The sequence below is a fragment of the Enterococcus mundtii genome (assembly GCF_002947535.1).
Classification (GTDB): Bacteria; Bacillota; Bacilli; order Lactobacillales; family Enterococcaceae; genus Enterococcus_B; species Enterococcus_B mundtii_B.
Map to the genome: position 1 here is coordinate 1 of NZ_PUAP01000034.1, position 57671 is coordinate 57671.

Genomic DNA, 57671 nt, shown 5'->3' on the forward strand with positions numbered 1-57671 from the left:
TCCACAAAAATTTGAAAAACAATTTTCGTGGATGGCGCCTTATTCTCGAGACTAAACACTTCTGTCCCGATCTTCTTTGAATAGCTTCTTTAATGGGAATACAAGTAGAGCGAACAATACCATATTCAATAATAATGTTGGACCTAAATATTTAGTGATAAAGTACGTACTATCTACACTTGCAAGTTTGAATACCATTTGTACGATCAATGTAAACAATTCATAGCCTGTGATGAAAATGATGAGACTAAAAAACTCAGTAAAAATATTTACATGGATGACCGATTTCATCCCATACATGATAAATACTAATAATGGTAAAGCAACTGCGTATATGCCAATCACACCAATATAGTAAGAATCAAAAATAATACCTAGAACTAACGTCGTGATCAGTAAGTATCGTTTGGAGAAACTCAAACTGCAAAATAGTAAAACCAATATCAAAAGATGCGCACTTGCCATGTAGTCACCGCTCGACCACCTGATCATCATTCGGGTAAAGTGCCCATCGATCAACATGAGTAAGAACAAGAGGATCGGCAAATAAATGGTCATTTTCTCTTTTTTCAGCATGGACTATTCCTCCACAAGACGTTTGATGATCGTTACTACTGGGAGATCATACATATCCGCATAAGGTTTGACATAGACTTCGCGATCTAGCCCATAACTATCTGGTTTTGTTTTGATGACTGTTCCGATTTGTAGATCTGCTGGCGAGTTTCCTCCAAGACCTGATGTTTGTACCACGTCGCCCTCTTTGATCTCACTGTCACCTGTTAGCTGTGTCACAACTAGCGCTTGTAATTTTTCGTCATAATTCTTGAGTAAACCGAAAGATTCTCCGTTTCCAGAAGATACTCGGACAGGGAAATGGTTGGAACTTACGTTTGATGAAGTCAGCAATTCTACTTTAGAAGAAGTAGCATTGACTTCGATGACACGTCCGACTAAACCTTTTTGCGCCATGACCGCCATATTGACTTCGATTCCATCATTTGATCCTTTGTCGACGACTAATAGATCTTGCCATGAGTCAGGTGAACGAGTGATCACATTTGCTGTAACTCTTTCATAGCTCGTCAACGTTTGACTTAAATCGAGTTCGCTTTTTAGTGCATCGATTTCTTTTTGCATATTCTTGTTTTTTTGGGCCATCTCATCATAGCTGTCAATTTTTTCTTTTAACCGTTCATTTTCTGAATAGGTGGTAAAAAGATGGTGTACTGAATCTACGCCATTTTGAACCCATTTGACCGGAGCAGAGATCGTCCGATCGACAAAAGAGACACTGTCGTTCACAATAGATTGGAAGAAATTGGGCTTTCCTTCATTCGCTCGCTGGGCAGCTGTCACACTTAGGACCGTTACTACAATAATAACGATGACTAAGGTAATAATGATATTTTTATTAGGATTGAACTTCTTCACAAAGACACCTCGAATTAAATTAGACTCTTACCTGTAATTTTATCATTAAATAAGGGGAAACAAAAGGCTCGAACCTTCTTTTAAGCTTTTTTTAGCAAATAATTTAAACTGTCATTTTTCCGCTTCACTTCTTTTGCTATTTTGTCCTGAATCGATCCATCAATCTTTACTTTGAATGACTGAAATGATCCCTTCAGAGAAGCTGAAGGATGCTTTGTCTGTGACAAATTCATTGCTTGCATAAGAAGTTGGACGAAGTACTTCTTCGTTTGATAGTTGGTATTTGCTGTCAGATAATGTCAATTGACTAACAGGTGTCAAACAACAGTAAGCCAAATACTTCATGTCAGGGATTTTTTTTATCTCATAAGTTCCTGGCAGATAGTAAGTGATCACGTTTTGTTTGTCTTGTATTTGGATTTGTCGTATAAAAGGTTGAAACCGTGGCTCTAATGCTAACCATAGATTGGCTAATAAATGATCCACTCTTCCACCAGTTGCACCGATCAGCGTCACGCTTGCTTCTGGAAAGTGTTCAAATGTCTTTGCTAAACCTAACTGAGTGTCCGTATCATCTTTCTCTGCTGGCGCTTGATGCACTTCGGCTGCCTTATCGGATACTCGTTGATACTCCGATGCAGACAACGAATCAAAATCACCGATTGCTAGATCTAATGAATAGCCTTTTTCAAGCAAATAGAGTGCCCCACGGTCGATGCCCACGTATCGATCAAATGCTTGCTGTGACAAGTCTGGCCAATTTTCTGGTGATCCTCCTGCAACAAGTAATACTTCCATTAGCCTAATGCCTTTTTCAATTGATCGATCTGAGTTGCTGGATCTTCTGCGCTATACACATAAGAACCTGCAACAAATACATCTGCCCCAGCTTCACGACAAATCTTGGCAGTTTCTGGAACGATGCCACCATCCACTTCGATTTGATAAGTCCAATCGTTCGCCTCGCGTAATTCCGCTAACTCCGCGATTTTGTCAACCGTTTCTGTAATGAAACTTTGTCCGCCAAATCCTGGATTGACAGTCATCACTAACACTTGATCAACTAAAGGTAAGACATGCTTGATCATTTCGATCGGTGTACCAGGATTGACAACGACCCCTGCCTTGACATCTAAGTCTTTGATCATCTGGATCGCACGGTGGATATGTGGTGTTGATTCCACATGGACTGTAATGATATCTGAGCCTGCTTTTGCAAAATCAGCAATATAATTTTCAGGATTGATGATCATCAAATGAACGTCTAACGGTAGTTTTGTGACCGGACGGATCGCTTGTACTACATTTGATCCAAATGTAATGTTGGGAACGAATTGTCCATCCATTACGTCCACATGAATATAGTCCGCTCCACCTTTTTCTACTCGTTCAATGTCTGCTTGGAGATTGGCGAAATCTGCGCTTAAAATCGATGGTGCTATTTTCATAAAAATACCCTCCTACTTTCTTCTAGTTTCTTTTTTGTTATACATCGGTTTACGATTTTCAACTTCTTGCAAAAATTGCAAATAATTGTCATAGCGAGTCTGTGCAATTTCTTTTGTCGCTACTCTTCGTTTCACTTCACAGTCTGGCTCTTTTACGTGCATACACTCTCTGAAGCGACAGTCTACAGAAGCTTCGACAAATTCAGGGAATTGTTTGGATAACTCGACAGGTTCGATGACTAAGAAATCAATGGAACTGAAACCCGGTGTATCGGCAACCAACCCATCATAAAGTGGTAATAACTCGACATGTCGCGTCGTGTGACGTCCACGCCCCAAAGAATCAGATATTTCACCTGTTTCTAACTCAAGTTCTGGTGAGATTTGGTTGAGCAACGTCGATTTACCTGCACCTGACTGTCCCATGAAAACGGTCAGTCTTTCTGGAAAATAGCGAACTAATTCATCTGTATCACCTTGTGTGCGAGGGACGATCACTGGATAGCCGATTTTTTCGTAAGTATCTTTGATTTCTTTTATTTGTGTAGAATCGACAGCTAAATCCGTTTTCGTCAAATAGATCACTGGCTCGATCGATTCATATTCCAACATCACTAGAAAACGATCGAGTAGATTATAAGAGAATGTTGGCTCGATCAAACTCGTCACAACCACTCCTAAATCAACATTTGCTACTGGCGGTCGTACTAATTGATTTTTACGTGGTAAAACTTCTAGTAGGTACCCATCTGTCTTGTTTTCACTTTCAAATATGACTTGATCACCAACGAGTGGCGTGATCTTTCGATTACGAAGATTCCCTCGACCTCGTGTCTGATAGGTCTCTCCATCTTTATATACGTAATAAAATCCACTTATTGCTTTTCTGATTTGCCCTTTAATGAAACCCACCTCCATTTTTAGTATATTTTACCATAGGACAACAGAAGTTAGGAGAAATCAAAAAAAATAGACCTGAGAATTTCTTCAAATGTCACCGACATTTTGAATTCTCAGATCTATTTTTTATCATTACTGTTTCATTTCGATTGTCCCTACCTACTAATCACTATCCGTCGAGGACGAAGGAGTGGTAGTACTACTGCTGGTTTCTTCTGAACTTGAGCTACTGCTTGAACTACTAGAAGAACTGCTAGAAGAATCTTTTTCAGAACTTGAAGATGTTTTCGCTGGATCTGGTCCTTTTGAGTAAATCACATTGACGATCGTTCCTGATGTGATCGATGCACCTACTCCTGGATCTGTACGGATTACTTTGTCTTTTTCAACTGTATCTGAAAACTCATAAGTTTCATGACCGATGTAGTCGGCACCAATACCAGATAAGTAACTTTGTGCATCACTTTTCGTATAACCAGAAATGTCATTCAGTGTCTTCGCATTTGGTCCTCGACTCACCACGAAACTAATAAATGTCGTCTCCGTCAATGGTTCCCCAAAACTTGGTGACTGACTGATGATTGCACCTGCTGGGACCGTATCACTATAATCATTCGTTGCGCTAATATTCGTATAGCCATTCGTTCTTAAAATACTAAGAACTGTTTCATAGTTTTGTCCTGTGTAATCACTCATCGTCGGTTGACTCCCTTTACTAACAGTAAAAGTAATCGTATCTGATGTCGGGTCGACTTCTGTTCCTTCATCTTCTGATTGCGAGATGATATTCCCACTAGTGATGTCATCACTGAATTCTTCTTCTTTTTTGATTCGACTTGATGAAAACCCTAAATCCAGTAGTTGCTTGCGTGCTTCATCATAAGACATATCGGTATAATCATCGAGCTGGATTTTTTTCTTGCCTGTACTGATGTAAAGCGTGACTTCACGGTTTTGTTTCACTGTTGTTCCTGAGGCTGGATCTGTTTTGACCACATTTCCTTCCTCAATCGTATCGTCAGCGATTTCTTCAGTGTTTGTGGCTACCTTTAATTTTGCTTGTGTCAAAGCTTCTCTTGCTGAAGCTTCCGATTGACCTGAAACATCGGGGATCGTAACTTCTCCGCGTCCACCTGAAGCAAATAAGATTGCTGTTCCAATCCCTAATAAAGCAAGCAAGACGAGCAAAATGATCCACCATTTTTTTCTTTTTTTGGTCTTTACATCTGGCATTGTTTCTTCGGGATCTGGTAGTTCTTCCGATGGTTTCTCTTCAGGAAGCGGCATTGACTTAAAGGAATCTGGCATCGGTGTTTCTGCCGTTAGTGGTGTCAATACACGGGTTTCGTTGTTCATCGCCTGTGGTTGCCATTTTTTTTCGTTTGCTCGCTCTAACGACAGCACAGTTGCTAGGTCATCTGCCATTTCTTCTGCCGTTTTATACCGATCAACAGGTTCTTTGGCTGTTGCTTTCAAGACAACGTTCTCTAATGACTGAGGTGCCCCTGGATCTAACTCTTTGATTGAAGGCAACTCATCCTGAAAATGTTTCAGTGCGATCGTGACAGCTGATTCGCCATCAAAAGGGACGCTTCCAGTCAACATTTCATATAGAATGATCCCTAACGCATAGATATCTGATTGTTTTGTCGCCATACTGCCTCGCGCCTGTTCAGGTGAAAGGTAGTGAACTGAACCAAGCATCGTATTTGTTTGCGTGATCGATGTTTCAGATAAAGCAATCGCAATACCAAAATCGGTGATTTTCACAACACCTTCATTATCGATCAAGACATTTTGCGGTTTCAGATCTCGGTGGATGATTTGATGGCTATGTGCTAAAGAAATCGCAGATAAAATTTGTTGCATGATATTTACTGCTGTTTCATAAGGAATCGGATAGTGCGTTTGGATATAGCGTTTCAAATCCATTCCTTTTACATATTCCATAACTAAGTACTGCATGTTATCTTCTTCACCGACATCATAAACACTGACGATATTGGGATGGACTAATTCAGTTGCCGCTAATGCTTCTCGTTGAAAACGACGGATCGCCGTTTGGTCATTTTGGAAGTCAAAGCGTAGGACTTTGATTGCAACATCTCGATCTAAAATCAAATCATGGGCTAAAAAGACATTTGCCATACCACCACTACCGATGTTACCGGTAATTTGATAACGACCATTTAATTTTCTTCCTGGCTCAATCATGCAACATCCTCCTTGTATTCAATAAGAAGAACGCTGATATTATCTGCTCCGCCAGCTTCATTTGCTTGGTCAACTAATTGCGTTACTTTTTCTGATAATGATCCTTCTTGATTGATGATCGTACCGATCGTTTCTTCTGACAACATATTCGTCAAACCATCCGAACATAGAAGCAAACGATCTTGGAGTTGCCAAAGATACGTTGCAACATCGACTTCTAATGAACCTGGCATGCCGACAGATCGAGTCAAGATATTCTTACGTGGATGATTGACTGCCATTTCTTCGCTGATTTCGCCAGATTTAACTAATTCATTTACTAAAGAATGGTCTTCCGTCAAGCGGATGATCCGATTGTCACGAAGCAAATACGCACGACTATCGCCAACATTGGCAATCGTGAAACGTTCCTCTGATAAGGCAGCTGCTACGATCGTTGTTCCCATTCCATTATATTCAAGCTGTTCTTGTCCTAATTGATGAATCGCGCGGTTTTCTTCTTGAATCGCTTGGATAAACCACTGTGCGATTTTTTCGTCATCAAGTAACGCTTGCTCTTCCCAGGCTTTCCCTAAGTTTGTTACGGCCATTTGACTTGCAATATCGCCTGCGCGGTGCCCACCCATGCCATCTGCTAAAACCGCCAGCGTGAGACCGACTTGGTTTTCAAATACACTGACATAATCTTGATTCGTATTACGTCTTCTTCCTACATCTGATTGATATTCAATCTGCATACTTTCACCTCATTACTTTTTGCGCAAACAACAAATGAAAAAGCCATCTGTATAAGATTGATGTGGATACAATGTCAACATCTTCTCCTTGATTGATGATTGTAGCACAGGATCAACTAAAACATCAATCTTCTCAAAATCAGGATGTCGTTGTAAAAACGCTGAAACAACTTCTTGATTCTCTTCTTTCAAAATCGTACAAGTACTGTAGGTCAATATTCCTGAAGGTTTAAGAGCCGTAGCCACACTTTCCAAAATAGCTAGTTGGATAGCCGGTAAATTGGCTAACTCTTTTTCATTATTTTTATAACGAATGTCTGGTTTTCTTCGTAACAAACCAAAACCGGAACATGGAGCATCTACTAAAATGCGATCGAATTGTTCAGCTTCAAACTGTTCTTTGACTTCACGTGCATCCATTTTTTGCGCGAACACTGCGTTGGCAACTCCTAAACGACGAGCGTTCTCTTCCACTAGTTTTACTTTGTGGTCATGGACATCTAGAGCCACGACTTCTCCTCCACAAGTTGGATCAAGGAACGTGGCGATATGGGTCGTTTTGCCTCCCGGTGCAGCGCAGGCGTCTAATACATGGTGTTCTGGCTCGATTTGCATGGCTGGTGCAACAAGCATAGAGCTTTCATCTTGGATCGTCATCAATCCATCGTGAAAGAGTGTCGTAGAGGCGAGTCTGCCCTTTTCAGCAATCACACCATATGGGCTTATTGGACTTGCTTTTACATCAAGTCCTTCTTCTTTCAATTGATCCAGTGCTTGTTCACGAGAAAGTTTACGGGTATCAATACGGCCACTCACATGACTTGGTTGATACAATGAAAGACCTAACTTTTCTGTTTCTTCGTAGCCGATTTGGTCAATCAAGCGTTGTGTCAGCCAATTCGGCAGACTTAATTTAACAGCTAAACGTTCGACTTCATCCGTGATAGTTTCTAGATCAGGTTTTCCTTGACGCAAATAATTTCTTAATACGCCATTCACAAATTTCCCAGTGCCGGGGTTCCCTTTGATTTTTGCAATTTCTACTGCTTCATTCAAAATTGCATGATCAGGTACTTTATCTAAAAATTCGAGTTGATAAACAGACAAATACAGCAAAGTTTTGACCCAGTCATCCACTTTTTTTGCATTTGCAATCAATGGTGCTACATAAAATGCAATCAAACGATGGCGACTGATGGTTCCATACACTAGTTCTGTAAACAGACCAATATCTTTTTGGTTAAGGTCGCCTTGGTTGATCATCTCATTCAACAATAGGTTGGAGTATGCTCCACCTTTGTTGACACGCTCTAATGTCATCAACGCCATAAAGCGAACCGAACGTTTCATTTTTTTGGGTATTTTCGCCATTATTTCACCTGCTGTCCTACAGCGACTTGTTGTCCGCTGCCATTTAGGAATTCTTGTATTAGTTGTTTTGCCTTGCCGGCAGGTTGGAGTTCCTTGATCGATAACACCGTCTGTCCCCCACAAGCTACCCATAATTGTTTTTTATCTTTATGGATGATAGTTCCTGGGGTTTCAGATGTCGTCTCATCTGCCAACACCTCCACTGTCCAAAGCTTCCAGCGTGTTCCTTCATAGGTCGTAAAAGCAATGGGCCAAGGACGCATGCCACGAACTTGACAGTCGATTTCTTCCGCTGTTTTTTCCCAATCGATCGCTTCTTGTTCACGCGTGATATTCGGTGAAAACGTTGCTTGATCCTCATCTTGAGGCGTAGGTGTCAATTCACCAGAAATGATTTTTGGTAGTGTTTCAAGCAATAATTCTTTACCTAACAGACTAAGTTTTTCAAACATCGTACCGACATCATCTTGTTTAGTGATTGGTAGGCTTGCTTGTGAGAAAATACCACCCGCATCCATTTTTTTGATCATCTCCATGATTGTTACACCCGTCTCTTTTTCCCCGTTGATAATGGAATAATGGACTGGGGCACCGCCACGATATTTCGGTAGTAAAGAGGCATGGACATTGATCGCTCCATGTGTTGGAACTTGCAATAATTTTTCCGGTAAGAATTGACCGAAGGCAGCCGTTACTAGAACATCTGGTTGCAAATCAATGATTGTTTGCATTTCTGGAGAACCCGTGATTTTTTCTGGCTGTAGTACAAGAAGATCGTGCTTCAACGCCGCCACTTTCACAGGTGTTGGAGTAATGATTTTTTTTCTTCCCACTGGTCGATCGGGTTGTGTCACAACAGCGACAATTTCATATCCTTGATCGATCAGCCCTTCTAATACAGGAACTGAAAATGCTGGGGTTCCCATAAATACGATTTTAGTCATCTAAATGTTCCTCCATATATTCTTCGAGTTTTTCTTCTGGGATTTGCTCGATCATTTTGTCAATGAACAAAATCCCATCTAAGTGATCGATCTCATGTTGAAAGGCGCGTGCAAGATAACCAAACGCAGTGACTTCGATTTCCTCTCCGTCACGATCATAGTAACGGACCGTCACTTCATCTGCGCGTTTAACTGTACCGTAGACATGCGGAATACTCAAACAACCTTCCACATCGATACTTTCTCCTTTTGCTTCGATGATCTCAGGGTTAATGAGTTCAAATTTATCTCCTTCATCGACTTCAACAATAGCGATCCGTTGATTTTTGCCGACTTGCGGCGCGGCGATGCCGACTCCGTCATTTGCCACCATTGTTTCATACAAGTTATCTAACAAGACAATCGTCTCATCCGTAATCATATCGATTGGTTGGGCTTTTCGATTCAATTTTTTATTTGGGTGGATCATTATTGGATAACGCATAGTGTTTCCTTTCTTAAATAAAATGTAGCGGCTCGTTGTCGATTGCAACAAATAGATTTTGTCGCTGTTCTTTTTGACTTTGATCCAAAATTTCTTTCAGGACGTTAGGCAGTTCTGGTTCATGTTTATATTTGATGATCAGCTGATAGTAATAGCGATTTTTCACGCGTAAAACGGTGCTAGGTACCGGACCTAACAATAGGCTATTCGGCCCTAGTACTTGCTTTAATTGACTGGCGATCTGAAAGATTTTTTTTGCTGCAACTTGTTCTTCTGGATGACTTGTCGTGATCTTCACAGTGAAGTAATAAGGCGGGTAGCCTCCACGATGTCGCACATTCATTTCTTGTTGATAAAAGCGTTCATAATTTTGTTCCTTTGCTAATGTCACCGCATAGTGATTCGGATTGAATGTTTGGATCACGACTTCCCCAGCTTTTTCGGCTCTTCCTGCCCTTCCGGAGACTTGTGTCAATAATTGGAAGGTATGTTCACTAGAACGAAAATCTGGCAGGTTCAACGAAGTATCTGCATTTAGAACGCCGACTAAGGTTACATCAGGAAAATCCAATCCTTTTGCGATCATTTGCGTTCCTAATAGAATATCGGCTTGTTTGTCCCCAAATTTTTGTAAGATTCGTTCATGCGCGCCTTTTTTTCTGGTGGTATCCACATCCATCCGCAAGATCCTTGCTTGAGGATAAAGTGCTTGTAACTCTTCTTCCACTTTTTGTGTTCCCGTTCCATAATATCGGATCTTGTTTTCTCCACAATTTGGACAACGATGTGGGATCGCTTCTTCATGTCCACAATAATGGCAACGCATCGAGCGAGAATCCATATGGAGAGTCAATGAGATATCGCAATTTGGGCAAGGCAAGACAAAGCCGCAATCACGACACATCACAAAGGAAGAATACCCTCGTCGATTCAATAGAAGAACCGTTTGTTCTTTTTTTTCTAATCGATCTTGGATTTTTTCTTGTAATAATTGAGAGAACGTCGATGCCTGATTCTTTTCGAATTCTTCACGCATATCGACGACTTCGATCTCCGGTAATTGCGCACTCATTTTCGCACGCTGACTCAAATGCAACATGCGATACACACCTTTTTGCGCACGTGCTCTTGATTCGAGGGATGGTGTCGCACTCCCCAAAACGATTGGGCAATGATGGTAATTCCCACGCCATATAGCTAAATCTCTAGCATGATAACGCGGGGTTTCATCTTGCTTATAGCTTGATTCATGCTCTTCATCAATGATGATCAAACCAATATTTTCTAGTGGGGCAAAGATTGCTGAACGTGCACCGACGACGACTTGCGCTTCATTGCGCTCGATTTTACGCCATTCATCATATTTTTCACCTTGAGACAAGCCACTATGTAAAACGGCGACGGATTCTCCAAAGCGTCCTTTAAAACGTTCGACCATCTGAGGGGTCAACGCGATTTCAGGAACCAACATGATTGCTGTCTTCTTCTCTGCCAAGACATCGGCAATGGCTTGAAGATAGACTTCTGTTTTCCCACTACCAGTAATTCCTTCAAGTAAAAAGGTTTCATTCTTTTCCTGATGGCAGGCTTCAATGATCTGTTGGACCGCTGATTGTTGTTCTTCATTTAATTGTAAGGCAGTCGTTCGTTCAAATATCCGATCTTTATAAGGGTCGCGATAACTTTCGACTTCTTCGATGCGCAACCACCCTTTATCTCTGCCTTGATTCAATACAACAGAGCTGACTCCTTTTTCTTTGAAATAAGAAACAGGCATTGGTTGTTCCATTTCTGACAAATAAAGAAGCAATTCTTTTTGTTTTTTCGCATTTTGTCTCAAGCTGCCCCAAGCTTCATCCAGTTGTGCTTTTGACAAAAGAGAGTGAACGACACGGATCGTTTTCACTTTGTTTTTTGTATGGACTTCGTAACGGATATCAACTAGCTTGTTCTTACGCCAACGGATCATTTGCGGTAAGAGCCCAGTTTCTTCCGCTTCTTTCCAAGAAATCTCTTGTCTACCTGCGAAAAATGCAACGACTTCTGGTTCATCAGTTACTGGATAAATGAGTTTATCGTATTCTGCTTTCATGACACTTGGTAGCATCGTTTGCAAACAGGTGATTTTAAAAGCATAAGTAATGGTTTTCATATAATCAGCTAACCTCATCAACTCTTGATTGACAACAGGTGCCAGGTCAAGTAATTGAAGGATCGGCTTCAATTCTTTTTTAAGAGGTTGCTCGTTGGCTGTCAACGCCATCACAAAGCCTTGGACCTGGCGATTGCCGTTACCAAAGGGTATCGCTACGCGCATACCGACTTGGATAGCCGCTTCCATTTCAGAAGGAACCAAGTAGGTGAATGCTTGATCGGTTTGCATAGTTGGTACATCGACAATCACATCCGCAATAACAGTCATGGACTCCTTCTCCTTTCTTCATCTTGGTCTAAAACACAAAATGGCTCTTGCTTATTTTACTAGAGATTCCTTGTTTTGTCTTACTTTCTGCCAAATCCTAACAAAAAATTAACGCAGGAAAAAAAAGAGCCTAGGAACATTTCCCAAGCTCAAAGCTTTCGCTATTCATCAGGTGAATAGTGAGTTGATTTTATAGTTTTTGCTCGTCGCGAATACGAGACTCTAATTCTTGTTGTGCGCGGTCTTTTTGCGCGCGACGTTCTTCGTCTTCCATACGTAGACGTTCACGTTTTAATTCAGGATGCGGATCGCTGATCACATTTCCTGCTTCGATTTCTTCTAAAGCTTGTCCAACACTTTTGACAGAATCAAATGAATCCATTGTTGGTTGTGCTTTTGCGTCTAATTCATGGGCACGTTTACTTGCTAAAATCACTAGAGAATATTTTGAATTCACGCGATCTAATAATGAGTCGATTGAAGGTTTTAACATCATAAGACTACATCTCCTTTAACATTTTGATATATTTTCCGATGACACGATCGACACGGAAATGTTCACTTGCAATAATATCTTTGATTCGGTTGACCGCTAATGGCACTTCATCATTAACAACGGCATAGTCATACAATGCCATCATCTCGATTTCTTCCTTAGCGACTTTCATTCGTTCTTCGATTACTTCATCTGCATCTGTTCCACGCCCAACGATTCGTGATTTCAATTCTGCTAAATCAGGGGGCGTCAGGAAAATAAATACGCCGTCAGGTACTTTTTCTTTTACTTGTTGTGCACCTTGGACTTCGATTTCAAGAAAAACGTCTTTTCCTTCGTCTAAGGTTTTGTTGACATACGATAGTGGTGTGCCATAATAATTTCCGACATATTCTGCATATTCCAACATTTCGCCTTCAGCGATCATTTGTTCAAATTCTTCGCGGCTTCGGAAATAGTAGTCGACTCCTTCGACTTCTCCTTCACGCATCTTGCGTGTCGTCATTGAAATCGAATATTGAAAATCATTATCCTCACTCTCAAAAATTGCTTTACGTACTGTGCCTTTTCCCACACCCGATGGACCAGACAACACGATTAATAATCCACGCTCTGACATGACGACGTCCTTTCAACTAGTCTTTTTTATACTATTGCTTATTTTGCACTTTTTTCTTGCAACTTTCAAGGCTATTTTTTTATTATAGCTAGAAAACCTAGAAAAAGCTAGTCTACTTCCTATCAAAGGATTTTTTTCATTCATTTCGTACACAAGCCTGCCTAACGGACAGGTCGTCGATCAGACAGGCTGGACACTTATTCAATATTTTGGATTTGCTCACGGATTTTTTCTAAAATCGTTTTAGACTGAACGACATGGTTTTTGATTTCGATCGCGCTTGATTTTGAGCCGATCGTATTGATTTCACGATTCATCTCCTGTAAAAGGAAATCTAGTTCTCGACCGATGGGATAATCTGCTTCAAGTAGCTCTTCCAATTTCTGCGTATGGATGACTAAACGGTCGATTTCTTCATGGATATCGCCACGCTCTAAGAGAATCGCTATTTCGGTCAATAAACGTTCTCGCTCCACTTCTGCGCCAAGAAAAGCTTCTAATTTTTCTTGGTATCTCGTCTGGAATTCTTGCTCGTAGATCTCGACAAAGCTAGCTAAGCCGGCAATATTTTTCTTTAACTCTTTTGTTTGTTGAAGCAAGACTCTAGCTAGAGCTTGCCCTTCTATACTCCGACTTTCTTCGATTGAACGAAGTGCTGTTTGTAGTGTTTCTTTCGCTAATTGTGCAAGTACTTCTTGATCTTCTTCCGTTGATTCTGCAATCGTCACGAACTCTTCGTTTAGTGCAAAACGCTCGATCAGTTTACCGATCGACAATGCGTTGGATTCGCCGTATCTTTCTTCGATACCTGCGGTCATTTGTGCATAGAGAGTATCGATCAGTTGCCAATTGATCGTCACTTTTTTATCTTGTTCACCTAAATATGATAGGTTGATAAAGACATCGACACGACCTCGACTTAACTTTGTTTTGATCAATTGTCGCAGCTCATTTTCAACAAAACCTAATACTTTTGGACTACGTACCTGGATATCTAAAAACCGTTGATTGACGCTTTTGATCTCGATTTCAAGTTGATAGTTCTTTTTTTCGCGGATGGCACTGCCAAAGCCAGTCATGCTCTTCATACGACAGAGTCCTTTCTCTTACATATTTTTGATTGCTTTTTGTAACTCTTCAAACTCTTCGTTCGTAAGCGTTAGCCCCTTACCCATTTTTTCATGGTCCGGTGCCCAGTCCCGTAAGTCAAATTTCGGTGGTCTACCGTTCCAACTCACTAAGTTTAATTCTTTACGCCACCCTTTATTATTTTCAGATAAAACTGCAATTTCTTCTACGATCTCATATGAGAATTCTTGTGCCATTTTTGTTCCTCCTTTAGATGATATAGATAGAGATACATCAGAGTTTCGATTGTATCTGCATTAAGTTGTCGTTGTAAGCGCTCATGCTTTTTTTCTTTCACGTCTTGGTAGATCGCGTGTTCCTTCATTACGTGTATTTTAGCATTTCGCTCCAGTTTTCGAAACTTCAACCATTCGCTGGCATTTAATTGACCGACCTTTTTTAAAAATGCTTCATCGATTTTACTTTCTTGGCAAATGACCGGCAAGATCTCTTCGACGGTATACACTTTATTCGGTAGGATCAATTTTTGTTTTGCTAGTAGCTCAAGCATCGCCAATCCGCATGTTTCTTTGGTGACCCTGTCTTTATATACATTACGCAAGTCTCGCCAAAATTTTTCTTTATAAAAAATGGTTAAGTCTAACTCAAGTGCTTCGACTAAGAAACGCAAGAAACTTCGCCAATAACGTTCAACTGGTTTTGCCGTTTCAAACGTATACCAGTTCCCTTGATAGATCCCTAAACATTTTTTTGCTTCTAAATAGCCTAACTGGATATTCAATTGGTTTCTTTGTCGTTCAAATACTAAGAAACCACCTAAAGACCAGTTTGAAGAACATTGCCAAGTCACCAAAGCATCTGGTTCCTTATATTTTTTTGCTACACCAGGTCCTTGGACATCGACAATCAAGACTTCGGTGGCGCCTTGTTGGATAGCAACATCTACTGGTACATTATTTCGATAGCCACCATCAACATATTTTGATCCGTCAATCTGGCGATAAGCCATGGCAGGATAAAAAGAAGCAGAAGCGAGTATCCAATCGGCGATTTCTGTTGGTTCTAATGCTTGGATTTTTGTGACTGTTTCCTGAAATTCTGGGATTCTAGTTGCGACTGTATAGAGTTGTGGTTTTTCTGTACATTTGATTTTTTCTGCATCAAGATGTTGCTCGAGTAACGCCTCCAACGGTGCAATCGAAGTTCCCCCTTCGACTACTGCGCGACGTGTCATCAAGCTCGCTTCTTGGATATAACGTTGCCTCAAATCTTCTGATAAGGCGACTTCTGGTAAAGCCAATACTTGATTGGTTGACAGTTCCTGCCATAAATCAATGGCTTGCACTAATTGATCTTGAACGATCAAAGCCCCATTCAGCGCACCTACAGAAGTGCCAGTAATGAGTGAAATCTCTAAGTTTTCTTCTTTCAGTGCTTTCCAGACACCGATTTGGTAAGCACCATGCGCCCCGCCTCCGCCTAAGACGAGCCCCGTATGATAGGAAAGCTCCTTCTTGAACGATTGCGTTCCCGAATAACCCCTTCGCTGGAAAAGGTCGATCATGTTGGACGAAATCGAATGATCAAAGCGGAAGAGTCCGTATCTTTTGAAAAAATAACGAACCGTACTTTCTAGCAATAGGAAAATATCGGACCACTGCCAATATTCTTCTTCGATCAACACGTTCGTGTAAGTCAATTTTTCATTCGTTATTTCTGCAGTAAAGTAAATGTTCAGCTTCTTCGATGCGATCTTCCATGCCTGTTGTTTTTTTGCCTGTTGCCAAAAATGTTGTCGACTTTCTTGATGTGTATTGAAAAAGGCAAAAGGTTGCTTTGCTTGCTGGACTCGATTCTGTTGATAACGTTCCGACCAATAGACTTTTTGGACTTTCATAGACACCTCAGATTCTCTTTTTCTTTTTATTATATCAGTAATCAGAAAAAAAGGGGGCTGTGACTAGCAACATGATATTAGCGTTATATATATAATACTTTTTACTTATTGTTCATATTTTATTCATGAAAAAATAGTTGCTTTGTAATCGAATTTTAAAATAAAAGAAACAAGCTTTTTTTCAGTAAATGTTGTAAAATGAAAGGGATGAGATACAGGGGAGGAGGAGCATGATGAGTGATTCAGTATATGTACATATCGATACAACTAGTAACGCCGTTTTGACCAAAGGGCTGACTATCAGTGATTTTTCAAATAGCATCGTGCATTTCCCTCAAAATCTACTTTTGTTGGACCCTTCCGCATCTGCCGGAGAATATGAATCACACACAGGTTTGAAAGTCATTCGTGGAACTGAGAATATCCAAAAATTTTTCCAAACCCTCCGCAGTCGAAACAACAGTACGGATCTTAAATGGATCGATTTTACCGATTTGACGATGTTAAAAGAATTAAGTCCTTTAGAAATCTCAGAGTTGCTTTATTTTGGTCATATGAAAACACATCTCCACTCACCTTTTTTCTATAAATTACAAAATAACTTTGTTTATTTTGATTTGAGCGATCATCTAGGTAGGACCTATTATCGTTATTTAGATGAATTTTATCGGATTTTTGCCAACAAGTTAAGCACGATCTTAGCGGGAAAAATCAACGAAAAAAAATCATTTTTCCGAAAAGAGATCCCCGTTGAAAAAATCAGTGTGGAGATACTGAAAAAGATGCGTAATTTGATGCAAGAAGGAATCATCTTTTCGTTTGATCAAGCGGGTTTGGTCGATGACAAGTATGAGATCCCGATCTATGTCATTGAAGATTACGTTTGGAAATTAAAAGGAACACGTTACTTAGAAGAAAAACCGGTAGCGGTTCTCGTCTATCATGCCACTCAACAACGTTGGCAACTAGACGGCAACGTTTCTGATTTTGTCTACAACACGTTTGTATAATAACATTCAACTCTACTAAAAAGAGGTCGGAACAGAAGTGTTCAGCCTCAAAAAATAAGGCGCCATCCACGAAAATTGTTCTTCAATTTTTTGTGGATGGCGCCTTATTTCCGAAGAGGTTACTTCTGCTCCCGCCGTTTATTCGGTTGTAGGTGGTAGGAGAGAACTAATGTCCCACTCTCCTTTTTTTAATTTTTACTTTTACGTACCTGCAATCCTTCGCCTACAAATAAAGAAGGAACGGTCTGTTCAATACCTAATAGGACAACCGTTGTTACAATACCGGTAGCTAACCCACTAGCGCCATTCATGACTAAAGAGAACAACCATGGATTCATTCCCCATAGTGCAAAACTACCCCAAAAAGCAACTCCAGCGACAAAATGCCAGAAATATCTTGCAGTCACACCAACGAATGTCGCTAAAATGATCGTTGAGGCCATTTTCTTACGATTGCCTTGCAGATAACTCTGTTGCATTCTTTGCGAAAAAATCCCTGCGACGCCAGCAAACGTAAACGCGATCGGATACTCGATCAACACTTGGATGACACTCAAGTAATAAACGGTTCCCATGGGAAAGTGAAGGATTCCCCACAGAAAAGCTGACCCCATACCAGCTTTCCACCCTCTTCTCAAGGCAAATAAAGTTAAAGGGATTTGCCCGAGCGAGATTTCAAAACTACTACCTATTTGTAGAGGAATCATCGACAACACTAAAGACAATGCTGCGACGATCGTTCCCTCGATCCAGACACGATGATTCTTATTCATAAAAAAGCTTCCTCCTTTATAATTGGACATCACAAAGGAGGAAGCAAGTTTGTTTTTTTACAAACAGCTTCGTGCTTTCACACTAGCTATTCATTCACAATTCCTACGCTCGCATAACCGAAACAGGTACGAAGGGTTTAGAATATATTCAGTCTCAGCCCAAGATGGACTCCCCTTTGTGATTGTAATTATTTAGTTTTTATTTTCCTTTATCTTTTTGTTTCAAATAAAGGACTAACTGGTTTGTTTTCATGGATACGTTTGATTGCGTCACCCATCAAGCCACCAACACTTACTTCGTCAATTTTATCAATTTTGCGGTCTTCTGGCAAATAGATCGAATCCGTTACGACTAAGCGCTCAATTGCAGAGTCTTCGATTCTTTGTAAAGCAGGTCCTGACAATACAGGGTGTGTACATGAAGCATAAACGCTCACTGCTCCAGCTTCTTTCAGCGCATTGGCTGCTAATGTGATCGTTCCAGCTGTATCGATCATGTCATCGATCAAGACACATGTTTTGCCTTCTACTTGACCAATGATATTCATCACTTCTGCCACGTTTGCTTTCGGACGGCGTTTATCAATGATCGCAATTGGTGCTTTTAAGAATTCAGCCAATTTACGTGCACGAGTAACACCACCATGGTCAGGTGAGACAACGACAACATCATCGCCTTGGATCCCTTTTTCTAAGAAGTAATTCGCAATCAACGGTGCGCCCATCAAATGGTCGACCGGAATATCAAAGAAACCTTGGATTTGGACTGCGTGCAAGTCAAGTGTCAACATTCTTGTTGCTCCAGCTTTTTGGATCATATTTGCCACTAATTTTGCAGTGATTGGTTCACGGGCGCGTGCTTTACGGTCTTGACGTGCGTAGCCGTAATACGGCATCACGACATTGATCGTTTTGGCACTTGCACGCTTCAATGCATCGATCATGATCAACAGTTCCATCAGGTTATCATTTACCGGACTACTTGTTGATTGAATAACATATACGTGTGAACCACGGATACTTTCTTCGATATTGACTTGGATCTCACCATCGCTAAATTGAGTGACTGATGATTTTCCTAATTCAACCCCAACAGCTGCAGCAATTTTTTCTGCCAATGGACGATTTGAGTTTAATGCAAATATTTTTAATCTTGGATCAAAGTAATGTTTGGACATGAGGACCTCCGCTTTCTTTTTCACAACTCTACTACCTAATAAATACTAGTCATATTTGCCGAATAAATCAAGTGATTTTACAAAAAGTATCAATTTGAATATGGGAGTTTCTTCGCGTATCCTTCTTTATTGACTTGTCTAGCACGTGCAATTGCCATTGCATGTTCAGGAACATCGCTAGTGATCGTCGAACCAGCAGCGATACATGTGTTCTCTGCCACGTCTACTGGCGCCACAAGATTCGCATTTGAACCAATAAAACTATGGTCGCCAACTGTCGTATGATGTTTTGCTTTCCCATCATAATTAACAAAAACGACACCACACCCAACATTGATCTCTTCACCTAATGTTGCATCGCCAACATACGTCAAGTGACCAACTTTTGTGTTTTTGCCTATTTTCGCATTTTTCACTTCTACAAAGTTACCGATATGGACGCCTTCTGCAATTTCAGCTTTTGGACGTAAATGGGCATAAGGTCCCACATCTGCTTTACTTTTGACCACGCTGTTTTCGATCACTGAGTTTTCGATGACTACTTGGTCACCGATCTTGCTATCAACAATACGTGAATGCGCACCAATAAAACAGTCCTCGCCAATCTCTGTTTCGCCTTGGATTTGAACACCCGCTTCGATCACTGTATCTGAACCAATCACAACATCTGCATCAATATACGTAGTTGCAGGATCAACAAAGCTAACCCCATTGACCATATGTTTTTTATTGATTCTTTGGCGCATCAACTCATTTGCTTTTGCTAGTGCTATACGATCATTGACACCCATACATTCATCGAAATCTTCCGTTTGATACGCAGCAACTGGGTTTCCAGCATCTTTCAGGATCTCAACAATGTCTGTTAAATAATACTCGCCTTGTGCATTATCTGTTCCTACTTTATTCAATGCTTCAAATAACGCTTTGTTATCGAAACAATAAGTTCCTGTATTGATTTCTTGGACTAACGCTTCTTCTGGAGAAGCATCTTTTTGCTCAACGATTTTTTCAACGATTCCTACATGGTCACGAATGATTCTGCCATAACCTGTCGGATCTTCTGCTTGTGCAGTCAAAATCGTAGCACTTGCATTTTTCCCTTGATGGTATTCAAACAAGTTGTTCAACGTCTCAGTTGTCAATAAAGGGGTGTCACCACTGATGACTAACGTCGTGCCTTCCTTACCTGCTAAAAATGAGGCAGCTTGTAGTACTGCATGACCCGTCCCAAGTTGTTCAGCCTGTAGCGCATACTCGCTGCGCTCCCCTAACTGAGCTTTGACTTTCTCTGCACCGTGACCAACGATTGTCACGATTTGATCAGGGTTTGTCTCACTAACACGGTTGATAATATGTTCGACCATCGGTTTCCCAGAAACAGGGTGTAGGACCTTGTATAGTTTTGATTTCATGCGAGTACCTTTACCCGCGGCTAATATGATTGCATAACGTGCATCCAAATGTGTCACTCCTAAATTACGATTTATTATTTTTAGTTTAGCCCAGTCGCTCTTTTTTTTCAACTAAACGTTCATTTTAGCAATTAGACCACACAAAAAAGAAGAGACATCATCCATCGCCTCTTCTTTTTCCAAAGCACAGCTATTTTCATTGCTTATTCGTCGAAATAATTACCTGGTACTACAGTGATATTTTTCGTTTTTGTATCCACATCTTTGACGTAAAGTAGTGATGTGTAGTCATTGATTGCGCGATGTCCGTTGAATTTTGATTCCGCAAACACAGTGATACCAACAAGCTCAGATTCAAATTCCTCGATCAAGCTCTTCATTCCGTTCACTGTTCCGCCGCCTTTCATAAAATCATCGACGACAAGCACGCGAGAACCACGTTTCAAACTTCTTTTTGATAGTTCCATTTTTTCGATCCGTTCAGACGAACCTGAAACATAGTTCACACTGACTGTAGAACCTTCTGTGATCTTAGAGTCACGACGTACGATGACGAACGGTGCGTTCAAGTAATAGGAAACGGCTTGAGCGATTGGCACTCCTTTTGTGGCTACAGTCATCACGGCGTCGATTTTTTCTCCTAAATATTTTGAGGCAATGATTTTCCCTACTTGACGTAATAGCTCAGGTTCTCCTAATAGATCAGATAAGTAAACATAGCCTCCAGGGAGTAAACGGTCTTGTTCAGACAAGCGCTCAGCTAGCGATTCAACATATTTCTTTGCTTCCTCATAGGAAATCTCCGGAATGAATAGCACACCTCCGGCTGCACCAGGGATCGTTTCAAGTGTTCCATAACCTCTTTCCTTGAATGTTTTTTTGATGATCCCCAAATCTTCACTGATTGAAGATTTAGCAGATTCATAACGTTCGGCAAAGCTTGTTAATGAAATCAATTCATGCGGATGATCTAATAAATACTGTGTCATATCGACAAGACGCTCACTGCGACGTACTTTCAAAAATTCCAGCTCCTTTTTCCAACAAATTTTATCGTGTTTCATTATATAAGTTTTTTCGGGAAAATTCGAGCATTTTATCCAAAATTAAGAAAATAGTTCGGTATTTATAAAAAAACAGGTAGTTATTCAAGACATTTGTTTGTCTCAAATAACTACCTATTTTGAAATAATGATCTATTTTTTCCTTCTAATTCCTAGTAAAATACGTTTGCTCAAGTTAACTAATAAGAATAAAAAGATAAATACTAACGTGATAGTTGCCCCTGGAGGTGTATCCAAGTAAAACGAGCTAGTCAAGCCTGAAAGCATACCAATAAAACCAACGATGATGCTAATCAGTATGACAATATTGAAGCTTTTCCCTAAACGCATCCCGATTGCTGCTGGTAAAACCATGATTGCAGAAATCAGCAACGCGCCTGCTATCGGGATCATAACAGCGATCGCCACCCCTGTAATGATATTGAACATCATTGACATCCAACGAACCGGCAGACCATCGACATGAGCGGTATCTTCATCAAAAGTCAACACGTACATCGGACGTTTGAATAAGAAAAACAAGAGACCGATCACTGCAAATAAAATACCTAGGAATAAAACTTGCGGCCAGGTGATCGTCACAATCGATCCAAACAAATAAGATTGGATGCTCGTGGCAGAATTACCCCCACTCAAATTCATCAAAACTAATGCAAGCGCAAGTCCTCCTGCCATTAAGATCGCAATGGAAATCTCTGAATACGTACGATACATCGAACGCAGGTATTCTAAAATGATTGCAGCGATAACGACTACCACCATTGTAGTCATCGTTGGATTGAGATTGAGGAAAAATCCTAATGCTACTCCTGCTAGAGAGACATGAGACAATGTATCTGCCATCAACGATTGCCGACGGATCACTAAGAATACCCCTAACATTGGTGCGATTCCTGCAATAAAGATCGCAGCAAGAAATGCCCGTCTCATGAATTCATATGAAAGCAACGCCATTGAGAATCCTCCTTTCTCACTAAACGGATTTGTCGATCCGCATATTGCTTGATGTCTTCGTGATCATGAGTGATCATCAACACAGCTTTGCCGTGATCATGTGCGCTATGGCGCAATAAACGATAAAATTCATTTCGTGATTCTTCATCCATCCCAGTTGTCGGTTCATCAAGTACAAACAAATCTGGATCAGTCGCAAAAATACGCGCTAAACTGATTCGTTGTTTCTGACCACCGGATAGCTCACCGATCCGACGATGACGCATGTCCCACATACCCACAGATTCTAAGGCACGCTTGACATGTTCATGGTCTTTTTCGCTTAAACGTTTGAACCAACGGCCTCTGGGATATCTACCAGAACGTACTAATTCTAACACTGTACTAGGAAAGCCCGCATTAAAGGAAGAAACTTGTTGCGGAATGTACCCGATACTTAATTTGTCTCCGTCCTGATTTTTTCCTGCAATTTTGATGGTTCCTTTAGAGGGTTTCAGTAGACCTAAAGAAGCTTTGATCAATGTGGACTTCGCCGCCCCGTTTTCACCAGTCAAAATCACAAATTCACCGGCATCTACATGATAAGAAACACCTTCTAAAACAGGTTCTTCATCATAATAGAAAGTGAGATCAGCTATTTCGATATAACGCACATAGAGGACTCCCTTCGTTTTACTTTATGCTCTCTTTTAATGCCTCTAGGTTTTTCTCCATGGTAGAAATGTAAGTTTCACCCGCTTCGATTTGTTCATTCGTCAAACTCTCAAGGGGGTTGAGTACTTCCAGTTTTACGCCTGTTTCTTTTGATAATGTTTCAGCTACTTTAGATGACGCATTTTCTTCAAAATAGATGACTTCGATTTTATTTTGATCGACAAAATCCTTCAATTCAGCCAATCGACTAGGCGTAGGCTCTTGATCCGGTGAAACTCCTGAGATGGCTACTTGTTTTAGGTCATAGCGATTTGCTAAATAAGCAAAGGCAGCATGTTGCGTCACAAACGTTCGATTCGTTGCACCTTTTAATGCCTCTGTATAGGTCTGATCCAATGCTTCTAATTTTTTGATATAAGCTGCGGCATTTTGGTCAAATGTGTCTTTCATATCTGGATATTTTTTGCCAAGCTCTGTAGCAATCGTCTGTACTTCTTGAATCGCTAATGTTGGATCTAACCAAACATGAGGATCATAGGCATGGTCATGCTGATGTCCTTCTGATTCTTCGTGCTCTTCTTCATGTTCTTCTTGTGACTCTAGACGCTCAATTCCCTTAGCGGCTTCGATCATCAACGTTCGATCGGTATCGACCGTGTCTTTCAATGAGTCAACAAAAAATTCCATATCTGAACTGTTATAAACAAAAACATCTGCATCCGCAATGGTTGCACTTTGTTTGGCACTTGGCTCAAAATCATGGGGTTCCGTTCCTGCGGGGATCAATAATTCGACCTTCCCAGTATCACCAACGACTTCTTTCGTAAATTCATACATCGGGTAAAACGTTGCGACAACGTTCAACTCATCTTGTGCCGATTCTTGGGTTGTCTGTCCACACGCTGTAAATAGGAAAGCTCCTATTGCTAAAGATGCGACCAATAAATATTTCTTCATATATGCTCCTTTCAAAACAAATCGTAATATTACGATTTATCAACGAGGATTAATGTACCAAATTAAAAAAAAACAGTCAATAGTTTAAACTGATTTTCTGATTTAAAAGCAAACTTGTTCTGTAAATCGGAAAACAAATGAATCGCCTATCATATCAGCAACGAACGTAACCGTTTTCTTTCGATTTCGGTCAAAAAGTGACTTTTCAAAGCATCTACTTTTCGGTAACAATGAATCATTATCTTGTGACCAACGACTGAAAAAGTGGGGGCAGAAGTAACAATAAGGCGCCAACCACAAAATTTGAAGAACAATTTTCGTGGATGACGCCTTATTTCTCGAGGCTAAACACTTCTGTTTCGACCTCTTTTACCGTTTATTTCTCGGAACTGACTACTTCCGTCACAACCTCTTGTCTCTTTCATGCGTCTATAGCGTTCTGACAAGATAAACTTCCTCACAAAAACCTTTCAATCCGTTGTAGACTCTTTGGGCTCTGGAATAATGTTGACAAAGGGCAAAAACAGTTGGACCACTGCCACTCATCAGGGCAGCGTCTGCACCATATTTGATCATCCGCTCTTTGATTTGATAAATGACCGGATGACGTTTCCCTGTCACATCTTCAAGACTGTTTCCCATTTTCGTCAACATTTTTTGATAATCTTGCTGACGAAGCGCATCAGCCAACCCAGGAATATCTTGGTGTTGGATTTTTTGCGTATCGATTTCTCGAAAAACAGTTCGTGTCGAAACACTCATTTTAGGTTTTACTAAGATGATCCAGCAAGAGGGCATCGCTGGTAATAATTGGACGATTTCTCCTTTTCCACCTACGTAAGCTGTTTGTCCGTAAACACAGTAAGGTACATCTGTCCCCACTTCCAGACCAATCTCTGCTAGTTCTTCTAAACTACAACCTAACTCCCACAACCGGTTGATTCCTCTTAATGCTGCAGCACAATCTGTACTTCCACCACCAAGTCCAGCAGCGACAGGGATATTTTTCTTCACAACGATTTTTACGCCTTTTTTTATTTGATATTTCTTTTTCAGCAACAAAGCTGCTTGATACACATTGTTACGCTGATCTACCGGTAAAAATGCTTTATTCGTCTCAACAATGATCCGATCTTCCGATAGCTCTTCAAAGAACAAGTGATCAGCTAAATCTACACTTGACATCACCATTTCCAACTCATGATACCCGTCTGGTCTTTTATATAACACATCCAACCCTAAGTTTATCTTCGCTGGTGCTTTTTCAATCAATTCCATCCTCTCACCCATTCGAAAAGTCTAAGTCGAAAGTATTCTATCATAGGGGAAAATAAAAGTATAGCTTCCACCAACATGCGTAAACACTTTCATCGCAGCTTTACAATCATTTTTACAATTCTGTCAGAACTTCTTCCGCTAGGCTTGTTCCTTTTTCTTTCCCTTTACCAATCAATAAGAAGAGTTGCCATGTGGCTAATGTAAAACTACTCCCTTTCATATACGCAAAATAACGCCCTTCCCAATGCGTGACATACCGTTGTTTTTCTTCGTAAGCTAATTGGAACGAGTAAAAGAAATTTCCGTAATTAAAGATGATTCGCATCACTTTTTCTTGCAAGAACGAAAAATCCGTTTCTCCGACATTTGCAAGTGGAGCTAGTCCGAGATTCGCTTCTGTGTACCCTTTTTTACGATAGACATCCAATAGATTGGCAAGTAAGTAATCGCCTAGACTATTCGGCTGGTTCGGTAGATAGCGTAACAAATCATACCCCGCTTGACGGTCATTGATTGGTTGAGATGTGATAAATCCAACGATTTGTTGTTCTTTACGAACAATGCCAATACCGCTCATCAAAAGATACTCTTTATCAAAATAGCCGACAGAGAAATGCTTTTCACGAGAACCATCCAACCATCTTTGCGAAACTTCCTGAATCGGTTCGAGCAATTCTTCAGGTAAATGGTCATACCAGGTAAAATGGTACCCATCGTTCGTCAAACGTTGCAATTCGATCTGCTTTGTTCGCCATTGTAGCGCGTCCGAAGAAAGATCAGTGATCGCTGCCTCTCCAACTTTCGCAAAGTGAAACCCTGCTTCGTGAAGCATGACGACATAACTTTCGGACACTTTATAAAAAGCCAATTCATAGCCAAAACAATCCGCTTTTTTCAAAAACTCATGCGTAGCTGTCCGTATTTTCGCTGGATCACCAATCGGATCACCAAGGACAAAACATTTATTTCCTTTGATTTGGTAACCAAATACTACTTGATCTTGACCATTTTCCTGATAATAAAAATAAGTATATCCAGGCAAGCGTAAATAATGACTAGCTGCGGTGCCACCATAGGCCGTCAAAAGGCGTTTTAAACGCGTTTGGTCCAAAGGCTCCCCAAATCCTGTTTCTGAAGCTAAATATTGATACAACGCAACTAACGCAAGTAAAGAGATACCTAAGCCAATCAATCCAGAAAACCAAACATCCTCAGATGGAAAGAGAATAAAGCGATTCGCTGTCAAATCACCTACCCAAAAACTACCGCGATGGTAGCCCGCGATTGCATAGACAATAAATAAAAAGCCAAACAAACACGCATCAAATATGATTGCTCCCCATGAATAGACAAACTTTTTACGATAAAACTCTTTTCGGGATAACCAAACCGCTAACAAAATCAAAAGATATACAACGATCAGTTCCCATGATAATGTTCGCATCACGGTGTTGATGATTCCAAAAGTAAGTAAAGCAATTGTAGGAATAAACGCTTTTTTGACTTTCATCGCTAAAGCTCTAGCTAATCCTAACAACAAGAACCCAATCAGCAGATTCAATGACTGATCTAAAAAATCAAACGAAAAGGGCAAGAGTATTTGAAACAAGCGACTGACGGTTGAAAGATTCGTGATCGTTGAAAGTAAGACCATCATGATCCCCGCAAAATAAACAGCGCACACTAACACCAAATGAGCAATTTTTTGAAAAAATAATCGGGGAATATTATCCAAAAACCGATTGATTTTGACTCCTGTGTGTGTCAAAAATAAAACAATCCCTGAAAGAAATGGCAGAACATAGTAGAACAACCGGTAATAAAGTAACCAAACAAGTGCAATATCTTGCCGCACGCCTAGTTGACTCATCCCTAAGATCATCAGCACATCAAATGTACCTACACCACCTGGCACCATCGTCAACATTCCGATCAACGTGGCAATGATAAACATAGGGTACAAAGACCATAAAGAAATATCTACGCCCATCAAGTGTCCAATCAACAAGAAAACTACTAAGGCACCGGTCCATTGTCCAAAGGAAGCTAGGAATAAGCCAAGCAAGCCTTTGGGATAAAATTCTGCAAATAGTGTTTTACGTTTCAAGTATGCAAACAAAAAGATAAGCGGTGCCAAAAAGCTACCACCAAATAACCAAATCCAATAACTGCGAAATACACTATCTGTTTGAAGAAAGAATACATTGATGAATGTCACTAATGACCAAATAGAAAGACCAGTCAATAGAAACAAAGCAACCTTAGATACTGTCGCCAACACCATCTTTCGATTGGTGTGCTTACCATAGAAACTTGCACGCAAGCTTGCTCCGACAATCCCACCGAATCCTGCCAAGTTATTGATCGTATTCGTGATCCATGCAGATAATAAAAAGTCTTTACGACTCATTTTGGGCTTGCCCTGTTTTTCCAATACTCGAATCGTTACCCAATCATAAAGTAACATTGGCATTACCCCAATCAAACCTGCTAATATCATCCATGCCAGTGTGGCATGGCTTTGCTGTTCCATCGTGTGCCAGACATCTTGCCAACTCATTCCATGGGCAATGTTTGCGACTTGATTTGCCACAAAAACAAGGATCGATCCAAAGAAAATCAATTTTAAAATCAACTGGTGTGCTTTCACCCACTGGATCATGATCTGTAATTTATTTTTCACCGGCACCCTTCCTCACCTGTAGACTTTCTAAACATATACATTCATGTTATCTTATTTACATTGATTTTTCCACTTTGGACATTAGGTTGTGAAAGAAGCGTTCAGCACTAAGGCATAAGACAGAAAAATTGAAAATGGTTGTTTCATTTTTGATTTTTTTGGCTTATGTCCGAAGTGTTGCTCCTTGAACACCGTTTATCAAGGTCGTGAAAGAAGCGCTTTGACCTGAGCAGTAAGAAGAGAAATCGGAAAATAGTTCCTCATATTTTTTGATTTTTCAGCTTAGTGTTGAAGGTCAGCTTCTTGAACACCGTTTATCGAGGTTGTGAAAGAAGCGCTTTGACCTGAGCAGTAAGCTGGAAAATCGGTTCGTCTCTCGACTTGCAGATTCTGAGAAAGAAAGCTATGCTAAAAACCAAAGGAGAGGATTACATGAAAATCGGATTTATCGGTACAGGAAATATGGCTCAAGCAATTATTCATGGTATTTTGGCAAATAATCTTGTTGCTAAAGAAGATATTTTTGTTTCAAGCGGTCATTTCGAAAATGCGCAACGTTTTGCTGGTAAAGTCGGAGTCAATGCTTGTCAAACCAATCAAGAGATTGCTGAAAAAGCAGAAGTCATTGTTTTAGCAGTGAAACCAAAAATCATCGAACAGGTGTTACATGAATTACGCGATCACCGTAAACAACAGTTGTTTATCTCAATTGCTTCAGGAAAATCGCTTGCAACACTAGAACAAGCACTTGATCCAGAAGCTGCTATCATTCGGGTGATGCCCAATGTCAATGTAAGTGTTGGTGCGGGTGTTTCTGCAATCTGTAAAAACCAAGCAGCAACAAATGAACAGTTGACACAAGCGACAAAGATCTTTGAAGCAATCGGTAGTGTTTATCCTTTAGCAGAAGATGATTTTAGTACATTTATCGGTTTAGCTGGAAGCTCCCCTGCTTTTATTTATATGTTGATCGATGCAATGGGGCGTGCGGGTGTTTTACATGGACTTCCTAAAAAAACAGCAACAGAGATTGCAGCCAAAGCGATTTTAGGTTCATGTCAAAAATTTCTAGCAAGTGATGAAAATCCTTGGGAATTAGTTGACCAAGTATCATCTCCAGGTGGAACGACAGTTGCTGGTGTCGTTGCATTAGAAGAAGCTGGGTTTATCCCCGCGGTCATTACAGGGATCACGAAAACAATCGAAAAAGACAAAGAAATGTTGTAAACGAAGAAGCGATACAAGGATAGACTGAAAAAAATAAAATTTAATATTGTTAAAACAAAATAAGCCGAATAATCCGAAAACAACTGTGTCTACTTCCGGATTATTCGGCTTGTTTATATTGAACATTTGCTATTATTTATTTCTTGTTTCTATGCGAAGTAAAAGTTACTCCACATAAAATTAGTATTCCTACAAGCATTAATATAGTGTACAAAAAACGTGTAATCTCAAATCTTTCAACCCCAAATGAGCTTACTATTTTAGGTGGTAAGTAAAAACACAAGAATAGAAGAACCGCATATTGGATTTTTCATATCCTAGTTTCATTCTTAAACGTTTTAATGGATAAAAATGGAACGCCAAAAGCATAGCCTAAACCACTAGTTGGTATTAGTATGGATTTATTTCCTTTCAATAAAAATTCTACCAAGCCGATAAAGGCTAATACAAGTAAAAATATAACTAGTAATTGAATGATGTATTTCTTCATAAGATTAGTCATCTCGTTCTGTACTGCATTCCATGATGTCCCCTCCATGAGTCATTCTACACTTCTCGAACATATAACCCAGTCATGTCACTAGTAGCTAAAGAGGATGCGCTTGCTTTTCCACTAGATAACATACTCATTGTGACAGACAAGGTAAAAATATCAGATTTAATCATTTATACTCCTCTAACATTTAGTGAGAGTGCTCGCTAAACATTAAACCACTCATTTAGAGTACTGTATTCAATAATTTGTGTTTTTTTATTATTACTATTCGAAATACGATAACATACTGTTAATACGTCCTTTATCCGTTGATTTTCAAATTAAATAATAACAATAATACATAAAAATACATAAAAATACTTGTAAATCCACTTTTTTCTGTTACCTTAGAACTGAATAAACGCCGAGAACATCCGTAACCTCTTCGAAAATAAGACTGCAAATTTTTATGCTTACTGTCTTATTTATCGAAGAGGTCGTTCTTCATATTTCAGCTGATACTTACAGTAGTAAAGTTATACTATATCTCTGTGTTTCTCCCTTTCTTTGGCTATTGTTCTTTCTTTACTGTTCTTTTTACAGACTAACCTGTTTTCCCTTCACAATAGACTGCTGGTAAGTGACTGTCGCGTTGGTCTCTTTGCTAACTTTTTTGCCATGACTTATGATCTTTACAAAATCTACCGCTCCTTCTTCTTTTGCCTCTCTTTTAATGCGCGGTTGATCGTGGTGCTCATTTTTATCCTCAAACCCTCTCATGATCCTTGCAAAATCTGCTACTTTATTTCTTTTTTGAGCAGATGCTTCTGTCGGCATTTTTGGTACTTCTTGTTTCCTTTCTAAATTTTTACCTTGTTCTATAACTGAATAATCACCGTTGGACTGCTGGTAAGTTGCTGTTGCATTGGTCTCTTTATTAACCTTTTTGCCATGACTTATGATTGTTGCAAAAGCCACCGCTTCATTCTTTACTTGAGTAGATCCTGCCGTCGTCATTTCAGGCAATTCTTGCTTCTTTTCTAAATCTTTGGTTTGTTCTAAAACAAAGAAATTCCCTGTTTGCATCATCGCTAACACAGTGAATAGCTTTCCATCTCCCAACCCCTCTTCCTTGGTTTCTCTTTTGACGCGCGGTTGGTTGTAGAACTCATTTTGATTGGCAAAATCTCTCATAATCGTTGCAAGCAAGTGAGCATCCGTCAATTTGAAGTTGGTAAATAATAGCGGGTCCGTTTGAAATGCTTTGATGACCGCTTTTTTTGATAACCGAGGTGCATTTTGATGTTTTGCTACCGCTGTAACAAATTGATCAAAATTCGGATGTTTAAAAAACTCCGAGTATCGTTCAAGAAAATCAGATTTTACATTTTCTCCACTCGGCAAAAAACCAGTAGGCGTTAGCCCATAACTAACAATATCATATGTTCCCGAAACAACATGAGTCGTTTCATGCGTGATCGTTATCTCTGGAGGTGCTGCCATCTGGATTCCTGGTAAAACTTCTGGTCTTTTATGAAAAGCATCCGCTACAATAACAATCCGACACTCCGCATCTTCTTTTAATACAAATGCATAGGCTTTCGGAATATCATTACTAATGGAATAATAGGCATGTGTTCTCTCATCTAGAACAAAATCAGTTGAAACGATCCAAATATTTTCAAATCCCCAGTCTGCTGATTGTCGCAGAAATTGTTCGCCTTTTGTTGCGATCGAAAGGAGTCTCTTGACCGATTCCTTTAAAATCTTCTCTTGCTGAAAAGAAGGCGGCACATCAAGGAATTTTATTAAGTATTGTCCTTCGGCTGTTTCTGCGATTTTGTCTACTTTTAACAATTCCAAACACACGTCTTTGACGATTCTGAAATTTTCTATTGCGTTCTCGAATTCTTGTGGAAGTTTCTCTATAAATGGTCTAAGTGATTCCGGCACCTTACTTATGTCTAAACCGGAAAAAACGCGGAACTGATCCCCTGGTTTCAAAGACAATACTTTGACAATCTCATCAGAAATCGATTTTTGTGCTTTCTCCTCATCAATATAGACTATTCTTTGTGGCTCTGGGGCAAAATTATCCAATGGTTTGATCGGAACTAATTCATCTTCCAACCTTGAAATTCCGTGCATTGGCGAATACTCGATTGCATTCAGCATGTCATACCATCCCCACCATCTATTGGGGGATACTGGAAGGGTATTATACGGCGGATACAATGAATTTTCACTCCTCTGAGCCACTGCCGCTCCATGAGATGACCCTACGCCCTCTTTTTTTGAAGTACCTGCTTGTGGAGAATTAGGGCTGTTATGTTGGATAGTCCCTGGATATTTTTCATTGGCTCTTTCTAATGGCGTTTCAAACCGAAAAGCCCCCTTATCCGTATCCAATCGTAATATGGTCATCGGTGCAAGAATATTTTTTTTCACCAAATGATAACGATTCGTTTCCTTGTCCAACAAAACTAACGGAAGGTATTGCTCTCTGATTCTGATATAAGATCGCCCAGCAGAATTCCACATCAAACCATTTTCATCCGGTGGGGATAGCGTAGTCGGCGTCAGTAATGACTCATACTGATTTAATTCCTTTCCTACCTTTTCACGTACTGCTTGCGAAACTGTTGGGCTAGTTTCCGCTTCAAAATACCACTCTATCCCATTAAAGTTTACTGGATGGATCTCTCCTCGATCATATACATCATAACGGACACCGTGATTCTCAATTGTGCTGATTCTGACAGGCACTAGTTTCTTATCCATTTCAATGAGTGTATGGCGAAAATCTCCTTCTCCAGTAACCGTTAAAGTAGTTCCCTCCCCATAAGCTTTAGGATTTAAATTTAGTTCTTCTACAGCGACATCTCTGTTAGGAATCTTCATTGAAATTCGGTTAATCAAATATTTGTGTCTGCGGAAAAAAACTGCCTGTCCCTCGAACAACCTTAGCTTTGTCCCACGCAAGGTAAAACGGTTCCCATAAACGTCCCCCTTTTTCAAATCTGATACTGGAACGTATAAATGATTTTGCACACGTTTCACGCGGATTTCTGGACCATTATTTGGTAAAGTAGCTTGCGTATAACTTTTAGTCCAATCGTGGGCTTCTACTCCAAATTTTTCTAGTTTTGCCGCTACTTCTTTGAGTTCTTTTCTAATAAATACTTGGTTTTTCAAACGTATCAATCCCTTAAATAAAGCTTGTGAACTATCATGCAGAAATCCTATTCCTGGATCAGCGTAATGGATAGCACTCACAACAATTGATCGAAGTTCTGATGTTTTGGGGAGAAAACGTGTGCTATGACGTACTACACCTGCTGCACCATGTTTCATGATCGTTCTTGCCATGCCAAATGCAAATCTCGTATTAAGTGCAGTGACTTGCCCCAATACAGGAATCAAGGAAACTGCATCGAGCATACAGCTGGGGACCGCTTCACCAATATCTTGATTGATACTACCGACCACACAATCGTAAAAAGGAATCAGATGTTTGAAAACATCCCAAATTTTTTCGACCGTTGTTGTCTCTCTTCCTGAATCATAGAGTTGTCGATAGACTTTATCCCTATGTTTACCGCTGACATGGTTGATAAATGCCTCCTGTGCATTTCCTTGCAATAAAAGTTTGTTCTGATTCGATTCTAGTTTAAGAATATACGGCTTATCTCTGATGAGAACTTTATCGCCATATTTTCGAAATTCATTTTTCCAAAGATCTTGTCGATTAAAAAGCCCATATCGGAGATATAACATCGGATCTTTATCCACCCGATAAAGCTTGTATCCTCCATCTTTTTCTAGCCTTTTCAACGCATAGCATCTTTCTTCTCCTCCACGAGTAACTACAAATAAATCTGTCTCATCTAATGTAAGAAGCGTCTCTACTTCCACCTCTTTTGCCAAAAAGACTGGTGGAAAACCTGATGTTCCTGGTCCGCTTGCCGGATGACTTGCTTTGTGACTCAACACTGCCTGTGCTTCATATATACGACTTTCCGGTGAAAATATAAAATTCAAATCATCTTTATGAAATGAATCCACCTCAAGTTGGATCAGAAACTGGTCCAACGAATAAAAAGATTCAGATACAGCTTTCGTTAACCGCGTATACCATTGATTGATATCTGGTGGAATCCATGGACCAGGACAGGGGTTTCCGCCGGCGAGATAAACTTGCCTACCCGCAAGACTAACCCTGATACCGAGTCTTTTGCACTCTTCCAGTACTTCATCCGCAAGCGCTGATTGTTGGCGCCAGTTAATTACTGCAGTTTGATAAGATAAGACCAGGTCATCGACAATTTCTTGCTTTTTTATTAGTTCAAAATAGCCGCGCTGCAAATAATTGATAAAGGTACTTAACACGACTTGTTGATAGTTCCCTTTTGCTAATGGACCTTTTAGAACATCTGGGTCCAACTGAGCCGTAGCCAGTGTCGCTGGAACTAAAAGATGAGAAATTTCTTCGACAGTATCAATCCCTTTATCTCTAAAACTTTCAAAAAAAAGTTCGCCTACTGATTTGATTTCTGTCTGATTGAATTTCTCAAGATAGCCTAAATCCTTTAATATTCTAGAACCTGTCATTTGCATTAAAGAATCATAATCAGCGATCAATACATCGTCGCCAACCTCACTTGATTTAAGAAAATAATTAGGTAGTGCTCGATTCATAAAAGTGATCCATAGTTTAGTGATATTATTTTGTGTGCCCGTTTTTTGGTCTACTTGTTGCGTGGCAGATTTCGGTGAGATGTTGATTAGATCTGCTTTTATCAACTCTTCTACTGAAAATGACTTCCTAAGCTGGCCGATCGTAAATGTAGACGGGTTAGATGAATCAATGATTTTTTGTGCTGCATACCCTTCGATTGTGGTGCCCAGGACATTTTCAACTGTCCATTTCATTACGGTCAATTCAGCGTCCCTATCTGAGATCCTTTCCTCTGGTTGTCCACCATATAGTTTTAACTCTTTCAGGATTACTTTTGCTACCGCTTGGACTTTCTCAGATGAGACTCTGCCATCCATTCCAGTTTGTCCAAACCATCCCCCCATAGCGGACAAAATATCCTCTTTGGTTCCTTGGGTAGCTGACAACATGCCTTTTTGACGAAAAAATGTCTCAACTTGTGTCATGATTTTCTTATCCAACCACTTATTAGTTGTTCCTGCTGATGTAGATGCTTCTTTTCCATTCTCAGTTACAGGGGAAGTTGTTGTAGTCAAAACCAAATCATTGACTTCGATCATGTCCCACAACCAATTAGTAACCGTGATTTCTGCGCCTTTATTTGAAATGACCCCATCTACTTCCTCACCAAGGATGACTTGAGCAATTTGTTTCATTTTAACCATGTCTATAACCTCTTGATTTGCTCCTTCTAGCAGTACCCAGTTTGAGACTACTTTCGCAAAAGCATTGCCATCCGTAGTTTTACAATCTACGCCTTTTTCAGTTAAAAATTTAGCGACTCTTTGTTTTGCTTCCTCTAACTTTGTACGATCTATAGTAGTATGTAACACTTCTTTTGACTGGTTGTCCGTTTGCGTCATAGCCTTAAAATCATTTTCTGAAAAAAAACGTTCAATCTTTTGTTTCACTTCTTCTTCACGCTTCTGTTCTTGATTCTTTTTGATTTGTTCAATATCGATCCCAAGACGATCATCTTGCCCTTTCTTATACGTATAGCCCATTTGTGCGTTATTGTTTTCCCACTGCAATACAATCGCTCGTGCCTCAGTATCCGTTAAAGGGATAGCTTCCCCACCATAAGCCCTCAAAATCATATTCGCTGCTATGTTCTGTCTTTTGCTGATTTCTTCATACTGTAAGCCTTCAGAAATCCATTTTTGCAACAACAATACCAGTTGACGTGGCGTTGCCGTTGTTAAATACATTTGTTCTTTATACAGGAACTTTCCGACTACCTCATTCGCCTTGTGGGTATTCTCTCGCATATCAAAAATCTGTTTATGATAATAAATTGGCACGATTAGTGTTTGCTTAGGAATACTATTTGGTCGGCCATGGATAAAGTCTTCATAGATTTGATTGTTTTCTTTTAAATGTTTTTTTACTTGAAGCATCGAGACTGTCTCTGCTGGTGATAAATCATATTGATTGGTTTGTCTCGACTTCTCTTTATAACGATATCCCATTAGCAACGTGTTGGTTTTCCATTGCTTATAAATTGATTGTAATTGTATATCGGATAAGAAATCTCCTAATCTACTATTTTCAATTCCGTAACCTTTGTGGATGAGATAAGCTAAATACTGCGCCCGTTCTGACTGTATGGTTTGGTCATTTTTCCAATTTCTACCTGCCCAATTTTGAACAACCTTAATCAGCTCCAAGTCGGTATCTATCTGACTAACAACTCCAGTACCGATGAAAAAAGACTTCAGCTTACGATTCACATCAGTTGTCTTGTTTTTCTGGTGAAAAAGTTGTTCATCAAAATGAAAAACCGGCAATAATTCTGACTGATCAAAGGGTTGTATATCTTGAGAGATGGCTTCGGTGATTTGAAGAACCTTTCCATAGTCAGAAGCACTGATAGGCACAAATAAATTATTGAGTGGATCATTTTCTGTGATTGTTTCATTATATGTTTGCATTGGATTGACATCAATTTCTTTCATTTCAGTAAAAGCATATGGTTTAAACACGTTATTTGTTTCCCATTGAAAGAAAATATTGATTGCTCTAATTGCAGATAACTGCGCGACTGAAAGACCATACGCACGAAGAATAATCATAGCAAGTTGTTGTCTCTTTTCAAGAAGTTGATGATTGGATGCACCTCTATTCGCCCAGCTTTGAAGACCAAGAAAAAAATCATTGATTGGCTTCTCTTTAATGTCACATAATTCACTATATTGTTCACAAACAGCCTGTCTGATGCTTTCATTTGCTTTGTCTGTGTCACTACGCTGCCCAAAGACTTCTTGGTCATACCAAAACGGTGGAAATGGTTCATTGACTGGTACGGGTGACGGTTTATTTTCCATGTAAGCTAACATGACTTTGTTTATTTTTTCATGTGTTTCCTCAGAAAGAGCTTCTGACGATTTCAGTCCGATAAGCGATGGATTGACTAGCGATAGATTTGTTGTTGTCTCAGCTAAAGAGGACGCATTCGTCAACTGCGTAGGAATAGTCCCTGCTTCTGCGCCAATCCTAATTTTTAAGTAATCAAAATGTTCAACAAAATGGTCAATCGCTTCTGAAAAATCTTCGGCTAAAGCAATGAGTTTTGCTGAGATGCTCACTTCTGTTCCATGAGGTACTCGTATTTTCGAATTATTTGCCCGAAGCTGCTGACTTAAAATATGTTGCTCATCATATTTCCTATTATCTTTGCTTAACGGATCAGGAAGTGTCGCTTGTGTTCTAGAATCGCTAGAGAAAGTTTGTATTAACAACTCTGTAAAATGTCCTAAACTATTGTATTTTGAATCTGTGGGATTCTTTGGATCAATGACCTGTTCATGTTGATGAAAAAAAGTACTGAATACTTCTTTTAACCCATCCCAAAAAGAATTGACACTAAGAGTTACATTTTCTGGTATTGGTACATCTGTGGTCGTTTCGTTCTTTTGATAGTTTTTTTCAAAAGTCGTTTGAAAAAGATTCTTTAACTTTTCAGCCGCATTACTTGCATTAAATTGCTGTGGATCATTTGCATCCGTACTTTTTTTGAATGAAAACTGCTGTAAAGAATGTGTTGTATGACTTCGTGCTTCGTTCAATGAGTGTGATTCAGCGATAGCATTTTGGCATACTGTCTTAAAATGGATTTGTGTATGATTTTTATTTTCCCACAAACCGTATTCTCTTTTATAGGAGACTTGTTCGCTAGTCGTACAATCAATAAGTGTTGAGATACCATGAGCAAATTTGTGCACATCTATACTAAATTGGTGAGCAGCGTCTGCTAAATTTGAAAGTGGAGAGACAAATTCTGGTTTGTATTGTTTGAGTTGGGTGGTATTCGTTGGTAAAGGAGGAGTCATTCTTTTGGGGTTTAAAGTCGAGCTAGACTTGAGCGCAGGCATCCGTACCTGATTCCCGACCTGTTGTATTTCAACATGCGTATCCACTTCTAAAGCCGCACCTGCATCTTGAACCGCTCGTTGCTGATTAGGATAGTCCTCTGGCATTCGTAGCCCAGATAGAACACTCCACATAAAGAGGAATCCTGTAGGGGTTAGGAGGTCTCTCGGGGTCTGACCTGACTTACTTGCAATCTCATACATCGTATTTTGTCGTTCTTTGGGGTCATCCTTCTTATTAAATTCATTGTAGAACTCACCGATTTTTCGATTAAAATCTTCGCCTGGCATTTCTTCTCACTCCTTCATTAAAAGATGCAAATCAAGTGAATAAGGTGTTAAAAATCACTAGTTTTATTTGCTTTTCTACAAATCTCTTCTCCCCTTCACTTTCATCATACAAGGGTGGTAAAAATTTATGTGCCTTTTATTCAAGTATTTTAGAAAAAAATGGTCAAATAAATTAGATTGAATGTTCCAAGATGAAATGCCTGATTTTCAATTTATTACTCAAGAAGGTGTGCATTTTTTTGCTAGGTAAAAAGGAATTCATTTAAGTGTTTTTACACCTAAAACGACTGAGATGAACACTTCCTGTCATTTCAGCCGTTTTTTATGGATGTATGTAATCATATCTTTTCTTATTGTCTTGTTTTAATTTATTTATTTTTTAGATTTGAGTTTAACGATCGACAATTCTATGACATAGTAAAACATCAGACTATAAATGCCACTCGGCAGGAAATCACGGTTCACGATATATTCAATCGTGATCCCAAAAGCACTCCCAAACAATCCAGAATAAATGACGATTAGATAGGGATGATCGTCGGCAAATTTCATTATTTTCATCAGCAATATGCTTCGCCTCCTTATACTATAGTTATTTCAAGTATTACTATACCGTTAAAAAACTATGGATATCCTATCTGTTATAAAAGATCATTTTAAAGTCATAAGCGTTGTCACGATCTGTTATGCCCTAGAATCAAAAAAATGACCCATCAGACTAATCTGTTGGGTCATCCTATGTTTAACTATTTTTTATTTCGCATAATCGGTTGCACGAGTCTCGCGGATCACGATTACTTTGATGTGTCCTGGATAATCCAGATCATCTTCGATTCGTTTACGGATATCGCGTACTAAGCGCACCGCATCTAAATCAGAGATTTCTTCTGGTTTGACCATGACGCGTACTTCACGTCCGGCTTGGACAGCAAAACTTGATTCAACACCGGCAAAGCTGTTTGAGATCGTTTCTAGACTTCTCAAACGACGGATGTAGTTTTCCAATGATTCACTTCTTGCACCTGGACGAGCTGCTGATAATGCGTCCGCAGCGGCAACTAGTACAGAAATAACAGAAGTAGCTTCGACATCGCCATGGTGAGAGGCGATTGCGTTGATCACAACTGGATTCTCTTTGTACTTCGCAGCTAGTTCTGCACCGATCTCAACGTGAGAACCTTCGATTTCATGGTCTAACGCTTTTCCGATATCATGAAGCAAGCCCGCACGTTTTGCCAATTGGATATCTTCGCCTAATTCCGCCGCTAAGATTCCTGATAATTTCGCTACTTCGACCGAGTGTTTCAACACGTTTTGGCCATAACTTGTTCGGAAATGTAGACGACCCATGATCTTGATCAAATCTGGATGAAGCGTGTGTGCACCTACTTCAAAGGCTGCTTCTTCTCCATATTCACGAATCCGTTCGTCCATTTCTTTACGTGATTTTTCAACCATTTCTTCAATACGCGCTGGATGGATCCGTCCATCTTGAATCAGTTTTTCTAATGTCATTCGTGCGATTTCTCGACGAATTGGATCAAATCCTGAAAGAACGACTGCTTCTGGTGTATCATCAATGATCAAATCGATTCCTGTAAGAGTTTCAAGGGTTCGAATATTTCGTCCTTCACGTCCGATGATACGACCTTTCATTTCGTCATTTGGTAATGTCACGACGGACACTGTCGTTTCAGAAACTTGATCTGCTGCACAACGTTGGATAGCCAATGATAGCAAGTTCTTCGCTTTGCGATCTGCTTCTTCTTTTGCACGTTGTTCTGATTCTTTTACCATCAAGGTCAGTTCATGATTCAACTCTTCTTCGGTTGATTTCATGATTACTTCTCTTGCATCTTCTTTCGATAAACCAGCAATTTTTTCTAATTCTTTTTGTTGATCTTCAATCAATCTTTCAACGTCTTTTTCTCGCTCTTCAATTAATTGCTGTTTTGAACTAAGTGCCTCTTCTTTACTTTCAAGTGAGTTTTCTCGTTTTTCTAACGAGTCATCTTTACGATCTAACGTTTGTTCGCGTTGGATCAATCGATTTTCTTGAGATTTTAGCTCTAATTTACTTTCTCTCAGCTCACTTTCAACTTCAGAACGATATTTCTGATTTTCTTCCTTAGCTTCCAACAATGCTTCTTTTTTTAGAGTTTCTGCTTCTTTTTTTGCACTCTCAAGAATACTTGCAGCTGATGTTTTTGCACCAGCAATTTCTTTCTCATGACGTGACTTCGCAACCATAAACCCTAAACCAAGACCGACAATTAAACCGATGATAGCGAGGAGAATGTTGAGTCCCATTAAATCCACCTCCATACTATCTTTTCCATTTTTATCATCTACCAATTTCTATGATAAATTATTCTAAACTATAAATATGCTGTTGCATACGTGCACAAAAACGTGCACAAGTTTATTCTAATGTTTGTTTCCAGTAGTGTCAACTTTAAATACGAAAAGAAACGGCTTCCTCGATTTTCAAAAAAGGATGGTTTTGAAGAGACAATAACTTATTTTTTTGGTCTTATTCTAGACAAAAATAAAAAAACATCCGGTAGTTATTTGACTGCCGGATGCCCGCTTACTTCTTTATTCATCTAATGGTAATTCTTCTTGTGCTTCTTCTGGTACATCAACTGGTTCACCGATACCATAAGCTGCACGCACTAATGTAGATACTTCAGCCATCATCTCTGGATGATTTGACATATAGATTTTCGCGTTTTCACGACCTTGACCGATGCGATCTTCTTTGTAAGAATACCATGCACCACTCTTGTCAACGATATCTTTTTCGACTGCCATATCCAATAGCTCGCCTTCTTGAGAGATACCTAAACCATACATAACATCGACTTCAGCGATTTTGAATGGTGGTGCTACTTTATTTTTTACGACTTTGATCTTTGTACGGTTACCGACAATATCCGTTCCTTGTTTCAATTGTTCAGCACGGCGTACTTCCAAACGGATCGTTGCATAGAACTTCAATGCACGTCCTCCTGGTGTGATTTCTGGATTACCGAACATCACGCCAACTTTTTCACGAATTTGGTTGATGAAAATCGCGATCGTTTTGGTTTTGTTGATCGATCCTGAGAGTTTACGTAAGGCTTGAGACATCAAACGAGCTTGTAACCCTACGTGTGAGTCCCCCATCTCCCCGTCGATCTCTGCACGTGGTACTAAAGCTGCTACTGAGTCAATAACGACAATATCTACTGCACCACTTGATACTAAAGCATCAGCGATCTCTAATCCTTGTTCTCCGGTATCTGGTTGAGAAAGGAGCAATTCATCGATATTTACCCCTAATTTTTGGGCATATTGTGGATCTAAGGCATGTTCCGCATCAATAAAGGCGGCAGTCCCACCATTTTTTTGGACTTCTGCGATTGCATGGAGTGCAACCGTTGTTTTACCTGAACTTTCTGGTCCGTAGACTTCAATGATCCGTCCACGTGGATAGCCACCTATCCCTAAAGCAACATCTAGTGCAAGAGAACCACTTGGAATTGTCGAGATTTGTTGGTCGATTTTTTCGCCCAGTTTCATGATCGAACCTTTCCCATAGTTCTTTTCAATTTTTTTCAATGCAGCATCTAAGGCTGCTTTACGATCATCTGCCAATACGATAATCCTCCTTATTTTTACGACTCAAAGTAACATTTCATTACGTTTATAATATCTTTTTTATTTATAAAAAGCAAGCAAAAACCGAACAAATATTCGCATTTATTTTTTTCTTAATAGTTGCTTTCTCAACAGATCAAATCCTTGCATAATCGCGCTATTTCTGATTGCCGGACGGTCTCTCGTGAAGTGACATTCTTTTGTCTCTACGCCTTCTTCTGACGCAACGGCAAGCCAAACTGTCCCAGCAGGATGCCCTTCTAATGTGTCAGGTCCTGCCACACCGGTAAACGCTACGGCATAATCTGTGCCGACGAGTTGGCGCGCTCGGATCGCCATTTGTTCGGCACATTCTTTACTGACTGTGCCATACTGTTCTAACAGGCCTGCATCAATCCCTAAGAGCTTTGCTTTGGTCTCTGCTGAATAAGTCACAAAGCCACCAGAAAAGACTTGAGAGACGCCAGGAATTGCTCCTAACGCTGATTGAAAGGCTCCAGCTGTCAAACTTTCAGCCGCTGTGACTGTCTTCCCTTGTTCTTTTAGTAGATCGACGACGGCTTGTGGTAACGAATAGTCATCCCCATAGCCATAAAAATATTCACCGACACGGGCTTGGATTTTCTCTTCCAGTGCGTGTAACGCTTGATTCCCAGCATGGATATCTGACGTTTTGACTGTCAATCTCAGCGTGACTTCATTTGGCTTAGCATAGGGAGCGATCGTGGGATTGATTTGTGTGGCAATCAAGTCTTTTAAATCGGTTACTAATTGTGATTCGCCAATCCCATAGAAGCGCAACACTTTTGAAATCAATTTTTCTTCTGAAGGGAATTGTTGTTCTAATAGTGGTCGTACTTGCTCCACAAACATCGGCTTCAACTCACTCGGTGGTCCAGGTAATAAAAGATACGCATTCTTTTCTGTTTGATAAAACGTACCTAATGCTAAGCCTGTTCGATTGGGCAATGGCGTGCCACCTTCAATGATTTGGGACTGTTGTAAATTGTTATCTGTCATTTTTCTTTTTGTTGTTTCAAAAAATGCCAGCAGTTTCTTGTACCCTTCTGTATTTTGGATCAGCTTTCTACCAAGGTGTTTTGCAACAACTTCTTTTGTTAAATCATCTTCTGTTGGTCCTAATCCACCACATAAAATGATCAGTTCACTTCTCGATTCAGCTAACTGGAGTAACTCCTCCAAGCGAGTCGGATTATCCCCGACAACTGTGTGATAATAGACATCGATCCCTAGATCTGCTAGTTGTTCTGATAAAAATGTCGCATTCGTATTCACGACTTGTCCAAGTAATAATTCTGTTCCTACTGCTATGATTTCCGATTTCATGTTCGTTCGCTTCCTTTAGTTGAGGTTGCTTCTGCAACACCTCTATTTATCTGTGAATCAGTCTTTAGTTGACTAATTGTCTCTACCCAATAGTATACGCTATTTGCTGATAGAATCATTTCTCCTTGCTCAATTTATTCCTGTGATCGCGTCTATGTCAAAAAAAATAAAAACCAGATCGGAACGTCCGATCTGATTTCAAAGCTAACTAAGTGATTCTATGAATTTACATTGATCCTTTGAATACGCCACGATTCTTAATGAAGTAATCGACGCCTGAATAGATGGTAAAAATCAGACAAGCGTATAACATGATTTGATCAAGAGGTACGTTGATCAGGTTAAATGGGATATTATTGATAAATAATAAGATAATCGCAATCATTTGAGTAGCTGTTTTTACTTTTCCAGGCCAAGCAGCTGCCATGACTTCTCCATCCTCAACAAGCAATAAGCGTAACCCTGTTACAGCCAACTCACGACACACGATGATTGCAATCACCCAAGCTGGCGCTTTGCCTTGTCCTACTAGCATGATAAAAGCTGTCATAACTAACATTTTGTCTGCTAATGGATCAGCAAATTTTCCGAAGTTCGTCACTAATCCTCTGGAGCGAGCAATTTTCCCATCTAGCCAATCCGTCACACTTGCTAAAGCAAAAATGATGGCACCTACTAGCTGAGTGATCGCTAATGACGTTGTTCCTACCGTTAATTGCCCCCAATCTAACGGGAGACCGACGACTAAAATAAACACTGGAATCATACAGATTCTAAGTACAGTTAATTGATTTGGTAAATTCACAAGAACGACTCCTTTCTTTCCTATTTTACGTCAGTCCAGCAAAAGTTTCCACCAATAGTCTCTCAATTGCTAAACAAACTTTTACCTACTATATTCGTTAATGCCCAAACAAGAAAAGAGAGCCTAAGACGAGATTCCGGCTCTCTTTTACACGGTTGATTTTAAAACTAGTTACTCTGCATACTGCAAGGAAAGCGAAATATTCTTCAGGCTCGTATTATTTGGCCCTGCGTTGATAGGCAGTTCTTCGCCATTTAATTTGACCGTTGCATTACTTGCTGCTCCAAGTGTGATCATTGCATTTGTCGTATTTTCTGGAAGTTCGGTTGTTTTTGTATCATTGGCAACCAAGGTTTCTTGATAGTGATAGTCAAACGTATTGTTCAATTGGACACCGATCCAGACACGTTCACTTGCTGTGAATTCCAAAGTGATCGGTTTTTTCGCATCTTTCACCTCGATCGAAAGCGCACTTCCTGTGTCTTGCCCCGGTGTGATAGTCATTTTTTTCTCTTCTTCTGTTGATTCTGTTGTCGATTCTACGGTTGATTCAACTGTCGATTCACTTGTCTGCGATTCTTCTTCCGTGATCGAACCAACGACAGATACCGTTGAAGCTGTTCCACCAATGATCGGTTCAGATTGACGATCTTGCCATGACATATACGCCACCACTGTGATGATCGCTACAGCTACTAGTCCTAATAAAATCACTGGCAGGCTTGTCCAGAATTTTGTTAGATTCTTTTCTTCTTCGTGCATGGCTTTTCTTGAACCACTTACTGTTTCTGGTTCCGGTCGTTTTTTGATGGTCTCATCTGCGAAAGATTTTTTCCCATCAAAAACATCCACTAAATAATCACCATCTTCACCAACAGCTTCTGCATATTGACGAATAAATGCACGAACATAGAATTTACCCGGCAATTGATCAAATTCGTTTTGATCGATCGATTCCAAGTAACGTTTTTGGATCTTCGTCATTTGTTGTAATTCATCTAATGATATTTTTTTGTTTAAACGGGCTTGCCGTAATTTTTCCCCGATGGTTTCAAAAGCCACTCGTTCATCTTCTCCAGTCTGTGTATTCTAGTCAGGAGGTTGTCTCTCTGCTGAGGATCGACCATTTTTTCTGACTGCTTCTCATTGAATTTTTGCTTTCTTCATGCTCAATGTATCGTGTTCCCTCTATATTGAACAATCTTGCGCTCAATCTACTTAAGAATACCACAAAGCGAACTTACTTTGGATAACAATTCATCTGTTTTAAACTGAAATTTAAAACTTTCTTTTATTCTTAAGAAAAGCATGACAAATCAGTGACTATGTCCAAGAAAACCAGATTTTTTACTGATTTACTTTTTTGGCTGCATATAAAATTCACTAAACACGTCAGCATTGATAAAAGAGCGTCCTACTTGAAGAAGATCCTTCATCTGGATCGATTCAATGATTTCTGGCAGATCAAACAAGGTTTGGTCACCAAATAGACTTTGTGTAAATTGATTGGCGATGTATTCGATGGAGTTCAATGATTGGAAATACTGCCCTAACATTTTCTTTTTCAATAAGTTCAAGTTTTCTTCTGTGATTCCTTCGTCATATTCAAAGTTCAAAAGAATTTCTTTGACTTTTTGTACTGCAAGTTTTGGTTGATCCGAGTCACCACTAAAATCAGCAAAATGAAATTCACGATCTAAACTAAACTCAAAACCAAAACTATCATCGATGATCCCTTCGTTGTAGAGAGATAAATAGTTTTGTGCGGTTGGGCCTAAAAGTAATTGTAGCAACAAACGGATCGCTGTTTTATATCTTAGTAGTTCTCTACCATTTTCAGGTAACTCATCGATTCCTTTGATCCCTAACACAAATTTTTCTCGTGTGACCGCTGCTTCTAAGGTACTCGTCGGCAGAACGTTGGCTTGATTTTTAGGAAAGAATCGTTCGATTTTTTGAGCGGGTGGAAATTCTTTGGCAGCTTGATTGTGGCGAATCAGTTCCATCAATTTTTCTGGTTCCATATTACCGACCACAAATAATACCATATTGCTTGGTTGATAAAAGGTTTGGTAGCAGGTATATAGATCTTCTGCTGTGATGTCAGCGATACTTTCCACTGTTCCTGCGATGTCGATGTGTAACGGATGATCGGGATATAGATTGTTTAAGATACCAAAGAATAACCGCCAATTCGGATCATCTTCATACATCTGGATTTCTTGACCAATGATCCCTTTTTCTTTATTTACTGTTTCTTCAGTAAAATAAGGTGCTTGAACAAAATCAAGAAGCGTCAAAAGATTTTTTTCTACTTGATCCGTCGTTGAAAACAAATAGCTTGTTTTCGTAAAGCTCGTGAACGCATTCGCTGATGCACCTTGTTGACCGAACAACTGAAAAACATCGCCTTCTTCTTTTTCAAATAACTTATGTTCTAAGAAATGCGCGATACCGTCAGGAACTTTCACTTTTTCCGTTGCGCCATAGGGAATAAATTCATTATCGATCGATCCATAATTCGTACTAAATAAACCATATGTTTTGTGATAATCGTTTTTGGGTAACAGGTAGACCGTCAAGCCATTCGGTAAGACTTCGTGATAGAGTGTTTCATTGATTTGACTATACTCTTCTTTATTCATTCTCTTCACCTCCAGCTAAAAAGAAAATTGCTTGTAATTCGATTTGGTTTGCCACTTCTTGAATATCTTTGATCGTTACACGTTCCATGCGAGCCAGCCATTCCTCATCCGACAGCTTGGTATCAGGGAGCCAGTGCGCTAAATAAGCGGACTCGATTGCAGCTTGTGGTGAATCCAAGGACAACAAATAGTGATTACGCAACATTGCTTTGGTTTGTTCAAGCTCCAATTCAGTGACTTCGCCATTCCGTAAACTTGCCAGTTGTTGATGGATCAAGTGCAATACTTGATTCCGGTTTTTGGTCTCGATGCCGGTTTGTACAGTCAATAATCCACGAAAAGTATCAACGTTACTAGAAGCATAGTAAGCTAAACTCTCTTTTTCACGTACATTCATGAAGAGTTTGGAGTGGGGGAACCCTCCGAATAAACCATTAAAGACCATCATTGAAAAACGTTCCGGCTGATCGTAATAAACATTGGTTTGATAGGCTAGATTCAATTTGGCTTGCACAACTGGTTCTTGAATTTGTCGTTCCTTGATCACATTATCTTGTGTTTGTTGATAAAAGATTTCTGGGCGTACCACTTTTCGCTCAGTGAAAGGAAGCTCTTTTAACGCTTCGATCGCCATTGCTTCTTCGATATCACCCACCACAAAAATATCCACTTGGTCTTCCTTGATCATACGTGCATAATATTCTGCTAAGTCGCTTGATGTGATGCTTTCTAGTTCTTCAACGGACCCCATACTTGGGATTTTTTGTGCATCTGACTGTTCAAAATATAATTCTTGTAAAGCTAATGAAGCCATTGTTTGCTTGTCTTCATTTAAGCTTTCCAAATATTGCTTTAAGTTATTTTTCTCTAAATCAAATGTTGCTTGATCAAACGATTGATCGTTGATATTAGGAAAAAAAAGTACCTCTTTTAAAAAGGAAACCGCATTCGTCAAAATCGTACTGTCATTGACATACGCGCCATTGACGAAACTGATTCCCGCATTCATCCAATGTAGATTCCCTTTTTTCCGGACAGAAAAACCAAAACTAGCTCCATACAAATCAGCTAATTTCGCACTTAATTGTGTCTGATCCGGATAGTTCAAGCTATTCGTCTCTAATAAACTACTTAATAGTGAACGTTTAGTAACGATCTCTTTTTCTAAGGCTGTGGTGAACCGTACAAAAATACGGATCGTCTTAAATTGTTTAGTTGGAAGCACATGAAGGTTGACACCTTCTGTCAATTGATAGGCCATAAATAACTACTCCTTTTTGTCATGATCCTTGGATCTCTTAGCGATGATCGTTGTTGTTTCAACGACACGAAAGTTCTCTTTTTTTTGTCCGATTTTTTTTAAGAGTCATTTTCTAGTATAGCATACAAGTGATTGAACGAACGTGTGGGGATATCATTAAGCGTGTTGTTTTTACATTTTTTTATTCTTCGATATACTAGGATTAACAAGAAAGGAGAAAAACAATGATCAAAGAATTTAAAGAATTTATCATGCGAGGCGACGTGCTAGATCTAGCTGTCGGTGTCGTGATTGGTAGTGCCTTTACTGGTATTGTGAATCAAATCGTTCAAGGCGTGATCACTCCCTTAGTTGGTTGGATCGTTGCGATGATCACAGGCACCTCTGATTTGGATGGCGCATTGTCTGTTCTTGATTGGTCACCTGCGAAAGGGGTCACCTTTTCTTTTGGGAATGTTATTAGTGCAATTATTACATTTGTCATTACTGGTTTTGTTCTATTCCTAGTGGTCAAAGCAGCCAATCATGCGAAAAACTTACGCCCAAAAGAAGAAGAAGTAGTGGAAGACAAACCTACTGCGGAAGATTATCTTAGTGATATCCGCGATTTATTGGCACAACAAACAGCTGAAAATAATGCACGCCCAACTGCCCAAGCAACTTCTGACAGTACGGACACTAAAGCGTGAAACAAAAAAACAGAAGGATTCCCTTCTGTTTTTTTTATGGTTGTTTTCTCATATCTAAGTGTGGGATCCCGTCTTCTAAATATACTTCTGAGATTGCCTGAAAACCAAAGGATTCATAAAATGATCGTAAATACTCTTGTGCCCCGATCACGATCGGACGTCCAGGTGCATTGGCTTCGATCACCGCTAATGTTTGTTCCACGATTTTTTGCCCTAAACCAGATTTTCGATGCGCCTGATTGACTAAGACTCGTCCAAAATGAACTGTATCGTCTTCTGTATAAATACGGGTATACGCCAAAATCGTACCATCTTCATCTTTAAAATAAGTATGCCATGCGATTTCGTCGATCTCATCCACTTCTTGGTAAGGACAATTTTGTTCAACAACAAATACGGCGATTCGCTCTTTCACGATTGCATAAAATTCTGCTGTTGTTAGTTCTGCAAATTTTTTTACATAATGCTTCATCATCAGGACCTCCGTTCTTTCTTGCTAATAGCATAACGAGTTAGATACAAAAAAGCAAACGAACCTCATGTATAATCTAGGTCCGCTTGCTTTTTAAACTGCTTCAGTTAAAAATTCGATCTCAACTGTTCGAGTAAGTACATCCGAATAACTGTAAGATACTCGTTCAAATGAATTTTCTTCAGGATCCAAGTCTACGACAAAGACTGAAGGATAGGTTTCTGTTAAAACGCCTCGGCGTTCCGTTTGACGCTTTCTTCCGGTCTGTGCAACCAACATGATTTGGCTGCCGATACGACCTTCTAAATCTTTTTTGATTGTAGCTAAAGTTAGTGGCATACAATTCACCTCAATTACTATCATACCATATATAGTAAAATTTTTCAAGTTTACCATATCAAAAAAAGAAATGCAATAGAAATAAGTAAGAAAAACATTAGTAATGTTATAAAAAATCACTCATTATAATCTTTCAGATGTTTTTTTATCTTATATTTCACTCGTCCGTAAGCGCTTTTTATTTGTTTCATATCCATTGATAGTTCTCTCTCCATCTCGCTAAAATCGTTGCCTTGCATATAATGTTGAAAGATTTTTGCCTCTTTTGTCGAGAATTTTATATCGCAGTCTTCGAAAGCTTCTTTTAATAGCAATTGTTGCATCGCAACAGGTTCCTGAATAGTGATCTCGGCTAAAAAATCTGGTCCTTCTGTTGCTATTTTTTGTTCAATAGAAATTTCATTTTTTTGGTCTCGACGCTTTAGCGCGTTTTGCTTACGTAATAAAGAGTAGATTTGATTACTGATAATGCTTTTGTAATAACTCCCAAAACTGACACCTTTATTATTTTCGTACGTTTTAAGTGCTTGATATAGAGCAATCCTCGCTTCTTGTTCCCAATCTTCACTTACATAATTCCTAAGATAATAAATATTTTTCAACCGTAATAATAACGGGAAATATTTTTGATACAGCATAGAAAATGCTTCTTCATCTCCATTACGGGCGGCGCACAATAACTCCTCGGACATAAAATAATTCCTCCATAACTTTCGATTATGGAGGAATCTTACCATCAAATCATTGAATAACTAATCGTATCTGGCTGTTATTTTTCTTTTCTCATTAAATCGTCCAATTTTTGGGACAATTTTTCTAATTGTTCTTCATTCCACGGAGAATTTCGTCGAAAATCAATAAAACGCATATTTATATTATCTTGGGTAATATTTTTTTCTGTTTTTTTAATTGTTTTATATAATTCGTACGCGGAAGTTCGTAAAGCACCTTGCGAAAAAATCATCCATTGTTCTGCTAAGTCACTCGTTGCGACAGTCACTTGTGTCAAACGAGTATTCAACTCTCCAGCGATGCGCTCGATATACGTATCTGCGGTTTCATCCTCTTTGGTGAACACGACTTCTAATTGGTATTTCCGATAATTTTGCTGAATACCTGGAACTAATTGCGCATCAAAGACGACGATTACTTCAATACCTTCATATTTTGCATAATTCGATAAACGATGTAACAACGCTTCTCTGGCATCCGCCATTTTATCTTGATTTTTTAGTGCGACTAATTCTGGCCAAGAACCAATCATATTATAGCCATCGACGATCAACAGCTGCTTCTTCATGCCTTATTCCCCCTGACGCTGAGAAAAAGCCTGATACATCAAAAGTCCGGCAGCAACACTCGCGTTCAAGCTTTGAACATGACCGACCATAGGGATCGTCAATAGCTCATCCATTTCTTTCTTTAAGCCTGCACTCATGCCGCGTCCTTCATTACCGATCACTAACGCAATTGCTCCTTTGGCATTCCAAGATTGGAAATTCGTTCCTTCCATATCCGTTCCGAATACCCAAAATTGCTGCTCTTTTAACTGCTGAACAGTCTGAACTAAGTTCGTCACACGAGCCACTGGCACGTGCTCAACGGCGCCTGTCGATGTTTTCGTCACGATGGGTGTGATTCCGACTGCGCGATGTTTAGGGATGATGACACCATCTACCCCACTAGCATCTGCTGTTCGTAAAATCGAACCAAAATTATGAGGATCTTCGATACTATCCAAGATCAAGAAAAATGGTGCTTCTGTTTTACTCTTCGCCTGTTCCAATAGTTGATCCAACGTTAGATATTCATAAGGCGTGATTGCTAATACCACCCCTTGATGAACGCCACGATCGCTGAGTAGGTCTAATTTTTGCTTAGGAACCCACTTGACTGGTACCGATTGTTCTCGAGCAATATTTTTCAACTCTTCGACCTTGTCTCCCCGTGAATCTTCTTGAAGAAACAATTTATTTCCTCGACCTTGTTGCAAAGCTTCAACCGTCGCATGATGACCAAATACAAAGTTGTCTTCACTCGTCGTGTCCTCTTGACCAACATAAGCTGTTTCTTTCTTTGAACTACGTTTCTCATTGCCTTTTGTAAAACGTTGAGAATCTTTTTTATTTCGTTTTTGGTAGTTACGTTCGTTATTTTCTTTCCTCATGAGTTTCACCTACTTTCTCAATACACCATTTGATCAATTCTTCCATACGTTCTGTTTGTTTTGTTAGATGTAAGTAGCCCATCAAGGCTTCAAACCCTGTTGCAACACGATAAGTGGTAATATCCGCATTTTTTGCACTCGTATGACTTTTGGCATTTCTACCTCTGCGATAGTAAAGCTCTTCGTTTTCGGTTAACAGGTTTTCTTGCAACATTTGTTGGATCAAAAAAGCTTGTGCCTTTGCTGAAACATAATGTGTCGCTGCACGATGCAGTTTATTCGGTTTTGTCTCACCTTTTTCAATCAAGTAATCTCGAATATAGATTTCGTAGATGGCATCTCCAACATAAGCAAGCGCTAAGCCATTTAATTGTGTATGATCTCTCATGCTTCTCTTCTCCAACGAGTACCTTGTGGTGTGTCATCTAACAAGATACCTTTTTCTTTTAATTGGTCCCGAATTTCATCACTACGGGCGAAATCCCGATTTTTTCTGGCTTGTGTTCGTTCTTCGATCAATTGCTCGATCTCTTCATCCAATATTTCTGCTGTCGTAAATAAGATACCAAAGATCGACAACCATTGGGTAAATAGTGCCTCACTTTTGGATAGGATCGTTTTGGAAACAGTCGGCTGTTCTAAATACGTATTGATCCATTTTGCTAATTCATAGACAACTGTGATACCGTTAGCCGTATTGAAATCATCGTCCATCTCTTTGATGAATCGCATTTCTAATTGTTCCAGTTCTGTTACTTGTCTCTCATCTTCCGACTGAGCCTCCACCGCATTTTCAAAACGGAAGTGTAGATTATCAAACGTATTTTTCAATCGTTGTAAGTTTGTCGCTGCTTCTTTCATCGTTGCTTCACTATAGCGGATCGGTCGACGGTATTGTGTGGTTGCCATAAAGAAGCGTAACACTTGCGGATCAACCTCTTGGATCATTTCGTGGACAGTGATAAAGTTCCCTAAAGACTTACTCATTTTTTGATCGTCTTCACCAATCGTCACATAGCCATTGTGCATCCAATAGTTGGCGAATTTTTTACCTGTCTTCGCTTCACTTTGGGCAATTTCATTCTCATGATGAGGAAACTCCAAGTCTTGTCCACCACCATGGATATCAATTGTCTCGCCTAAATGTTTCGTTGCCATCACGGAACATTCAATATGCCACCCTGGACGACCTTCCCCCCATGGCGATTCCCATGAAATCTCTCCTGGTTTCGCTTGTTTCCACAAGGCAAAGTCTAACGGATCTTCTTTTTGCTGTTGTTCTGCGCCAGTACGTTGACTTGCACCAACTTCTAACTCGTCTATCGATTGATCACTCAATTGACCATAATCAGTAAATTTTCGCGTACGATAATAAACATCGCCATTCGATTCATAGGCAAAACCCTTGTCGATCAGTGTTTGGATGAATACGCGAATATCTTCCATGTGGTCCATTACTCTTGGATGGCTCGTTGCTGGCTGCACATTCAAAGCTTTCGTATCTTCTTCAAAAGCTTTGATGAAACGATCAGCAACTTCCGGCGCCGTGATCCCAAGCTCATTGGCAGCCTTGATGATTTTATCGTCCACATCTGTAAAATTCGATACGTAGTTCACTTGGTACCCACGGTATTCTAAATAGCGTCGAATCGTGTCAAACGCAATCGTACTTCGTGCATTGCCAATATGGATATAATTATAAACAGTTGGTCCGCAAACATACATCGCAACTTGCCCTTCTTTTAAAGGAACAAAAGTCTCTTTTTCTCTTGATAACGTATTATAAATTTTTATCATTCTCATCCCCTACTTTCTCTCCATTGATTCGGACAACTTTTGCTGGTATCCCTACTGCTGTTGCCCCATCAGGTATATCTTTTAAGACGACTGCGCCTGCACCGATTTTTGCATCTTTTCCTATGGTGATCGGTCCTAGGATTTGGGCATTGGCGGACAACATTGCGCCTTTTTTGACGGTCGGATGTCTTTTACCCGTTTCTTTTCCTGTACCACCTAAAGTGACACCATGAAACAGGACGACATCATCTTCGATTTCTGCTGTTTCTCCAATGACGATCCCCATACCGTGATCGATAAACACACCCGTTCCGATCGTCGCTCCTGGATGTATTTCTATTCCTGTGATGAATCGCCAAAATTGGGCATTCATTTTGGCAATCAAATAGAGACGATGGCGATATAAATAATGAGAGAAACGATGCCAAAATAACGCATGTAGCCCAGGATAGGTCAAAATGACCTCTGCTGTGGTACGCGCTGCTGGATCATTTTTCTTTACCGCAATGACAGCTCGTTTGAACCATTCCATCGACTTCCTCTCCTTTCTTTTTCGACTGTATGTAAGAACAACGAAAGACAACTAAAAAACGTCTTTTAATAAGTTTCCTTATTAAAAGACGCTATGAGGCGTGGTTCCACTTTTTTTCATAATCAAATGATTATCTCTAACAGGTAACGTCTGCTATTCGTTCTTAGCTACTTTCAAAGATTGATATTGATCAACCCCTCTTCGCAAAGACCACTCCCAGAGGCATTTCAAAAAAGAACAATTGACAACTTACACCACCCGTTGACTCTCTTGAAACCATTCTTTTTTTACTTCTTTCTGTTCATCGTGTTTAGTTCAATACTTGATTTAAATGTGCTAAAGATTTTTCTTTCCCTAACAATTCGATTGTTTCTGGTAATTCAGGCCCATGCATTTGTCCTGAGACAGCGACACGGATCGGCATAAACAGGTTCTTTCCTTTTACCCCTGTTTCTTTTTGTACTGTTTTGATTGCTGCTTTGACTGTTGGTGCATCTACGACTTCCATTTGTGTAAGTTGTTCTTTAAAAGCTTTCAACACAGTCGGAACCGTTTCACCCGCTAATACTTCTTTGGCTGCTTCATCTAATACAGGGTGTTCGTTAAAGAATAATGTTGATACCTCAACGATTTCCGCTGCATAACTCATTTGTGGTTGATACAGACGAACGATTTTTTTCACCCATTCGATTGTTTCTGCATCTGGATTTTCTTGCACACGACCGTCAGCGATCAAATAAGGTAAACACATTTCTGTCAATGCATCTAGATCCATTTCTTTGATGTAATGGTTGTTCACCCATTGTAATTTTTTCGCATCAAATGCTGCTGGTGACTTGCTCAAGCGCTGTGGATCAAACATTTTGATCAATTCTTCTTGACTGAACAATTCATCTTCACCGACAGGAGACCAGCCTAGTAAAGCAATAAAATTGAACATTGCTTCTGGTAGGTAGCCTAATTCACGGTATTGTTCGATAAATTGTAAAATTGATTCATCACGTTTACTTAATTTTTTGCCCGTTTCAGAATTGATGATCAAGGTCATATGCCCAAATGTTGGCGCAGTCCAACCAAATGCTTCATAGATCATTAATTGTTTTGGTGTATTCGCAATATGATCATCCCCACGTAACACATGAGTGATCTTCATTAAATGATCGTCAACAGCTACCGCAAAGTTGTACGTTGGCATACCATCGCGTTTTTGGATGACATAATCCCCACCGATATTATCTGATTCAAAAGTGATATCACCTTTGACCATGTCGGTAAACGCATATTCTGTATTGCGAGGCACACGGAAACGAATCACCGGTACAATACCTTCTGCTTCTTTTTTCGCTTGTTCTTCAGGTGACAAGTTCGCACAAGTACCAGCGTAGTGAGGCATTTCGCCACGCGCACGTTGCGCTTCACGTTCTGCTTCTAATTCTTCTTCTGAACAATAGCATTTGTAAGCCCGATTGCTTGCTAATAACTGATCGATCCATGGTTGATAGATTTCTTTTCTTTCAGATTGACGGTAAGGACCGTATTCACCTGGATTTTCAGGTGATTCATCCCATTCCATCCCTAACCATGCAAGATTCTCTAATTGGCTTTTTTCGCCATCTTCAATGTTTCGTTTTTGGTCAGTGTCCTCAATGCGGATAATGAAATCTCCATCATTGTGACGGGCAAATAAATAATTGAATAATGCAGTTCGTGCATTCCCAATATGCAAATGCCCTGTTGGACTTGGTGCATAACGTACGCGTACTTTCGTCATTTTCTTCCTCTTCTTTCAAACTAGACTTTGAGACGCCAAAAACAGCTGACAAGACAACATCTGATCAGATTGTTTTGGGTTGGATCTCCTTTAGCGATAAATGTTGAAATTTAAAGCTACTCAGCACAAATTTTACCTTTTATACGTTAAATAGTAAAGAGATTATGAAAAAGTCATTCAAATCTACGTAAGAAGGCGGGAATCGAAAAAATAGTTTGGCCTACTTTTCAATCCTCGCCTACTCCACCTAAACTGAGAAAGCAGAAACATCTCTCTAAAAAATCTTGTGATGTCTAACTACCTCATACTTACTATTATTACGTTTTTATTTCGCTTTTTTCTCATTTTCACGCTTATTATCGATTCCTCGACCCGCATGAGCAGGCTTTGCAAAGATCATGCGTCCGGCAGCTGTTTGTAGTGCACTTGTTACCACGACTTCGATCCGTTCATTCATGTAGTGTTGTCCGTCTTCTACAACCACCATTGTGCCGTCATCTAGATAAGCAACTCCTTGTTGACGTTCTGTACCAGCTTTGACCACTAGTACATTCATATTCTCACCAGGGATAACGACTGGTTTCACTGCATTGGCCAGTGCGTTGATGTTGAGAACAGGTACATTTTGAAACTCAGAAACTTTGTTAAGATTGTAGTCATTAGTGACGATGACACCATCTAATAGTTTTGCTAATTTGATCAGCTTACTATCTACTTCACTGATATCTTCAAAATCACCATCATACATCTCAACTGAAATACCTTCTTCTTTTTGCAATGCGTTCAAGATATCTAATCCACGACGTCCACGTACCCGTTTCAAGCTATCACCAGAATCAGCGATATATTGTAATTCGTATAGGACGAAATTTGGGATCATCAACGTTCCTTCTAGAAATCCTGTTTTGGTGATGTCGTAAATACGTCCATCAATAATGACGCTTGTATCTAAAATTTTATATTTGTGAAAATGATCATCTAATTTACGTTCTAATAACTGGCTTTCCACCTGACTAGGTGTTTCCTGTTCGACCTTTTTGCTTCTCGGTCCAAAGATTTTCTTCCATTCTTCGATGCGGGTCGTTCCCATCCGCAAGCCCAAATAGCCAAGGATCACCATCAATAAGATGGGTAAAACACTGTTCACAAAAGGAATTTCAATATTGTAAAGCGGTGTTGAGATCACAACCCCCAGCGTTAGGCCAATAATTGCACCGATTGCGCCAAATAAGAGATACGTCAAGCTGACCTCACTTAATTTTTCTTCAATTTGCTTGATGACTGCTGTTATATGTTTTGCCAATAGCAAAGATAATAGAAAGAAAATAAGTGCACCTAACAAGCTATTGGTAAAGGTGTTATTCAGCCATCCATTTGTCTGTTGACCGATCGCCTGCCAAGCCGTAGGTAAAAAAGAAATCCCTAAGCTGGCACCAACGATGATCATCAGTAAGGTGATGACACGTTTTTGCATCCTGTTTCCTCCATTTCATTTTGATTTTAACGAAATACTCGTCTAAGGGTTTCATCAAGTGTGGCAACGCCTACGACTTCGATCCCCTCTGGAATATTCCAACCACCTAAATTATTTTTAGGTAAATATACTTTTGTAAATCCTAATTTTTGTACTTCTTTGACTCGTTGTTCAATTTGGTTGACTCTTCTGATTTCTCCAGTCAGACCGATTTCTCCAATAAAACACTCCGTTGGTTGTGTTCCTTTTTCTTTGTAACTAGATGCAATACTGACCGCAATCGCTAAATCGATCGCAGGTTCATTTAATTTTACCCCACCTGCTGCTTTTAAGTAAGCATCTTGATTTTGCAACAATAATCCTGCTCGTTTTTCTAAAACTGCCATGATCAATGACACACGGTTAAAGTCTAACCCTGTCGTTGTTCGTTTAGCATTTCCGAACATCGTGGGTGTGACTAAAGCCTGGATCTCAACCAAGATCGGGCGTGTACCTTCCATGGCGACAACGATTGCTGAACCTGTTGCCCCATCCAATCGTTCTTCTAAGAAAATCTGTGAAGGGTTGGCTACTTCTTCTAACCCATGAGCGTGCATCTCAAAAATGCCGATCTCATTGGTGGAACCAAAAC

48 protein-coding genes, 1 riboswitch and 1 other annotated feature (1 of these 50 running past the window's edge) are annotated in these 57671 nt (G+C 39.8%); of the genes, 3 read left to right on the forward strand and 45 right to left on the reverse strand.

All coding sequences use genetic code 11. The features are described from left to right. Positions 1-51: 51 nt before the first annotated feature. The 16 genes from mreD to CUS89_RS11420 all read right to left on the reverse strand — a co-directional run bounded on the left by mreD (position 52) and on the right by CUS89_RS11420 (position 16055). Positions 52-576: a rod shape-determining protein MreD gene (mreD, locus tag CUS89_RS11345; RefSeq protein WP_104872208.1), complete on the reverse strand. Its 525-nt coding sequence runs from the start codon at positions 574-576 to the stop codon at positions 52-54. Positions 577-579: 3 nt separating this feature from the next. Further along, positions 580-1434 (reverse strand): rod shape-determining protein MreC, encoded by an 855-nt coding sequence (gene mreC, locus CUS89_RS11350; protein WP_104872209.1) that lies wholly within the window; start codon positions 1432-1434, stop codon positions 580-582. A 159-nt stretch (positions 1435-1593) separates the two neighbouring features. Beyond that, complete coding sequence (locus tag CUS89_RS11355; RefSeq protein WP_104872210.1) at positions 1594-2232, reverse strand: thiamine diphosphokinase; 639 nt, start codon at positions 2230-2232, stop codon at positions 1594-1596. Further along, positions 2232-2882, reverse strand: coding sequence for a ribulose-phosphate 3-epimerase (gene rpe / locus CUS89_RS11360; protein WP_104872211.1), 651 nt, complete (start codon positions 2880-2882; stop codon positions 2232-2234). Before rpe ends, CUS89_RS11355 begins: the two co-directional genes overlap by 1 nt. A 12-nt stretch (positions 2883-2894) precedes the next feature. Beyond that, positions 2895-3794, reverse strand: coding sequence for a ribosome small subunit-dependent GTPase A (rsgA, locus tag CUS89_RS11365; RefSeq protein ID WP_181055361.1), 900 nt, complete (start codon positions 3792-3794; stop codon positions 2895-2897). A gap of 150 nt (positions 3795-3944) precedes the next feature. After that, positions 3945-5996, reverse strand: a complete 2052-nt coding sequence (gene pknB / locus CUS89_RS11370; RefSeq protein WP_104872213.1) for a Stk1 family PASTA domain-containing Ser/Thr kinase — start codon at positions 5994-5996, stop codon at positions 3945-3947. Next, positions 5993-6733 (reverse strand): Stp1/IreP family PP2C-type Ser/Thr phosphatase, encoded by a 741-nt coding sequence (locus CUS89_RS11375; protein ID WP_010734102.1) that lies wholly within the window; start codon positions 6731-6733, stop codon positions 5993-5995. The genes pknB and CUS89_RS11375 overlap by 4 nt, the downstream gene beginning before the upstream one ends. Positions 6734-6745: 12 nt before the next feature. After that, positions 6746-8104: a 16S rRNA (cytosine(967)-C(5))-methyltransferase RsmB gene (gene rsmB, locus CUS89_RS11380; protein ID WP_104872214.1), complete on the reverse strand. Its 1359-nt coding sequence runs from the start codon at positions 8102-8104 to the stop codon at positions 6746-6748. Next, positions 8104-9048: a methionyl-tRNA formyltransferase gene (gene fmt, locus CUS89_RS11385; RefSeq protein WP_104872215.1), complete on the reverse strand. Its 945-nt coding sequence runs from the start codon at positions 9046-9048 to the stop codon at positions 8104-8106. The genes rsmB and fmt overlap by 1 nt, the downstream gene beginning before the upstream one ends. Further along, on the reverse strand, positions 9041-9532 hold the full coding sequence (def, locus tag CUS89_RS11390; protein WP_019722350.1) for a peptide deformylase: 492 nt from the start codon (positions 9530-9532) through the stop codon (positions 9041-9043). The genes fmt and def overlap by 8 nt, the downstream gene beginning before the upstream one ends. 13 nt (positions 9533-9545) lie before the next feature. Continuing rightward, positions 9546-11954 (reverse strand): primosomal protein N', encoded by a 2409-nt coding sequence (gene priA, locus CUS89_RS11395; RefSeq protein ID WP_104872216.1) that lies wholly within the window; start codon positions 11952-11954, stop codon positions 9546-9548. 190 nt (positions 11955-12144) lie between these two features. Continuing rightward, the gene (rpoZ, locus tag CUS89_RS11400; protein WP_010734097.1) at positions 12145-12450 is read right to left on the reverse strand and encodes a DNA-directed RNA polymerase subunit omega; all 306 of its coding nucleotides are present in this window, start codon (positions 12448-12450) and stop codon (positions 12145-12147) included. Positions 12451-12454: 4 nt separating this feature from the next. Next, complete coding sequence (gene gmk / locus CUS89_RS11405; protein ID WP_034688579.1) at positions 12455-13069, reverse strand: guanylate kinase; 615 nt, start codon at positions 13067-13069, stop codon at positions 12455-12457. A gap of 197 nt (positions 13070-13266) precedes the next feature. After that, positions 13267-14157, reverse strand: coding sequence for a YicC/YloC family endoribonuclease (locus tag CUS89_RS11410; protein WP_104872217.1), 891 nt, complete (start codon positions 14155-14157; stop codon positions 13267-13269). 18 nt (positions 14158-14175) lie between these two features. Beyond that, positions 14176-14394 carry a YdbC family protein gene (locus tag CUS89_RS11415; RefSeq protein WP_019722353.1) on the reverse strand — a complete coding sequence of 73 codons (219 nt, stop codon included), beginning with the start codon at positions 14392-14394 and terminating at the stop codon, positions 14176-14178. Then, entirely contained in the window at positions 14364-16055 is a 1692-nt protein-coding gene (locus tag CUS89_RS11420; protein WP_104872286.1) for a patatin-like phospholipase family protein, read from the reverse strand. Before CUS89_RS11420 ends, CUS89_RS11415 begins: the two co-directional genes overlap by 31 nt. Positions 16056-16288: 233 nt before the next feature. Here CUS89_RS11420 and CUS89_RS11425 point away from each other — a divergent pair, with 233 nt between their 5' ends. Continuing rightward, positions 16289-17065 (forward strand): hypothetical protein, encoded by a 777-nt coding sequence (locus CUS89_RS11425; RefSeq protein WP_104872218.1) that lies wholly within the window; start codon positions 16289-16291, stop codon positions 17063-17065. 188 nt (positions 17066-17253) lie between these two features. Here the strand turns inward: CUS89_RS11425 and thiT are convergent, their stop codons facing one another. From thiT to mprF, 9 genes are all read right to left on the reverse strand, one after another. Then, complete coding sequence (gene thiT / locus CUS89_RS11430; protein ID WP_019722355.1) at positions 17254-17838, reverse strand: energy-coupled thiamine transporter ThiT; 585 nt, start codon at positions 17836-17838, stop codon at positions 17254-17256. Positions 17839-17921: 83 nt separating this feature from the next. Then, positions 17922-18024: riboswitch (TPP riboswitch) on the reverse strand. Between the two features lie 23 nt (positions 18025-18047). Next, positions 18048-19016 (reverse strand): ribose-phosphate diphosphokinase, encoded by a 969-nt coding sequence (locus CUS89_RS11435; protein ID WP_019722356.1) that lies wholly within the window; start codon positions 19014-19016, stop codon positions 18048-18050. A gap of 89 nt (positions 19017-19105) precedes the next feature. Further along, positions 19106-20479 carry a bifunctional UDP-N-acetylglucosamine diphosphorylase/glucosamine-1-phosphate N-acetyltransferase GlmU gene (gene glmU / locus CUS89_RS11440; protein ID WP_104872219.1) on the reverse strand — a complete coding sequence of 458 codons (1374 nt, stop codon included), beginning with the start codon at positions 20477-20479 and terminating at the stop codon, positions 19106-19108. 155 nt (positions 20480-20634) lie between these two features. Beyond that, positions 20635-21453, reverse strand: a complete 819-nt coding sequence (gene purR / locus CUS89_RS11445; protein ID WP_104872220.1) for a pur operon repressor — start codon at positions 21451-21453, stop codon at positions 20635-20637. Positions 21454-21627: 174 nt separating this feature from the next. Then, the gene (locus CUS89_RS11450) at positions 21628-22449 is read right to left on the reverse strand and encodes a metal ABC transporter permease (RefSeq protein WP_019722358.1); all 822 of its coding nucleotides are present in this window, start codon (positions 22447-22449) and stop codon (positions 21628-21630) included. After that, a complete protein-coding gene (locus tag CUS89_RS11455; protein WP_010734086.1) occupies positions 22422-23102 on the reverse strand; it encodes a metal ABC transporter ATP-binding protein in 681 nt (226 codons plus the stop codon). The genes CUS89_RS11450 and CUS89_RS11455 overlap by 28 nt, the downstream gene beginning before the upstream one ends. 19 nt (positions 23103-23121) lie before the next feature. Then, positions 23122-24060, reverse strand: coding sequence for a metal ABC transporter substrate-binding protein (locus CUS89_RS11460; RefSeq protein WP_104872221.1), 939 nt, complete (start codon positions 24058-24060; stop codon positions 23122-23124). 429 nt (positions 24061-24489) lie between these two features. Then, a complete protein-coding gene (ispE, locus tag CUS89_RS11465) occupies positions 24490-25338 on the reverse strand; it encodes a 4-(cytidine 5'-diphospho)-2-C-methyl-D-erythritol kinase (protein WP_019722360.1) in 849 nt (282 codons plus the stop codon). 112 nt (positions 25339-25450) lie between these two features. Further along, positions 25451-28021 (reverse strand): bifunctional lysylphosphatidylglycerol flippase/synthetase MprF, encoded by a 2571-nt coding sequence (mprF, locus tag CUS89_RS11470; protein WP_104872222.1) that lies wholly within the window; start codon positions 28019-28021, stop codon positions 25451-25453. Between the two features lie 432 nt (positions 28022-28453). Here mprF and proC point away from each other — a divergent pair, with 432 nt between their 5' ends. Next, on the forward strand, positions 28454-29248 hold the full coding sequence (proC, locus tag CUS89_RS11480; RefSeq protein ID WP_104872223.1) for a pyrroline-5-carboxylate reductase: 795 nt from the start codon (positions 28454-28456) through the stop codon (positions 29246-29248). Between the two features lie 1072 nt (positions 29249-30320). On the opposite strand, the gene CUS89_RS11490 is transcribed toward proC, so the two are convergent. The 9 genes from CUS89_RS11490 to yfmF all read right to left on the reverse strand — a co-directional run bounded on the left by CUS89_RS11490 (position 30321) and on the right by yfmF (position 47799). Further along, positions 30321-38099 (reverse strand): QWxxN domain, encoded by a 7779-nt coding sequence (locus tag CUS89_RS11490; RefSeq protein WP_104872225.1) that lies wholly within the window; start codon positions 38097-38099, stop codon positions 30321-30323. Between the two features lie 372 nt (positions 38100-38471). Then, positions 38472-38666, reverse strand: coding sequence for a hypothetical protein (locus tag CUS89_RS11495; protein ID WP_104872226.1), 195 nt, complete (start codon positions 38664-38666; stop codon positions 38472-38474). A gap of 186 nt (positions 38667-38852) precedes the next feature. Further along, the gene (gene rny, locus CUS89_RS11500) at positions 38853-40409 is read right to left on the reverse strand and encodes a ribonuclease Y (RefSeq protein ID WP_104872227.1); all 1557 of its coding nucleotides are present in this window, start codon (positions 40407-40409) and stop codon (positions 38853-38855) included. Positions 40410-40697: 288 nt separating this feature from the next. Next, positions 40698-41738: a recombinase RecA gene (gene recA / locus CUS89_RS11505; RefSeq protein ID WP_010734076.1), complete on the reverse strand. Its 1041-nt coding sequence runs from the start codon at positions 41736-41738 to the stop codon at positions 40698-40700. Positions 41739-41843: 105 nt separating this feature from the next. Continuing rightward, a complete protein-coding gene (locus CUS89_RS11510) occupies positions 41844-43088 on the reverse strand; it encodes a competence/damage-inducible protein A (protein WP_104872228.1) in 1245 nt (414 codons plus the stop codon). A gap of 226 nt (positions 43089-43314) precedes the next feature. Continuing rightward, positions 43315-43893: a CDP-diacylglycerol--glycerol-3-phosphate 3-phosphatidyltransferase gene (pgsA, locus tag CUS89_RS11515; protein ID WP_019723896.1), complete on the reverse strand. Its 579-nt coding sequence runs from the start codon at positions 43891-43893 to the stop codon at positions 43315-43317. 171 nt (positions 43894-44064) lie between these two features. Further along, entirely contained in the window at positions 44065-44955 is an 891-nt protein-coding gene (locus CUS89_RS11520; protein WP_104872229.1) for a helix-turn-helix domain-containing protein, read from the reverse strand. A gap of 293 nt (positions 44956-45248) precedes the next feature. Next, positions 45249-46538, reverse strand: a complete 1290-nt coding sequence (yfmH, locus tag CUS89_RS11525) for an EF-P 5-aminopentanol modification-associated protein YfmH (RefSeq protein WP_104872230.1) — start codon at positions 46536-46538, stop codon at positions 45249-45251. Continuing rightward, positions 46531-47799: an EF-P 5-aminopentanol modification-associated protein YfmF gene (gene yfmF, locus CUS89_RS11530; protein ID WP_104872231.1), complete on the reverse strand. Its 1269-nt coding sequence runs from the start codon at positions 47797-47799 to the stop codon at positions 46531-46533. The genes yfmH and yfmF overlap by 8 nt, the downstream gene beginning before the upstream one ends. A 224-nt stretch (positions 47800-48023) precedes the next feature. Between yfmF and mscL the strand changes: the two genes are divergently transcribed. After that, entirely contained in the window at positions 48024-48488 is a 465-nt protein-coding gene (gene mscL / locus CUS89_RS11535) for a large conductance mechanosensitive channel protein MscL (protein WP_104872232.1), read from the forward strand. 34 nt (positions 48489-48522) lie between these two features. On the opposite strand, the gene CUS89_RS11540 is transcribed toward mscL, so the two are convergent. The 11 genes from CUS89_RS11540 to radA form a co-directional block, all read right to left on the reverse strand. Then, a complete protein-coding gene (locus tag CUS89_RS11540) occupies positions 48523-48960 on the reverse strand; it encodes a GNAT family N-acetyltransferase (RefSeq protein WP_104872233.1) in 438 nt (145 codons plus the stop codon). A 93-nt stretch (positions 48961-49053) separates the two neighbouring features. Further along, a complete protein-coding gene (locus tag CUS89_RS11545; protein ID WP_010734068.1) occupies positions 49054-49299 on the reverse strand; it encodes a Veg family protein in 246 nt (81 codons plus the stop codon). A gap of 116 nt (positions 49300-49415) precedes the next feature. Then, positions 49416-49991, reverse strand: a complete 576-nt coding sequence (locus CUS89_RS11550) for a sigma-70 family RNA polymerase sigma factor (RefSeq protein WP_104872234.1) — start codon at positions 49989-49991, stop codon at positions 49416-49418. A gap of 77 nt (positions 49992-50068) precedes the next feature. Continuing rightward, positions 50069-50599 carry an NYN domain-containing protein gene (locus CUS89_RS11555; protein ID WP_104872235.1) on the reverse strand — a complete coding sequence of 177 codons (531 nt, stop codon included), beginning with the start codon at positions 50597-50599 and terminating at the stop codon, positions 50069-50071. Between the two features lie 3 nt (positions 50600-50602). Beyond that, positions 50603-51466, reverse strand: coding sequence for a 23S rRNA (guanosine(2251)-2'-O)-methyltransferase RlmB (gene rlmB / locus CUS89_RS11560; RefSeq protein WP_104872236.1), 864 nt, complete (start codon positions 51464-51466; stop codon positions 50603-50605). Beyond that, positions 51450-51854 carry a Mini-ribonuclease 3 gene (locus CUS89_RS11565; RefSeq protein WP_104872237.1) on the reverse strand — a complete coding sequence of 135 codons (405 nt, stop codon included), beginning with the start codon at positions 51852-51854 and terminating at the stop codon, positions 51450-51452. The genes rlmB and CUS89_RS11565 overlap by 17 nt, the downstream gene beginning before the upstream one ends. Further along, positions 51851-53263 carry a cysteine--tRNA ligase gene (gene cysS / locus CUS89_RS11570; protein WP_104872238.1) on the reverse strand — a complete coding sequence of 471 codons (1413 nt, stop codon included), beginning with the start codon at positions 53261-53263 and terminating at the stop codon, positions 51851-51853. The genes CUS89_RS11565 and cysS overlap by 4 nt, the downstream gene beginning before the upstream one ends. Beyond that, positions 53247-53795 carry a serine O-acetyltransferase EpsC gene (epsC, locus tag CUS89_RS11575; protein WP_010734062.1) on the reverse strand — a complete coding sequence of 183 codons (549 nt, stop codon included), beginning with the start codon at positions 53793-53795 and terminating at the stop codon, positions 53247-53249. The genes cysS and epsC overlap by 17 nt, the downstream gene beginning before the upstream one ends. A gap of 81 nt (positions 53796-53876) precedes the next feature. Continuing rightward, positions 53877-54109 (reverse strand) — a binding site (T-box leader). Then, positions 54106-55566 carry a glutamate--tRNA ligase gene (gene gltX / locus CUS89_RS11580; protein WP_104872239.1) on the reverse strand — a complete coding sequence of 487 codons (1461 nt, stop codon included), beginning with the start codon at positions 55564-55566 and terminating at the stop codon, positions 54106-54108. Its footprint overlaps the feature before it by 4 nt. 325 nt (positions 55567-55891) lie before the next feature. After that, positions 55892-57040, reverse strand: a complete 1149-nt coding sequence (locus tag CUS89_RS11585) for a PIN/TRAM domain-containing protein (RefSeq protein ID WP_019723035.1) — start codon at positions 57038-57040, stop codon at positions 55892-55894. Positions 57041-57066: 26 nt separating this feature from the next. Then, positions 57067-57671: the end of a DNA repair protein RadA gene (gene radA, locus CUS89_RS11590; RefSeq protein WP_019723034.1), read on the reverse strand. 766 nt of this gene lie beyond the right edge of the window; 605 of the gene's 1371 nt are visible here — the last part of the coding sequence; its start codon lies beyond the right edge, outside the window; the stop codon is at positions 57067-57069.

Excerpts from the sequence above, each read along its gene's own strand:
- rny (WP_104872227.1), bottom strand. The coding sequence starts at position 40,409 with ATGGGACTCAACATTCTCCTCGCTATCATCGGTTTAATTGTCGGTCTT.
- CUS89_RS11420 (WP_104872286.1), bottom strand. The coding sequence starts at position 16,055 with ATGAAAGTCCAAAAAGTCTATTGGTCGGAACGTTATCAACAGAATCGA.
- cysS (WP_104872238.1), bottom strand. The coding sequence starts at position 53,263 with ATGATAAAAATTTATAATACGTTATCAAGAGAAAAAGAGACTTTTGTT.
- yfmF (WP_104872231.1), bottom strand. The coding sequence starts at position 47,799 with ATGGCCTATCAATTGACAGAAGGTGTCAACCTTCATGTGCTTCCAACT.
- proC (WP_104872223.1), top strand. The coding sequence starts at position 28,454 with ATGAAAATCGGATTTATCGGTACAGGAAATATGGCTCAAGCAATTATT.
- epsC (WP_010734062.1), bottom strand. The coding sequence starts at position 53,795 with ATGGAATGGTTCAAACGAGCTGTCATTGCGGTAAAGAAAAATGATCCA.
- CUS89_RS11375 (WP_010734102.1), bottom strand. The coding sequence starts at position 6,733 with ATGCAGATTGAATATCAATCAGATGTAGGAAGAAGACGTAATACGAAT.
- fmt (WP_104872215.1), bottom strand. The coding sequence starts at position 9,048 with ATGACTAAAATCGTATTTATGGGAACCCCAGCATTTTCAGTTCCTGTA.
- rlmB (WP_104872236.1), bottom strand. The coding sequence starts at position 51,466 with ATGAGGAAAGAAAATAACGAACGTAACTACCAAAAACGAAATAAAAAA.
- CUS89_RS11355 (WP_104872210.1), bottom strand. The coding sequence starts at position 2,232 with ATGGAAGTATTACTTGTTGCAGGAGGATCACCAGAAAATTGGCCAGAC.
- rpe (WP_104872211.1), bottom strand. The coding sequence starts at position 2,882 with ATGAAAATAGCACCATCGATTTTAAGCGCAGATTTCGCCAATCTCCAA.
- CUS89_RS11550 (WP_104872234.1), bottom strand. The coding sequence starts at position 49,991 with ATGTCCGAGGAGTTATTGTGCGCCGCCCGTAATGGAGATGAAGAAGCA.
- CUS89_RS11585 (WP_019723035.1), bottom strand. The coding sequence starts at position 57,040 with ATGCAAAAACGTGTCATCACCTTACTGATGATCATCGTTGGTGCCAGC.
- rsmB (WP_104872214.1), bottom strand. The coding sequence starts at position 8,104 with ATGGCGAAAATACCCAAAAAAATGAAACGTTCGGTTCGCTTTATGGCG.
- mscL (WP_104872232.1), top strand. The coding sequence starts at position 48,024 with ATGATCAAAGAATTTAAAGAATTTATCATGCGAGGCGACGTGCTAGAT.
- yfmH (WP_104872230.1), bottom strand. The coding sequence starts at position 46,538 with ATGAATAAAGAAGAGTATAGTCAAATCAATGAAACACTCTATCACGAA.
- CUS89_RS11510 (WP_104872228.1), bottom strand. The coding sequence starts at position 43,088 with ATGAAATCGGAAATCATAGCAGTAGGAACAGAATTATTACTTGGACAA.
- CUS89_RS11410 (WP_104872217.1), bottom strand. The coding sequence starts at position 14,157 with ATGAAGAGCATGACTGGCTTTGGCAGTGCCATCCGCGAAAAAAAGAAC.
- pknB (WP_104872213.1), bottom strand. The coding sequence starts at position 5,996 with ATGATTGAGCCAGGAAGAAAATTAAATGGTCGTTATCAAATTACCGGT.
- CUS89_RS11415 (WP_019722353.1), bottom strand. The coding sequence starts at position 14,394 with ATGGCACAAGAATTCTCATATGAGATCGTAGAAGAAATTGCAGTTTTA.
- CUS89_RS11555 (WP_104872235.1), bottom strand. The coding sequence starts at position 50,599 with ATGAAGAAGCAGCTGTTGATCGTCGATGGCTATAATATGATTGGTTCT.
- gltX (WP_104872239.1), bottom strand. The coding sequence starts at position 55,566 with ATGACGAAAGTACGCGTACGTTATGCACCAAGTCCAACAGGGCATTTG.
- CUS89_RS11425 (WP_104872218.1), top strand. The coding sequence starts at position 16,289 with ATGAGTGATTCAGTATATGTACATATCGATACAACTAGTAACGCCGTT.
- CUS89_RS11540 (WP_104872233.1), bottom strand. The coding sequence starts at position 48,960 with ATGAAGCATTATGTAAAAAAATTTGCAGAACTAACAACAGCAGAATTT.
- thiT (WP_019722355.1), bottom strand. The coding sequence starts at position 17,838 with ATGAATAAGAATCATCGTGTCTGGATCGAGGGAACGATCGTCGCAGCA.
- priA (WP_104872216.1), bottom strand. The coding sequence starts at position 11,954 with ATGACTGTTATTGCGGATGTGATTGTCGATGTACCAACTATGCAAACC.
- CUS89_RS11435 (WP_019722356.1), bottom strand. The coding sequence starts at position 19,016 with ATGTCCAAACATTACTTTGATCCAAGATTAAAAATATTTGCATTAAAC.
- rpoZ (WP_010734097.1), bottom strand. The coding sequence starts at position 12,450 with ATGATGTTAAAACCTTCAATCGACTCATTATTAGATCGCGTGAATTCA.
- CUS89_RS11450 (WP_019722358.1), bottom strand. The coding sequence starts at position 22,449 with ATGGCGTTGCTTTCATATGAATTCATGAGACGGGCATTTCTTGCTGCG.
- CUS89_RS11565 (WP_104872237.1), bottom strand. The coding sequence starts at position 51,854 with ATGAGAGATCATACACAATTAAATGGCTTAGCGCTTGCTTATGTTGGA.
- CUS89_RS11460 (WP_104872221.1), bottom strand. The coding sequence starts at position 24,060 with ATGAAGAAATATTTATTGGTCGCATCTTTAGCAATAGGAGCTTTCCTA.
- mreD (WP_104872208.1), bottom strand. The coding sequence starts at position 576 with ATGCTGAAAAAAGAGAAAATGACCATTTATTTGCCGATCCTCTTGTTC.
- CUS89_RS11545 (WP_010734068.1), bottom strand. The coding sequence starts at position 49,299 with ATGCCACTAACTTTAGCTACAATCAAAAAAGATTTAGAAGGTCGTATC.
- gmk (WP_034688579.1), bottom strand. The coding sequence starts at position 13,069 with ATGTCAGAGCGTGGATTATTAATCGTGTTGTCTGGTCCATCGGGTGTG.
- CUS89_RS11490 (WP_104872225.1), bottom strand. The coding sequence starts at position 38,099 with ATGCCAGGCGAAGATTTTAATCGAAAAATCGGTGAGTTCTACAATGAA.
- def (WP_019722350.1), bottom strand. The coding sequence starts at position 9,532 with ATGCGTTATCCAATAATGATCCACCCAAATAAAAAATTGAATCGAAAA.
- ispE (WP_019722360.1), bottom strand. The coding sequence starts at position 25,338 with ATGGAATTGATTGAAAAAGCACCAGCGAAGATAAACTTAGGGTTGGAT.